41 protein-coding genes and 8 pseudogenes are annotated in these 43,298 nt (G+C 71.5%); 20 read left to right on the plus strand and 29 right to left on the minus strand.

The window, feature by feature from the left end; genetic code table 11:
- Positions 1 to 38 precede the first annotated feature (38 nt).
- Complete coding sequence (locus ACIP67_RS22485) at positions 39 to 245, plus strand: hypothetical protein (RefSeq protein ID WP_401694006.1); 207 nt, start codon at positions 39 to 41, stop codon at positions 243 to 245.
- Positions 184 to 834, plus strand: a complete 651-nt coding sequence (locus ACIP67_RS22490) for an NADPH-dependent FMN reductase (RefSeq protein WP_401694083.1) — start codon at positions 184 to 186, stop codon at positions 832 to 834. The genes ACIP67_RS22485 and ACIP67_RS22490 overlap by 62 nt, the downstream gene beginning before the upstream one ends.
- A 78-nt stretch (positions 835 to 912) precedes the next feature.
- Here ACIP67_RS22490 and ACIP67_RS22495 read toward each other — a convergent pair whose 3' ends face one another.
- On the minus strand, positions 913 to 1,800 hold the full coding sequence (locus tag ACIP67_RS22495) for an SDR family NAD(P)-dependent oxidoreductase (protein WP_401694085.1): 888 nt from the start codon (positions 1,798 to 1,800) through the stop codon (positions 913 to 915).
- A gap of 82 nt (positions 1,801 to 1,882) precedes the next feature.
- Here ACIP67_RS22495 and ACIP67_RS22500 point away from each other — a divergent pair, with 82 nt between their 5' ends.
- Positions 1,883 to 2,470 (plus strand): TetR/AcrR family transcriptional regulator, encoded by a 588-nt coding sequence (locus ACIP67_RS22500; protein WP_401694008.1) that lies wholly within the window; start codon positions 1,883 to 1,885, stop codon positions 2,468 to 2,470.
- A 64-nt stretch (positions 2,471 to 2,534) separates the two neighbouring features.
- Here ACIP67_RS22500 and ACIP67_RS22505 read toward each other — a convergent pair whose 3' ends face one another.
- A complete protein-coding gene (locus tag ACIP67_RS22505) occupies positions 2,535 to 3,428 on the minus strand; it encodes an oxidoreductase (RefSeq protein WP_401694010.1) in 894 nt (297 codons plus the stop codon).
- Positions 3,429 to 3,558: 130 nt separating this feature from the next.
- On the opposite strand from ACIP67_RS22505, the gene ACIP67_RS22510 reads away from it, so the two are divergent.
- Positions 3,559 to 4,422, plus strand: coding sequence for a LysR family transcriptional regulator (locus tag ACIP67_RS22510; RefSeq protein WP_401694011.1), 864 nt, complete (start codon positions 3,559 to 3,561; stop codon positions 4,420 to 4,422).
- 163 nt (positions 4,423 to 4,585) lie between these two features.
- Here ACIP67_RS22510 and ACIP67_RS22515 read toward each other — a convergent pair whose 3' ends face one another.
- From ACIP67_RS22515 to ACIP67_RS22530, 4 genes are all read right to left on the minus strand, one after another.
- A complete protein-coding gene (locus tag ACIP67_RS22515) occupies positions 4,586 to 5,509 on the minus strand; it encodes a CPBP family intramembrane glutamic endopeptidase (RefSeq protein ID WP_401694012.1) in 924 nt (307 codons plus the stop codon).
- Positions 5,510 to 5,639: 130 nt separating this feature from the next.
- Entirely contained in the window at positions 5,640 to 6,299 is a 660-nt protein-coding gene (locus tag ACIP67_RS22520) for a response regulator (RefSeq protein WP_401694014.1), read from the minus strand.
- Positions 6,287 to 7,576, minus strand: coding sequence for a sensor histidine kinase (locus ACIP67_RS22525; protein ID WP_401694016.1), 1,290 nt, complete (start codon positions 7,574 to 7,576; stop codon positions 6,287 to 6,289). The genes ACIP67_RS22520 and ACIP67_RS22525 overlap by 13 nt, the downstream gene beginning before the upstream one ends.
- 154 nt (positions 7,577 to 7,730) lie before the next feature.
- On the minus strand, positions 7,731 to 7,874 hold the full coding sequence (locus ACIP67_RS22530; RefSeq protein ID WP_401694018.1) for a hypothetical protein: 144 nt from the start codon (positions 7,872 to 7,874) through the stop codon (positions 7,731 to 7,733).
- Between the two features lie 23 nt (positions 7,875 to 7,897).
- Between ACIP67_RS22530 and ACIP67_RS22535 the strand changes: the two genes are divergently transcribed.
- Together ACIP67_RS22535 and ACIP67_RS22540 are read left to right on the plus strand one after the other, a co-directional pair.
- Positions 7,898 to 8,134 (plus strand): hypothetical protein, encoded by a 237-nt coding sequence (locus ACIP67_RS22535; protein ID WP_401694020.1) that lies wholly within the window; start codon positions 7,898 to 7,900, stop codon positions 8,132 to 8,134.
- Positions 8,131 to 8,724: pseudogene (locus ACIP67_RS22540) on the plus strand (ABC transporter ATP-binding protein); the annotation flags it as partial. The gene ACIP67_RS22535 and the pseudogene ACIP67_RS22540, both read left to right, overlap by 4 nt.
- Before the next feature lie 213 nt (positions 8,725 to 8,937).
- Here ACIP67_RS22540 and ACIP67_RS22545 read toward each other — a convergent pair.
- The 4 genes and pseudogenes from ACIP67_RS22545 to ACIP67_RS22560 form a co-directional block, all read right to left on the minus strand.
- A pseudogene (locus ACIP67_RS22545) lies at positions 8,938 to 9,999 on the minus strand (AMP-binding protein); the annotation flags it as partial.
- 55 nt (positions 10,000 to 10,054) lie between these two features.
- Positions 10,055 to 11,491 (minus strand): condensation domain-containing protein, encoded by a 1,437-nt coding sequence (locus tag ACIP67_RS22550; RefSeq protein WP_401694022.1) that lies wholly within the window; start codon positions 11,489 to 11,491, stop codon positions 10,055 to 10,057.
- 4 nt (positions 11,492 to 11,495) lie between these two features.
- Positions 11,496 to 12,575, minus strand: coding sequence for a glycosyltransferase family 2 protein (locus tag ACIP67_RS22555; RefSeq protein ID WP_401694024.1), 1,080 nt, complete (start codon positions 12,573 to 12,575; stop codon positions 11,496 to 11,498).
- 1 nt (position 12,576) lies between these two features.
- The gene (locus ACIP67_RS22560; protein WP_401694026.1) at positions 12,577 to 13,893 is read right to left on the minus strand and encodes a DegT/DnrJ/EryC1/StrS family aminotransferase; all 1,317 of its coding nucleotides are present in this window, start codon (positions 13,891 to 13,893) and stop codon (positions 12,577 to 12,579) included.
- 201 nt (positions 13,894 to 14,094) lie between these two features.
- Between ACIP67_RS22560 and surE the strand changes: the two genes are divergently transcribed.
- Together surE and ACIP67_RS22570 are read left to right on the plus strand one after the other, a co-directional pair.
- A complete protein-coding gene (surE, locus tag ACIP67_RS22565; RefSeq protein WP_401694028.1) occupies positions 14,095 to 14,904 on the plus strand; it encodes a 5'/3'-nucleotidase SurE in 810 nt (269 codons plus the stop codon).
- 57 nt (positions 14,905 to 14,961) lie between these two features.
- Positions 14,962 to 15,579 (plus strand): DUF402 domain-containing protein, encoded by a 618-nt coding sequence (locus tag ACIP67_RS22570; RefSeq protein ID WP_401694030.1) that lies wholly within the window; start codon positions 14,962 to 14,964, stop codon positions 15,577 to 15,579.
- A 61-nt stretch (positions 15,580 to 15,640) separates the two neighbouring features.
- Here the strand turns inward: ACIP67_RS22570 and ACIP67_RS22575 are convergent, their stop codons facing one another.
- The 5 genes from ACIP67_RS22575 to ACIP67_RS22595 form a co-directional block, all read right to left on the minus strand.
- Positions 15,641 to 16,558 carry a LysR family transcriptional regulator gene (locus ACIP67_RS22575; protein ID WP_401694032.1) on the minus strand — a complete coding sequence of 306 codons (918 nt, stop codon included), beginning with the start codon at positions 16,556 to 16,558 and terminating at the stop codon, positions 15,641 to 15,643.
- 147 nt (positions 16,559 to 16,705) lie between these two features.
- Complete coding sequence (locus ACIP67_RS22580; RefSeq protein ID WP_401694034.1) at positions 16,706 to 16,963, minus strand: acyl carrier protein; 258 nt, start codon at positions 16,961 to 16,963, stop codon at positions 16,706 to 16,708.
- Positions 16,939 to 18,114: an iron-containing alcohol dehydrogenase gene (locus tag ACIP67_RS22585; protein WP_389517007.1), complete on the minus strand. Its 1,176-nt coding sequence runs from the start codon at positions 18,112 to 18,114 to the stop codon at positions 16,939 to 16,941. The genes ACIP67_RS22580 and ACIP67_RS22585 overlap by 25 nt, the downstream gene beginning before the upstream one ends.
- A 133-nt stretch (positions 18,115 to 18,247) precedes the next feature.
- Positions 18,248 to 19,561, minus strand: coding sequence for an AMP-binding protein (locus ACIP67_RS22590; RefSeq protein WP_401694036.1), 1,314 nt, complete (start codon positions 19,559 to 19,561; stop codon positions 18,248 to 18,250).
- Positions 19,558 to 20,529, minus strand: a complete 972-nt coding sequence (locus ACIP67_RS22595) for a hypothetical protein (protein ID WP_401694038.1) — start codon at positions 20,527 to 20,529, stop codon at positions 19,558 to 19,560. Before ACIP67_RS22595 ends, ACIP67_RS22590 begins: the two co-directional genes overlap by 4 nt.
- A gap of 241 nt (positions 20,530 to 20,770) precedes the next feature.
- Between ACIP67_RS22595 and ACIP67_RS22600 the strand changes: the two genes are divergently transcribed.
- Genes ACIP67_RS22600 through ACIP67_RS22635 form a run of 8 tightly spaced genes read left to right on the plus strand, consistent with a single transcriptional unit; the run spans position 20,771 to position 28,022 of the window.
- Positions 20,771 to 21,727, plus strand: a complete 957-nt coding sequence (locus tag ACIP67_RS22600) for a hypothetical protein (RefSeq protein WP_401694039.1) — start codon at positions 20,771 to 20,773, stop codon at positions 21,725 to 21,727.
- Positions 21,728 to 21,785: 58 nt separating this feature from the next.
- Positions 21,786 to 22,049 (plus strand): acyl carrier protein, encoded by a 264-nt coding sequence (locus ACIP67_RS22605; RefSeq protein WP_401694041.1) that lies wholly within the window; start codon positions 21,786 to 21,788, stop codon positions 22,047 to 22,049.
- 9 nt (positions 22,050 to 22,058) lie between these two features.
- Positions 22,059 to 23,516 (plus strand): class I adenylate-forming enzyme family protein, encoded by a 1,458-nt coding sequence (locus tag ACIP67_RS22610; protein WP_401694043.1) that lies wholly within the window; start codon positions 22,059 to 22,061, stop codon positions 23,514 to 23,516.
- A 24-nt stretch (positions 23,517 to 23,540) separates the two neighbouring features.
- Positions 23,541 to 24,878: a type III PLP-dependent enzyme gene (locus ACIP67_RS22615; RefSeq protein ID WP_401694045.1), complete on the plus strand. Its 1,338-nt coding sequence runs from the start codon at positions 23,541 to 23,543 to the stop codon at positions 24,876 to 24,878.
- The gene (locus tag ACIP67_RS22620; protein ID WP_401694047.1) at positions 24,823 to 25,074 is read left to right on the plus strand and encodes a phosphopantetheine-binding protein; all 252 of its coding nucleotides are present in this window, start codon (positions 24,823 to 24,825) and stop codon (positions 25,072 to 25,074) included. The genes ACIP67_RS22615 and ACIP67_RS22620 overlap by 56 nt, the downstream gene beginning before the upstream one ends.
- Positions 25,071 to 26,255: an acyl-CoA dehydrogenase family protein gene (locus tag ACIP67_RS22625; RefSeq protein WP_401694049.1), complete on the plus strand. Its 1,185-nt coding sequence runs from the start codon at positions 25,071 to 25,073 to the stop codon at positions 26,253 to 26,255. The genes ACIP67_RS22620 and ACIP67_RS22625 overlap by 4 nt, the downstream gene beginning before the upstream one ends.
- The gene (locus ACIP67_RS22630) at positions 26,248 to 27,375 is read left to right on the plus strand and encodes an acyl-CoA dehydrogenase family protein (RefSeq protein WP_401694051.1); all 1,128 of its coding nucleotides are present in this window, start codon (positions 26,248 to 26,250) and stop codon (positions 27,373 to 27,375) included. The genes ACIP67_RS22625 and ACIP67_RS22630 overlap by 8 nt, the downstream gene beginning before the upstream one ends.
- Complete coding sequence (locus ACIP67_RS22635) at positions 27,369 to 28,022, plus strand: 4'-phosphopantetheinyl transferase family protein (RefSeq protein WP_401694053.1); 654 nt, start codon at positions 27,369 to 27,371, stop codon at positions 28,020 to 28,022. Before ACIP67_RS22630 ends, ACIP67_RS22635 begins: the two co-directional genes overlap by 7 nt.
- Here ACIP67_RS22635 and ACIP67_RS22640 read toward each other — a convergent pair.
- The 7 genes and pseudogenes from ACIP67_RS22640 to ACIP67_RS22670 all read right to left on the minus strand — a co-directional run.
- Positions 27,941 to 28,372 (minus strand): VOC family protein, encoded by a 432-nt coding sequence (locus ACIP67_RS22640; RefSeq protein ID WP_401694054.1) that lies wholly within the window; start codon positions 28,370 to 28,372, stop codon positions 27,941 to 27,943. The two genes, ACIP67_RS22635 and ACIP67_RS22640, sit on opposite strands and share 82 nt — an antisense overlap.
- Before the next feature lie 22 nt (positions 28,373 to 28,394).
- A pseudogene (locus ACIP67_RS22645) lies at positions 28,395 to 28,909 on the minus strand (transposase); the annotation flags it as partial.
- A 231-nt stretch (positions 28,910 to 29,140) separates the two neighbouring features.
- Positions 29,141 to 29,320: pseudogene (locus ACIP67_RS22650) on the minus strand (transposase family protein); the annotation flags it as partial.
- Positions 29,321 to 29,472: 152 nt separating this feature from the next.
- On the minus strand, positions 29,473 to 29,718 hold the full coding sequence (locus tag ACIP67_RS22655) for a hypothetical protein (RefSeq protein ID WP_401694087.1): 246 nt from the start codon (positions 29,716 to 29,718) through the stop codon (positions 29,473 to 29,475).
- A 35-nt stretch (positions 29,719 to 29,753) separates the two neighbouring features.
- Positions 29,754 to 31,508 carry a tannase/feruloyl esterase family alpha/beta hydrolase gene (locus tag ACIP67_RS22660; protein ID WP_401694056.1) on the minus strand — a complete coding sequence of 585 codons (1,755 nt, stop codon included), beginning with the start codon at positions 31,506 to 31,508 and terminating at the stop codon, positions 29,754 to 29,756.
- A 23-nt stretch (positions 31,509 to 31,531) separates the two neighbouring features.
- Positions 31,532 to 33,466: a hypothetical protein gene (locus tag ACIP67_RS22665; protein ID WP_401694057.1), complete on the minus strand. Its 1,935-nt coding sequence runs from the start codon at positions 33,464 to 33,466 to the stop codon at positions 31,532 to 31,534.
- 366 nt (positions 33,467 to 33,832) lie between these two features.
- Positions 33,833 to 34,333, minus strand: a pseudogene (locus ACIP67_RS22670) (hypothetical protein); the annotation flags it as partial.
- Positions 34,334 to 34,911: 578 nt separating this feature from the next.
- On the opposite strand from ACIP67_RS22670, the gene ACIP67_RS22675 reads away from it, so the two are divergent.
- Positions 34,912 to 35,718, plus strand: coding sequence for an endonuclease/exonuclease/phosphatase family protein (locus ACIP67_RS22675; protein WP_401694058.1), 807 nt, complete (start codon positions 34,912 to 34,914; stop codon positions 35,716 to 35,718).
- 254 nt (positions 35,719 to 35,972) lie between these two features.
- Here the strand turns inward: ACIP67_RS22675 and ACIP67_RS22680 are convergent, their stop codons facing one another.
- Positions 35,973 to 36,200 (minus strand): hypothetical protein, encoded by a 228-nt coding sequence (locus tag ACIP67_RS22680; RefSeq protein WP_401694059.1) that lies wholly within the window; start codon positions 36,198 to 36,200, stop codon positions 35,973 to 35,975.
- Between the two features lie 428 nt (positions 36,201 to 36,628).
- On the opposite strand from ACIP67_RS22680, the gene ACIP67_RS22685 reads away from it, so the two are divergent.
- The gene (locus ACIP67_RS22685) at positions 36,629 to 36,931 is read left to right on the plus strand and encodes an NIPSNAP family protein (protein WP_401694062.1); all 303 of its coding nucleotides are present in this window, start codon (positions 36,629 to 36,631) and stop codon (positions 36,929 to 36,931) included.
- A 117-nt stretch (positions 36,932 to 37,048) separates the two neighbouring features.
- Here the strand turns inward: ACIP67_RS22685 and ACIP67_RS22690 are convergent, their stop codons facing one another.
- Positions 37,049 to 37,324, minus strand: a complete 276-nt coding sequence (locus ACIP67_RS22690; protein WP_401694064.1) for a hypothetical protein — start codon at positions 37,322 to 37,324, stop codon at positions 37,049 to 37,051.
- A gap of 308 nt (positions 37,325 to 37,632) precedes the next feature.
- Here ACIP67_RS22690 and ACIP67_RS22695 point away from each other — a divergent pair.
- Positions 37,633 to 37,866 (plus strand): annotated as a pseudogene (locus tag ACIP67_RS22695) (transposase family protein); the annotation flags it as partial.
- Positions 37,867 to 37,975: 109 nt separating this feature from the next.
- Here ACIP67_RS22695 and ACIP67_RS22700 read toward each other — a convergent pair.
- Positions 37,976 to 38,692, minus strand: coding sequence for a TetR/AcrR family transcriptional regulator C-terminal domain-containing protein (locus ACIP67_RS22700; RefSeq protein WP_401694066.1), 717 nt, complete (start codon positions 38,690 to 38,692; stop codon positions 37,976 to 37,978).
- A gap of 93 nt (positions 38,693 to 38,785) precedes the next feature.
- On the opposite strand from ACIP67_RS22700, the gene ACIP67_RS22705 reads away from it, so the two are divergent.
- Positions 38,786 to 40,495, plus strand: a complete 1,710-nt coding sequence (locus ACIP67_RS22705) for a CocE/NonD family hydrolase (RefSeq protein ID WP_401694068.1) — start codon at positions 38,786 to 38,788, stop codon at positions 40,493 to 40,495.
- Positions 40,496 to 40,518: 23 nt separating this feature from the next.
- On the opposite strand, the pseudogene ACIP67_RS22710 reads toward ACIP67_RS22705, so the two are convergent.
- The 4 genes and pseudogenes from ACIP67_RS22710 to ACIP67_RS22725 form a co-directional block, all read right to left on the minus strand.
- Positions 40,519 to 40,803 (minus strand): annotated as a pseudogene (locus ACIP67_RS22710) (Tn3 family transposase); the annotation flags it as partial.
- A gap of 13 nt (positions 40,804 to 40,816) precedes the next feature.
- A pseudogene (locus ACIP67_RS22715) lies at positions 40,817 to 41,301 on the minus strand (transposase); the annotation flags it as partial.
- Positions 41,302 to 41,311: 10 nt separating this feature from the next.
- Positions 41,312 to 41,947, minus strand: coding sequence for a GNAT family N-acetyltransferase (locus ACIP67_RS22720; RefSeq protein WP_401694070.1), 636 nt, complete (start codon positions 41,945 to 41,947; stop codon positions 41,312 to 41,314).
- A 453-nt stretch (positions 41,948 to 42,400) separates the two neighbouring features.
- Positions 42,401 to 42,844: a hypothetical protein gene (locus ACIP67_RS22725; protein ID WP_401694071.1), complete on the minus strand. Its 444-nt coding sequence runs from the start codon at positions 42,842 to 42,844 to the stop codon at positions 42,401 to 42,403.
- Positions 42,845 to 43,298: the final 454 nt, after the last annotated feature.

Consider the following 43,298-nt stretch of genomic DNA (forward strand, 5'->3'; position numbering starts at 1 on the left):
AGCGGTTCCGACGAAGGCGTTGGCCGTGGCGGTGGGTGATGAAGACGGGCGACCCCCTGCACCAGGAGCCGGGCGCCATCAACCACGTCGATGACGGCCGCGGCGTCTACTTCAACGACCCCAGCGGTCATGAACTGGAGATCATCACGTGCCCCTACGGCAGTGGCGGGCTCGACGCCGAGCATGTCAACCCGCTGCTCACCGAGGAACTCAGGACGAGCGGGAAGCTCCCGGACCTGTCATGACCGAGCCGTTGACCGACCGTCCCCTCGTCCAGGTCCTGATCGCGAGCACCCGGCCGAACCGCGCGGGCGAGCCCACCGCTCGGTGGTCGCAGCAGAGGCCACCGCGAGCGGTGCCTTCGACATCGAGGTGGTCGACCTCGCCGAGATCGACCTGCCGATGCTCGCCCAACCGGGGCACCCGAGTGCGCGTGACTACCGGATGGCGTGTACACGCGCGTTCAGCGAGGTCACAGACCGCGCGGCGGCATACGTCTTCGTGATGCCGGAGTACAACCACAGCTACACCGCCGCCCTGAAGAACGCCCTGGACGACCTGTTCTGGGAAGGGCACGGCAAGCCGGTGATCTTGGTCAGCTACGGTGGCGTGGCAGCCGGGGCCCGAGCCGCGATGGCACTCGAACCGGTGCTGGTCGCGCTTCAACTGCATGTGGTCGGCTTCGTCCCGATCCCGCTCATCGACCAACTGCTCCACCCTCACGACGGCCGGCGGGTGTTCCGTCCCACCGAACCGATCGAGCACGGGCTCACCGCAGCCGTGGACGCCTTGCACCGAGCCCTGCAACCCGAACGGGCCGCCCGGAGCACCTGATCGCCCCACCAGCTCTCGCAGCAGGGTCCGCCGCCGTTGATCAGGTCCCGGTCAACGGCTCACGCGGGACTCGGCCCGTCACGCGTGACGCGCCGCGGGGACCAGGCCGGTTCGATCCGGGTAGTGCTTGCGCAGATCGGAGGTGGTCATCCGGTCGGGAAGGAAGCGGGAGGCGCGGATGAGGAAGGTGGTCATCGCGCCGATGGTGTAGCGCGCGCGAGGCCGACGGGCGGTCGCGGCCTTCGCGATCGTCCGGGCCGCGGTGTCTGAGGTCACGCCTGCCTCGGTGAACGCGGCGACGTGGGAGGGGATCGCCTGGGTCAAGGCGCCGTAGCGGGCGGTCTGCTCCGGGGTCATTCCGGCGCTGAGGCGGCTCAACGTCGCCAGACCGAGGCCGGCCATCTCGGTCTTGACGCCGCCCGGCTCGACGACCACCACCTGTACGCCGTGCGGGGCCAGTTCGTTGCGCAGTGCGTCGCTCACCGCCTCCAGGGCGAACTTGCTGCTGGCGTAGGCACCGTAACCGGCCATGGAGACCTTGCCGTTCAGTGAGCTGATGTTGACGATGCGGCCGTTGCTGCGCACCAGCGCGGGAAGCAGGGCCTGGGTGAGCGCGACGTGGCCGAAGACGTTCACCTCGAACAGGCGCCGCCATTCGTCGAGCGGGATCATTTCGACCGGTCCGGCCATGGGGAGGCCGGCGTTGTTGATCAGGGCCCTCAGGGCACGCCCCTGTGGGTCGCCGTCGATGCGTTGCACCAGCGCCGCGATGTGATCCCGGCGGGTGATGTCGAGGATCACGGGCTCTGTGCCGACGGCGAGGAGGGCCTTGCCGTCGCTTTCACGTCGCACGCCGGCGAGGACGTGAAATCCGCGGCGGGCCATTTCCCGGGCAGTGGCCGCACCCATTCCGGTTGACGCCCCGGTGACGACTACGAGTTCTCGATTTCCAGATGACTTTGTCACCTGTGTGACTCTGCCGCAATCGGATGACGGCGTCAACTGACTCAGGTGACTATGTCATCACGGGCCCGCTAGGATGTCCGTCATGATCAGCCGCGCCGAATCGACCGCCGCCACTCGCCGCGCCCTGCTCGACGCCGCAGCCGACCTGCTCGACCGCGGCGGCCTCGAAGCGGTGACCCTCCGCGCGGTCGGCGCGGAAGCCGGAGTGACCCGCGGAGCGCCCTATCGGCACTTCCCCGACAAAGAGAGCCTGCTGGTGGCGATCGGCACGCGCGCGTGGGACCGACTCGGGGATCTCATGCAGGCCCTACGTGCCGATCCCGGTCTGCCGGCCGCGGAGAAACTGCGCGGCGGGGTCCTCGCGCTCATCGACATAGGCCGCGCCCAGCCGCACCTCTACAAGCTGATGTTCAGCAATCCGTCCGGTGATCCCACCGCATTGGCCCGCGCGGCCGAGCGCAGTCAGACCGAGTTCCTCGCCATCGTCGCCGACCTGGTCGGCGAGCAAGACGCCCGGAGATACGCCGCCCTGCTCATCAGCACCGCGAACGGAGTCGCCGGCATGGAGGTGAGCGGCCAGCTGCCCAACGAGAAGTGGGGCGAGGTCCGCGCCGAAGATCTCATCGACACGCTCGTCACGATGATCGCCGAGAAGGGCCGGCGATCATGACGGAGACCAGATCTTACGCGACCGGGACGACCGTGGCGGCCGACGGCGGCATCGGAGAGTTCGCCTACTGACGTCGCCCGGTCTTCTGGCGGCCGATCCCGTCGAGCTCGGCGAGATCCTCGTCGGAGAGCGACAGACCGGCGCCGGCGGCGTTCTCGCGCAGGTGTGCCACCGACGAGGTGCCGGGAATGAGGAGAATGTTCGGCGATCGCCGCAACAGCCAGGCGAGGGCGACCGACATCGGCGTCGCCTCCAGCCTGGCGGCCGTGGCGGAGAGCGCCGCGGACTGCAGCGGGCTGAAGCCGCCGAGCGGGAAGAACGGCACGTAGGCGATGTCCTGGGCGGCGAGATCGTCGATGAGCTCGTCGTCGTGACGGTAGGCGAGGTTGTACGCGTTCTGCACGCACACGACCGGCGCGATCGTGAGGGCCTCGGAGACCTGCTCCGCGGTCACGTTGCTGACGCCCAGGTGACGGATGAGACCCTCTCGCTGAAGTCCGACGAGGGCCTCGAAAGGCCCGGCGAGCGAGCCGGCCTGGGGACTCTGGGCGTTTCCGAGCCGGAGGTTGACGACATCGAGTGCGTCGAGGCCGAGATCCTCGAGGTTCTCCTCGATGCTGTGGCGCAGGTCTTCGGGCCGCCGGGCGAGGACCCAGCCGCCCCGCTCGTCGCGGACCGCGCCGACCTTGGTGACGATGTGCAGCGAGGGGGAGTACGGGTGCAGTGCCTCACGGATCAGTCGGTTGGTGACATGTGGTCCGTAGGCGCCGGAGGTGTCGATGTGGGTGATACCGAGGCCGGCGGCCTCGCGCAGTACGGCGAGCGCGCCGTCGTGGTGGGCGGGCGGGCCCATGACGCCGGGACCGGCGAGCTGCATGGCGCCATAGCCGAAGCGGGTGACGTTCAGGCTGCCCAAGGCCCAGGTGCCGCCGGGCAGTGATGCGGAGGAGGTGCTCATCAGTGGCTTTTCCTGTCGATCGAATGCTGGAAGGGCTGCCACCGATGTTCTCTCCGAGACCGGCGGCGCATCCAATACCGGCAGCACGCCGCGTGATACCCGGCAGGTATCACCGGCGTATTCTGGGGTCATGGACGCCTTGGAGACCCGTGAGCTGAGGTACTTCCTGGCCGTCGCCGAGGAACTGCACTTCGGCCGTGCCGCCGAGCGCCTCGGCATGGCGCAGCCGCCGCTGTCCCGTGCGATCCAGCGGCTCGAACGGCGTCTCGGCGTCCGTCTGCTGGAGCGCAACCGTCACACGGTCGCCCTGACCCGCGCCGGGGAAACGCTTCTGCACGAGGGGCGCGCGGCACTCGACGCGACCGCTGCCGCAGCCCGCCGCACCCGCCGCGCCGGTGGCGCCGACCGCCCGGGTGGTTCCCGCGAACGCCTCGTGCTGGCGGTGAAGGCCGGCGCGTTCCACGAACTGCTGCACAAGCTCCTCGACGCCTACGCGACCGAGCCCGACGCCGTCGAGATCGAGGTGCTGCCGAGCGGCACCTGCGAGCAGGGGGAGATGCTGCGCGACGGCCGCGCCGACGTGGCGCTCCTGCACAGGCCGTTCAACTCCCTCGCCGGGTTCGACAGCGAGGAACTCATGACCGAAGGGCAGGTCGCCATCCTGCCGGCCGGCCACCCTTTCGCCGCGCGCAGGACACTGTCACTCGCCGACGTCAGCGACATCCCCGGTCTTCCGCTCGCCCGCTGGGCCCACGACGGCACCTACCCACCCGGTCCGGGCCCCGAGATCCACGATCAGACGCAACTGGCCCAACTGATCGCCCTCGGCCGCACCGTGGCCGTCTTCCCCGACTCCGCCCGCGCCTGGCTGTGGGCCGAACACGCCGCGGTTCCCTTGACCGACGCGCCCCCCGTCGTCACGCACATCGCCTGGCCCGCGCACAGCCGCTCCCTCGCCCTCGCGGCACTGGTCCGCACCGCCACACAACTGTGACCGGCGTGTGCGGCTGACGTGTGACCGTGAAGCGGTGACGGCCCGGTCCCAGGCCGGAGACGGTGACACGGTCGCCGTCCCTGGTCACCCGGCCAGCTGGCTGTGGCGCACTGTCTGGGCTGGGAGTGATGGGGGTTGACGTTTCGTCGTCCCTGCGCGCGGGTCAGTGGGCCCGCTGGCGGTCCTCGCCCGGCGGGCAGCCCAGCCGACCCCGGGTGGCCACCAGCAGCACACCGGCGACCACGGTCGACGCGAGGAGGAACGCGTGGATCGAGCCCTGCTGGTCCAGGGTGGGGAACATGTCCGTCCAGGCGACGGAGAAGAAGTTGTTGACGCCGGTGTGCGCCAGCATGGCCAGTGGCAGGCTCTCGCCGGTGCGGTTGAAGATCCAGGTGAGCACGAAGCTGAACACGACCGTCGTGGCGCAGAACTCCAGCGGCAGCGTCGGTGGCACGTCCGGCCAGCCGCCCCACTCGGTCAGGAACAGCGGCAGGTGCCAGACACCCCACAGCGGCCCGACCACGAGGCTCGCGCCCACCGGACCGAACCGGCGCTGGAGGCGGGGCATGGCGAAGTCCCGCCAGCCGGGCTCCTCGGCCAGGCCCGTGGTGACCATCTGCAGGACCAGACCGGGCACCAGCGCGGCCACCACGAGGGGGGAGGGCCACACCGGGTCCCGGTCGGCGAGCGCGGCCGACGCGATGGTCAGCAGCACCGGCACGGCGACGATGGTCCCCGCGTACCAGCGCCAGCTCACCCGCCACTTGAGGAACCGGCGCCCCCAGGCCCGCAGCCCGGCGCGGCCGTCGGCGAGCGCGGTGACGAGGAACGCCCCGCCGATCGGACCGAGGTAGGCGCCGGGCAGGACGCCCAGAAGCTGCGAGGTGCCGAGCGCGGCCGGGAAGGCGAAGTGCCACACCCCGAGCCCGTTCTCCGACAGGACGTACGGTGTCCACGCTGCCCAGCTCAACACCATGGCCAGGGAGAAGAACCAGGTCAGCGGCCGGCGGCGGACACTGCCGCGCAGACCGCCGGGATCGTCCGCCGGCTGCCGGGCGATGCCGCTGACGGGGGTGTGGAGGGTCACGGGGACATCCCTTCGCGAGGGGGCTGATGCGATGCGTCCAGCACACCAGCCGAGACCGCGCGGATCATTGCCGTGCGCACCCCGAGCGGTGGTGCAGCAGGCTGTACCACCCGACTCCCGTACCCTGCCGTCAGGTTCGGCGGCGGGAGTCCTCCAGGTAGTGCAGGACCGCAGCCACCCGCCGGTCCACCCGGTCGGTGGGCGACAGGTCGAGCTTGGCGAAGATGGACCGGATGTGTTTGTGCACCGCCCCGTCGGTGACGACGAGCCGCTCGGCGATCGCGGTGTTGCCGAGCCCCTCCGCCATCAGCGCGAGCACGTCGCGTTCGCGGGGGCTGAGTCGTTCGAGGCGGGTGTCCTGGCGGGAACGGGTGAAGAGCTGCGCGACCACCTCGGGATCGAGGGCGGTGCCGCCCGCCGCGACCCGGTACAACGCGGCGAGGAACTCCTCGACCCGGCCTACCCGTTCCTTCAGCAGATACCCGAGGCCGGTGACACCGCCGGTGAGCAGCTCGGTGGCGAAGGACTGCTCGACGTACGCCGACAGCACCAGCACCGCGAGCCCGGGCTGCCGCCGCCGGGCCTCCACCGCGGCGCGCACCCCTTCGTCGGTGTGGCTGGGCGGCATCCGTACGTCGAGGATGGCGACGTCGGGCTTGTGCTCGTCGATGGCGTCCAGGACGCCCTCGGGGGTACCGGCCGTGGCGACCACGTCGAGGGACTCGGCCCGCAGCAGCAGGGCGACTCCCTCCCTCAGCAACGGGTCGTCCTCGGCTATCACGATCCGCATGGAAGATCCACCTCAAGGACTGTCGGGCCGCCCGGCGGGCCGGCCACCGTGAGGGTACCGTCATGCGCCGCGACACGGCGGCGGATGCCCACCAGACCGGACCCGCCGTCCTCGTCGACGCCGCCCCTGCCGTCGTCCTCGATGCGCAGCCGCAGCCGGCCGCCCCCGCCACGTGCCGTGACGACGGCCCGCGAAGCCCCGCTGTGCTTGGCGATGTTGGTCAGTGCCTCGGCGACGACGAAGTAGGCGGTCGCCTCGACGGACGCGGCGCACCGCTCGGGCACCTCGACGTCGACACGGCACGGCACCGCGCAGCCCGCCGCCAGCCCGGACAGCGCGCCCGCCAGACCGTGGTCGGCGAGCACCGGCGGCAGGATGCTGCGGGAGACGGCACGCAGCTCCGCGAGCGCCTGCTCGGCGGCCTGCTGGGCGCGTTCCAGCAGGTCCCCCGCGCCGTCCGGGTCGCGGGCCACCCGGCGCCGGGCGGCGCCGATCAGCACGGCGACGGTGACGATGCGGTTCTGCGCACCGTCGTGCAACGACCGTTCGATGCGCCGCAGTTCCGTGGCGTGGGCGTCCAGCGCGGCGGCCCGGGTCGCGGTCAGCTCGGCGATCCGCAGCGACAGGTCCGTCCCCGGACCGGCCGTGAGGAGCCGCCGCCCGGGGGACGACTGGAGCCGTGCCATGGCGGGGAACAGGCCCAGGACGACGGCGATCCAGCCGAGGCCGAGCAGGGCCACGGCGGCGGCCTCCGGCCAGGTGTGGGCCACGCCGAACCCCAGCGACGTACTGGTGGCGTCCGCCGGCACCACCGGCCACACCAGGGGGAACACCGAGTCCCGGAACGCGGACAGCGGCAGGTACCAGCCGAGCATGCCCAGCAGCAGGCCGAGGGTGGCGTGCCGGAGCAGCCAGCGCAGCTCACGTCGGGTGGTGGGGTCGGCGAGGGCCGGCCGCAGCCGGACCGGCGGCGGTTGCGGGGCGACGACCTCCGTCCCGTGCCGGGCGAGCCGCCGGCGTTCCCTGGCGGCCAGGGCGTGCAGGGCACGCGGCACCGGCAGGGCCAGCAGCAGGCCCACGCCGAGCGGCGCCGTGACCACGGACAACGCCGTCCACAGCAACAGGACGAACGCCGGTCCGGCCGTGCCGAGGCCGCCGACGAGCTGCGCGACGGCCCCGCACGCGTTCCGCACGGTCCGTGCGGCGGTGTCCTTGAAGCCGGCCGTCCCGGGGCTCGTGCCGGGTTCCGCGGTGGCCTTCGTGGTCGGGGTCGTCATCCGCCCTCCTCCGTCGCGCCCCGACCTTAGGACGACGCGCCGGTCCGACGGCAGCCAGGGGCCGGGAAAGGCGAGGTACAGCCTGCTGTACCGCCGACCGGGCGGACTGCGGGATCGGCCGGCGGGGGCGGCGGTGCGTAGCGTCGGGGACACCTCACGACGGCCGGCGGTGCCGGACGACCACCGCCACCACCGCCACCACCGCCACCACCGCCACCACCGCCACCACCGCCACCACCGCCACCGGCGCCACCCCGTGACCCTCACCGCCGCCGATGTCCCGCAGCCACCCCGCCACGACACCGCAGAAGGGCAGCCACCATGCCGCACACCGACCCCTACCGTCTGAACGACGCCCCCGCGGGCGACGCCCAGGACGGCGTCAGCCGCTCCGCGGTCACCCGGACGCTGCTGTGGGCCGTGGTGGTGCTCGGCGCCGTCGTCAACACGGTCGTCTCGTACAGAGACACGCCCGTCGCCGCCAACCTGGCCTGCGGCGCCGTCACCCTCGCCGCCGCGACCGCACTCGTCGTGCGTGCCCTGCGCGGTCGGCGATGAGCACCGTCGTGCCGCCGGACACAGCGCGCAAGGCCCCCGCCATCGCCCTCACCGGTGTCGCCAAGACGTACCCGGGCGGCGTCCGCGCCCTGGACGATGTGTCGCTGACCGTCGCGCACGGCACGTTCCTTGCCGTGATGGGCCCCTCCGGCTCCGGCAAGAGCACCCTGATGCACTGCGCGGCCGGTCTCGACTCGCCCACGTCGGGCACCGTCCGCATCGACGGGCACGAGATCTCCGGGCTGAGCGAGGCCCGCCGTACCGAACTGCGCCGCGAACGCGTCGGGTTCGTTTTCCAGGCGTACAACCTGATCCCTTCACTCAGCGTCGAGGACAACATCACCCTGCCGCTGCGGCTGGCGGGCCGCAGGCCCGACCGGGAGTGGCTGCACAGCCTCGTCGGACGGGTCGGGCTCGCCGACCGGCTCCGCCACCGCCCCGCGGAGCTGTCGGGCGGCCAGCAACAACGCGCCGCGGTGGTCCGGGCGTTGGTGACCCGGCCAGCGGTCGTCTTCGCACTCCATGCTCTTGACGGACTCATGGGCGTCGATGACGCACAGCCCGTACTCGATGCCCTGCTTCACCTGGTCGTCCAGCCGCCCAACATGCACCAGTTCGCCGTTCTCGCGGCGCACCCGGTCCCCGGTGCGGTAGTAGCACCGCGGATCGGCGTGATCGCCCTCGGCGGCGCTGTCCTGTTCCGGGTGGCGGACGAAGGCGTGCCGGCCGTGCTCGGGGCGGGCGTAGCCGTCGAAGCGCTGCGGCCCCCGCACGCACAGCTCGCCCTCGGCCGCCTCCGTTCCGTCACCGTCCAGGACGACCGCCTCCAGGAGGGGGTGCGGGCGGCCGATCGGGACGGTGCCGTTGGAGGTGTCCGGCCAGGCGTGGCGGTCGGAGGGCAGCCGGTAGCCGGTGCAGGTGATGGTCAATTCCGTCGGTCCGTAGAGGTTGTCGACGGCACTGTTCGGTGCCGCCGCCGACCAGGCGGCTGCCTGGTCCAGGGTGAGCTGTTCGCCGGCGAAGACGCTGTGCCGCAGGCCGGGCATGCCGCCCGCGGGCAGCGCCCGCAGCCTGCGGGCCAGCGATATCACCGACGGGACGGAGAACCAGTGCGTCAGGCGGCGCGAGGTGACGAACTCCACGGGCCGCAGTACCTCGTCCGCCTCGGGTACCACCAGCGTCGCTCCCGTCGTCCAGGCGACGAACAGGTCGAAGACCGAGGGGTCAAAGGTCAGTTCGAAGGTCTGTGAGAGCCGGGCGCCCGGTCCCACTTCATGGTGCTCGGCGCGGTCGGCGAGGTAGGCGCGGAGGTTGCGGTGGCGGATGGGCACGCCTTTGGGCTCGCCGGTGGAGCCGGAGGTGAAGAGCGTGTAGGCGATGTCGTGCGGTGTCGCGGGGCAGGGCTCCGTCCAGGAGCCGGCGGGCAGGGTGGACGGCCAGTCGCCGCGGTCCGTGGCCACCAGCGGGAGAAGCCCGGCTTCGCAGGCGGCGGCCACCTGCGGGGCCTGCGGCGCGCCGGTCTCGTCGCACACCACTGTCCGCACCCCGGCGGCCCGTGCCACGGCCGTGTTCCGCGCCGGGGGGAAGGCGGGATTGAGCGGTACGACGGTCGCGCCCAGCCGGAGCGCCGCGAGGTAGCCCGCGTATCCGGCCAGACCGCGCGTGACGAGCAGCCCGACGCAGGCCGGCGGCCGGCCGTCGCCGCGGCGCACCAGTGCGGCGGCCACCCGCCCGGCCAGGGCGTCCAGTTCCTCGTAGCTCACGGCCCGGTTCGCGGCCTCCACGGCCGTCTCACCCGGGCGGCGCAGGGCGGTGTCGTGGAACCACGTGTACAAGGTGCCGTTCTCGGTGAGGGTCCGGGTCACGAGGGGTCTCCCTTCGGGTTGGCCGGTGGATGCGCGGTGACCGGCCCGGTCCGCGTCAGGCCCGGGCGGCCGCGAAGGCGTCCCGCAGCGCGCGTTGCGGTGCGCGGGTCAGGGCCGCCACGATCTCCTGGTACTCCGCCGCCAGGTCCCCGACCGCGGCGGGGTCGTAGAGGTCCCGGTTGTAGATCAGCACCCCACCGCGGCGGGCGTCGTCGACGACCACGATCGGGACGCCGCGCCGCGCCCACACCGGCAGCCGGTCTCCCGCCTCGGCCAGGTCGGCCACCGGGGGCCCGTCGAGGGCTTCCTCGCCGCCCGGCGACACCTGCCGGACGCGCAGTCCGGGCGCCTGGATGTCGGGCGCGGCGGGCGCGGCCGACTGGAACCAGTAGTCGAACACCTCGATGAACGACCAGGGCCGCATCCGGTCGAAGTCCGGGCACACCGCACGGGCCAGACGGTTGAAGGACGGCACATGGGCGACGGCCTCGGTCATCGTCGCGTGCAGCGACCGCACCACGTCCAGGAAGGAGTCGGCGGGGCCGACGCGCAGCGCCGGATAGACGTTGTTGGTGAACTGGCCGATGACCCGTCGGGCCGGCGGGGTCGTACGGCCCAGCGTCGTGGTTCCCGCGACCAGCCGGTCCCGGCCCAGCCGGCGGCACAGCAGCACGTGATAGGCGGCCAGCAGCACCAGGAACGACGTGCTGCGAGCCCGCCACGCCACGTCCCGTACCGCGGCGGCGACCTCGTCGCCGAAGGCGAACGGATGGGCCACCTCGGCCGTCAGGTCCCGGCCGCGGGGCGTGGCCAGGGGCGGAAACACCGGCTCGGTGGGCAGGGGCAGCAGCTGCCGCCGCCAGTACGCGTCGCGAGCGGGGTCCTCGGCCAGGAGCGCGCGCTGCCAGGCGATGACGTCCCCGAACGTCACGTCGAGGTCCCCCGGCGGGGAGCCGTGGCCGAGCCGTGTCCCGTAGGCCTGCATCAGGTCCTCCACGAACACCTGGCAGGACCAGCCGTCGGAGATGATGTGGAAGAACGAGGACATCAGCAGGTGGTCACCGGGCCCGACGCGTACCAGGCGCACCCGCCACAATGGCCCCGCCAGCAGGTCGAAGGCGGGGAAGCGCTCGCCGTGCACCAGCGCGTCGATCCGCCGCTGCCGCTCGGCGGCCGGCAGCGCGGACAGGTCCAGGTAGGTGAAGGGGACGTCCGGCTCCGCCCGGGTGCGCAGCAGCGGCTCGTCCCCCAGGCGGTCGAAGACCATGCGCAGCGCGTGGTGGCGCCGCTTGACGTCGTGCAGCGCCTGCTCGAAGGCCGGCAGGACCACGGTGCCCTCGATACGGCGGAAGTCCACGACCGGCAGCCGCGCCGCCCCGGGATCGTCCGGGGCCAGCGCCCGCATGAACTCCCACAGCGTCTCCTGGGCCGGGGCCAGGGGCAGGCGGTCGCCGGAGGCGTCCGGCGGCGTGCAGCGCGTTTCTCCCGTCATCGGGTCAGCTCCTGTCGTCGGCGCGGCGGTAGGCGCTGTCGTCCGGCATCTCGAATCCGGCGAACAGCAGGTCCGGGCGGCGGTGTTCGACCGCGCCGACCACGGCCCCCAGGTCGAAGAAGCACTCCAGCAGCGCGCAGGCCACCGAGTCGGCCAGGGCGCGGGCGGACCGTTCGCCGTGCAGCAGGGGTATGGTCCGGGCGCCCAGCAGGACACCCGCGACCGCCGGTACGGCCAGCGCCCGGCGCCCTCGGGTGCTGCGCGGACCGCTGAGCGAGGCGAGGCCGGTCAGGGCGAGGACGCTGACGGGGTTCAGCCGGAACCGTCGTCGCTGCCGGTGCACGAGGCACAGCCACTGCTCCGAGCGCCCGTAGTTCATCAGCCGTCGGCACACCGCCCGTACGGAGTCGGTGCTGGTGGCGTCGTGCGTGACGACGGCCTCCGGGTCGCAGGCGGTGATGTGGCCGCGCCCGGTCAACCGGAGCCCGAAGTCGATGTCCTCGCCGCCCAGTGGGTGGGGGGAGTCCTCCGGGAAACCGCCGACCGCCTCGAACGCGTCCCGCCTGACCGCCAGGTTGGAGGTGCCCGCGCAGGTCATCCGCTCGTGGTGCAGCGGGTCCTCGTGATGGCCGTTGAGCAGCCAGGACCGGTTCATGATCCGCGAGATGGCGGTCTGCCCCTCCTGAGCCAGCAGTGCCGGTCCGGCGACAGCGGCCACCTCGGACGGGGCTCCGCGCAGTGCCTGGACGTGCTGGCTCAGCAGTTCGGGAGCGGCACGGCAGTCGGAGTCGACGAAGCAGAGCAGGTCGTGCCGGGCCAGACGGGCGCCGAGATTGCGCTTGGCGCCGACATGGGCCGGACCGCCGACGTAGCGCGCGCCGTGACGGCGGCAGCTCTCCTGGTGCTCCGCTGCCTCGGGCGAGTTGCTGTCGTCCACGACGACGACCTCGGCCGGTTCGGGGCACCGCACGGCGGACTTCTCCAGGCTCTCCAGGAGCCTGCGGGTCAGTTCCACCCGGCCCTTGACCGGTACCACGACGGTGATGCCGGGCCGGATGCGGTCGGAAACCGCCTGGACGGGCATATCAGTTCACCTTCATCCCGGCGCCGTGCCGAAGGCGGTCGGCGTGGCGTCCTGAGTCGGCCATGACCTTGGCGACCGCTTCGGCGATGTCGTCCATGTCCGTTCCGGGACCGAGGAAGGCGCTGTGGTGCAGCACCACGGCGTGCCGGGCCAGGTACTCCGCACCCGGATAGCTGCGGTCCCGGTGGAGGGCGACGAAGCGCTCCGCCAGCGGGGCGATGGTCGGCTTCGTCCACGGCCGCAGCAGGGCACTGCGCGACAGGGGTGCGCGCGGTGTGTAGACATGGGTGCGCAGCTCCGCGCTGAGCGCGCGTGCCGCCCAGGTGTTGTCCCGGCCCTCGGGCAGCGGGTCGAGGACGATCGGCACCTCGTACAGGGACAGCCGGTCCTGCTCCGGCCGGCGGCGGAGCAGGCGCACGCCGGGGATCTGGGACAGCAGCTCGGCCAGGCGCGTGTAGTTGGCGGTACGCACGGCGTTCTGCCGCTCCAGAGCGTCGAGCTGGGCGCACAGCAGCGCGGCGGAGAACTCGCTCATGCAGAAGTTGGAGCCCATCGTGGAGGGGTCCTCCACCAGTTCCAGCGCCCCGGGCCGCCGGTCGGTGCCGTAGCGGCGGGAGTCGGCGCGCAGTTCCTGCAGCACGGGCGCCAGGTCGTCGTCGTCGGTCACCACGGCCCCGCCCTCCCCGGAGGTGAGGACCTTGCCGTGCTGCATGCTGAAGCACCCCAGGCGTCCCAGGGTGCCCGCCGAGCGTCCCTGCCACCGCGCGCCGTGCGCCTGGGCCGCGTCCTCGACGACGCTCATGCCGCGGGCCGCGGCGACCCGCGACAGGGCCGGGACATCGGCCATCGAGCAGGCCCAGTGGACGGCGATCACCGCCTGGGCGCCCACGTTCAGGTCGAGCGTGTCCGGGGTGATGCAGCCGGTCCACGGGTCGACGTCGACCAGCACGGGGACGAGCCCGGCTCGCAGTACGGCCGTGGCGCTCGCCGTCCAGGTCAGTGCCGGCACGAGCACCAGAGCACCGCTGCGCAGTCCGAGGGACTCCAGGGCGATCACCAGGGCGCTGGAGCCGTGGTCGGTGGGGACGCAGTGCCGCGCCCCGGTGTACTGGGCGAACCGTGCCGCGAACCGGCGTTCTGCCAACTCGCCCCGGTAGGGGCTGCTGATGGCCCACCGGCCGCTGGCCAGCACGGAGAGCAGTGCCGCGTCCGCGCCGCGCGCCGGCTGTGGCCACACCGGCCAGCCGGCGTCCGGTCGGCGCACCGGCAGCCCGCCGTCGATGGCGAGGCGGGGAGTTCGAAGCTGCACCGGGGCCATGGGCCCCTCCTTCCGTCGGGCGTGCTCACAAGACGTGCGCGGTCGCTGGGCCAGGGCCGGCCGTCACCGCGCAGGCCCAACCGGTACGGTCGCTGGCTGCGATACACGCCGGGTACGCACTCCATACATCTGCGCCCGGCCGGTGACCGACGACCGCCGAACGGGGTTTATCCGCACACGGCGCAGGCCAGGCGAGGAGTCATGGAGACGACGCAACGGGTGCTGGTCACCAACGACGACGGGATCTTCGCCATCGGTCTGCGACGGCTGGCGCGTGCGATGGCGGACTGCGGCCACGACGTGGTCGTCGCCGCTCCGGCCACCGAGATGAGCGGCAGCAGCGCCAGTCTGGGCGCGGTGCTCCACGAGGGCCGGGTCGCCGTCGAGCGGCGCGAACTGGAGGGCCTGGCCGGCATCCCCGCCCACGGCGTGGCCGCCACCCCGGCGTGTGTGGTCGTCCTGGCCGCCTCGGGTGCCTTCGGCCCGCCCCCGGGCATCGTGCTCTCCGGTGTCAACTTGGGCACCAACGCGGGCCACGCGATCCTGCACTCGGGCACCGTCGGGGCCGCGGTGACGGCCGCGGACAACGGGCTGCGGGCCATCGCGGTGTCCCTGGACGCCCTGTCCGCGGTGGAGGCCACGGCCGGCCGCGACACCCAGGAGACGGACGCGGCCTGGGAGGAGAGCCGGCACTGGGAGACGGCGACCGGCTTCGTGCGGCGGCTGATGACCGTACTGCCCGCACTGCCGGCACGGACCGTCCTCAACCTCAATGTCCCCGACAAGCCGGCCGAGGAGGTACGGGAGCTGACACGTGCCTCGCTGGCGCCGTTCGGCACGACCCAGATGGTCGCCACCGACGAGGAGGGGGGATTCGTACGGCTGACCGCCGAGGAGAACGGGGCTCAGCCGACGCCCGGGACCGACCTGGCCCTGCTGGGGGCGGGGCACGCCACGGTCACCCCGGTCCGGCCGGTCGGCGAGATGGCGGGAATCGAGCTGCCGCTGTGAGCCGGGGGGGGCCTGCGGGAGGCCGGCACGGCCAGGCTCCGGCCCGGGCGGGTCGTCGTGCACCGCAATGTCCGCCGAGGCCGCATCGGCTGGATCCGCCCCGCGCGTGTCGTCGCCCACGACGAACGGGGCCTGCTGCTGTGGATCGCTCCGGGCACGACGGTCGCCTACGAGGTGGCCGCCGACGGGCGCGGGATGCGCTCCATGCCGTTCGAAGAGTGGTCCACCTGCTCGCACCGTCTGGCGGAGGGCACCTGGACCGGGGGAGGGACGCTGATGCTCCTGCCGGAGGGCGCCGCTCACTCGGTGTGGTGGCAGTACGGCGAGGACGGCCGCTTCATCGAGTGGTACGTCAACCTGGAGGAGCCGGCGGTGCGTTGGAAGCAGGACGGTCTGGCCGGTCTGGACATCGTGGACCAGGATCTCGACCTGGTGGTTCGCCCGGACCGCACCTGGGAGTGGAAGGACGAGGAGGAGCTGGTCGAGCGGCTGGCGCACCCCGGGCACTACTGGGTGACCGACGAGGCGGCGGTCCGTGCCGAGGGGGAGCGTGTGCTCTCGCTGGTGCAGGAGGGGCGCTTCCCCTTCGACGGGAGCTGGTGCGACTTCCGGCCCGACCCCGCCTGGCCGGTACCCACCGGGCTGCCGCCGGGCTGCCGGCGGCCGCCCGTATGACGGTGGCGGGCCCGGCGGACGTGTCGCGTCCGCCGGGCCCGTGCGTCCACCGTGCGTGCCCTCAGGCAGCGGTCAGTGTCTGGTCGCTCAACTGCTCCTCCACCACCCGGACCGCCGCGTCGGTGAACGCGTCGAGCGCCGGGTTCGCCGCGACGCCGCGCCTCCTCGCCAGCTGGGTGTAGGTCTCGAACGGCGGGGTCCAATCGATCCGGCACAGCTCGCCGGCGGCGAGTTCCTCCGCGACGGCGATCCGTGGCATCAGCGCCATGCCGACGCCGTTGGCGACGCCCCGTTTGGCGGCGTCGACCGAGTTGAGGGTGAACACACGTGGCTGCCCGGCGCCGAGGGCGTCCAGGACGTGCTGGAAGCGCAGGTGGTAGCCGGCGCTGCTGTCCGAGCAGACGAGGGTGGCACCGAGCAGGTCCGTGTGGCTCACGCCCTTGCGGCCGGACAGGGGGTGACCGGGGCCGGCGACGAGGACCAGCGGTTCGGGGCACAGGACCTTCGTCTCCAGGTCCGCGTGGCCCTCCTGGACGCAGTCCACGAAGATGGCGCAGTCGAGCCGCCCGCCGCGGACAGAGGAGATCGCGTCCCCTTCCGCCGGTGACCGCATGGAGATCTCCACCGACGGATAGCGCAGGTACACGTACTCGATCAAGGGCAGGAGCCGGTGGTTGGTCAGGCTCTCGATGGTGCCGACCTCCACCCGTCCTCGCAGCCGGCCCGGTGAGCTGAGTGCCAGGTGGGCGTGGGCGTTGAGGGAGACGATCTGGCGGGCGTAGGGGACCAGTTCGCCGCCGGCCGGAGTCGGAGCGGCACCTTGGGGGAGCCGCTCCAGCAGGGTGACTCCCAGGGCCTGCTCCAGGGCCTTGATGCGATTGGTGACGGTCGGCTGGGACAGGCGCAGTCTCGCCGCTGCCCGGGTGAAGCTGCCTGCGTCGACGACGGTGATGAACGCCTCCAGCTGCGGAGTCTCCATGAGTTCGCCCTTCCGCCGCCACGGTGGCAACGCGCGGCACCGAACACGGGGCGCCCGGATCGGCGCCCTCTCCCGGCCACCAGCCTCACCCGGGCGGATACATCCCCCGTACGCCGGCCATACACGGGCCCGGGGGAGGGGCGCCTCCTAGGCCAGGGCCCGCCCGCGGGACAAGGAGCGCAGGTGCTCGCTCAGCCCGCGGACCGTCAGCGGCCGAAGTTCCAGTGTGTCGGGGCCCAGCTCCGCGTTCAGCGTTTCCTCGACGCCGAGCAGCAGTGAGACGGCCTTGAGGGAGTCCAGGCCGTACTCCACCAGGTCCGCGTCCGCGTCGACGTCCTCGGTCCCGAGCCCGTTGCCGAGCACCTGGGCCAGTACGGTCCTCACCGTGCGCTCGACGTCGTCCACCGCCGTTCGCCTCCTTCCAGCCGGTTGGTCCCCGCCGTGACCGTGGCCAGGGCCGACACCACCGCTTCCTGGTCAACAGCCACCAGCGGATACCCGTGCGAGCCGGTCAGGGCGGAGCCGAGGGACTCCAGCAGCACCATCGCCGCCTCGTCCGGGCCGCAGGGCACGTATCCCCGCTTGTTGTCGGTGCTCAGTTTCGCGCGCAGTTCCGCGGGGTCGACGAAGGCGAGCCGCCGGCCGGGGTCCGGCAGTCCGAGCCAGTCGACGATCCGGTAGTGGCGTTCGAGGTCCTCGTGGGAGAGCACGCCCAGGTTCCGGCTCACCTCGGCCGCGACCAGCATGCCCCAGGCCACGGCCTCGCCGTGCTTCATCGCACCGTTCGACATGAACTCCAGCGCGTGTCCCGTGGTGTGGCCGTACTCGAAGACCAGGGCCTCCTTGCGTTCGCGCGGGTCCCTGCCGAGGAACGGGATCTTCGAGTCCAGCCCGATGCCGAACAGCTGCTGCAGCGCGGTGGTCCGGTCCTTCGGCAGCACCTGTAACGCGTCGTGCAGGGTCTCTTCCATGTGGGGCGTGATCGCGAGGACGTTCTTGGCCATCTCGGCGAGACCGGTGAGCAGTTCCGAGTGCGGGACCGTCGCCAGCCAGCGCAGGTCACAGGCGATCAGCGAGGGGGTGTAGTAGGTGCCGCAGAGGTTCTTGCCGCCGCGCAGGTTGACCGCCTGCTTGACGGAGACCACCGAGTCGAAGGCGGCCACCGGCGTGGTGGGCAGGTGCACCAGGCGGGTGCCGCGGAACAGAAGCGCCGCGGTGAGACCGGCGACGTTCCCGACCAGCCCCCCGCCCATGCCGACCACGAGGGAACTGCGGTTGACCCGGCGTGCGACGGCGTGCTCGGCGATGTCCTGCACGAGGGCCATCGTCTTGTTCGGCTCCGTCGCCTCGATCTCGTACGTTTCCGTCCTCAAATGGCTCGACAACCGCCTGATGACGGGCAGGGCGTGAGGTGTGACCCTGCGGTCCACCACGAAGAGCACGGACTCCGCCGCCCCCGCCGTCCGGGCCAGCGCGTCGGCCAGATCCTGGGCGCAGTCGGTGCCGTACAGGTAGGGAATGTCGTGACCGTCCAGTGGTACGCGTCGTTCGAGCAAGATCTACACCTCTTCGGGTTCGGCCGGCCCGCGGTCGGTGCCGGGCGGTCGGCTCGTTCGTCGGGTGGCGGGCGACTCGCCGACCACCTCGGTCGTCGACGGGCGGGTGACGCGGCGGCACGGGCCGCGCGGACTAACCGGACACCGTCTGCCTGCTGTCTCCGCGGGAGCGGCCGTGAAGGTAGAGCTGCCCGCCCTCCCCGAGGCAGGCCAGGTCGCCGGTGCGCAGCACGGTCTGACCGGAGCGGCGGTTCACCGGGTCCGGGACGAGGGCCTCGCTGGTCGCCCCGGGATCGCCCCAGTAGGCCGTGAACAGCATCGGGCTGCGCAGGTACAGCTCCCCGACGACACCGCAGTCGTCGATGGGCTGTTCGTTCTCGTCCACGACCATCATCTCCACCCCGGGGCGCACGGTTCCCACCGGCAGCCTCCGCACGTTCTCGGGCAGCGGCCGGGGAACGTCGGTCAGGCCGCAGACCGGTGACTCGGCGTGGCCGTAGCAGTGGATGACGCGGGCCCGGGTGACCATCGTCCGCAGTCGGTGCAGCCCGGGCAGGGGGAACTCCTGGTCGCGCAGCAGTACGGTGCGCAGCCGGTCGAGACGGGCCGGCCGCCGTACCTGGCACAGCACCCGCTGCCAGACCGACGCCGGCCCGCTCGCGACGGTGGCACCGCTGGTCTCCAGGTGGCGCAGAAGGCTGCCGGGCCAGTGCAGGAGGGCGGGCGGTACCGGCACGATCGCCGCGCCGCCGCCCAGCGCCAGGCAGATGTCCGTGAAGCAGTCGGCGGACCCGAACCGCGCGGTGGTGAAGACCCGGTCGCCGCCGGCCACGAGGCCGCACGCCGTCAGGCTGTCCTGGAGCGCGGCGAGACTGCGGTGACTCATCACCACGCCCGCGGCGCGGCCCAGAGCGCCGGAGGTGAAGACGACGGAGGCCGGGTCGCTCTCCAGGCTGCTGCGCCGGCCGGTCCATCCCGGCGAACGGCGGGGCGGCCGCTCGACGATGACGCCGGCGGGGCCGAACCGTCCCGTGCCGGCCGGCGGCGCGATGGTCCGCAGCGCCACACCACCGGCCCGCAGGTACAGGTCGGGCTGGACGGCGTCGACCATCCCCGCGAACCGGTGCGGGCCGGTGCCCGGGGTCACCGGGACGCAGAGCAGCCCCAGTCTGGAGCAGGCCAGGAACAGGGCGACGGCCGGTGCCGAGGTCTCCGACTCCACCATCACCCGGTCACCGGGGCCGAGTTCGGCCGCCGTGAGCGCCGCCGCGGTGTCGTCGACCCGCTGCTGCAACTGCCCGTAGGTGACCAGGCGTACGGCCCCCTCCCCGGCGTACTCGACGACGGCCGGGGCGTCGGGCGAGGTGCGCCCGGTGGCAGCCAGGCAGTCGTACATGCGCGCCGCCTTCGCAGGGATCCGGACCGTGCCGGACGGCTTCGCGTTCATCGGGAGCTCCGCGCGGCGAGGGGTGCCGTCGTGGCCATGGGCTGCTGTGGCCGGTCCAGGTCCGACACGGCCTGGATGACGTCGTCGAAGGCCCGGACCACCAGCTCCGGCCTGGGCCGGCCCCGGGCCGCCGACATGGCGGCGAAGAGCAGGGTCTGCGGGAGCTTCGACCAGCGCCTGACGGCCGGATCCGCGGCGGGCTCGGGCAGCAGACCCTGGCCGGCCAGTACGGTGATGCGGTGGCACTGGTGCCGGGCCGCGGCCCACAGGTCGTCGGCGTGGTCCACCAGGGTCGGCAGGTCCGCCGCCACCCGGCCGGCCAGGAAGTCCAGCACCGCCCGCGGCTCCTGTAACCAGTGACCGGGCAGGGGTTGGGGCGCGGTGTGCGGTTGCCGCACGAGCCAGCGGTACTCGTCGGCGGGCGGTACCGGCACCGGTTCACCCAGCGCGAGGCCGTCCCTGACGGCCGCGGGACCGCGGCCGCCGACCGGTGTCAGCACGGCCCGCAGTTCGCCGTCGGTCAACTCACCCGCGTACGGGCGGTGTTCGCCCTCCGGAAGCAGTGCCGCGAAATGGTCCGTCACGGCCCAGCGGCCGTCCGGCCGCGTCTTCAGCAGAATCCAGTGCGGCACGCCCGCCGCGCCGAACTGCGAGGACCAGGGCACGTGGCGGGTGTTTCCGCTCGCCAGCACTCTGCCGGCGGCGGATGCCTCCCGCCGTAACCCCTCGCGGGCCGTGGCCCAGTCGGCGGCGCTCCGGTAACCGAGTTCCCAGCCGGCTCCGGTGCGGTCGATCCGGCGGTGGTGGCTGAACGCGAGGCCGCCGCCGGGCACATCGGTGCGCACGGCCAGTCGGACGGCATGCGCGAGGCGGTGCGCGGCGCCGGGTTCGTCCCTGTCGAGATAGGCGACGAGATTGGTGGTGTAGCAGCTGAGTTCGGAAATTCGGCCGCCTTCGTGCAGGGGCATTCCGGACTCCTTCCGGTTGCGATCGTGGCGTCGGGAGCGGCACGGATCTCGGTGCCTTTCCATCGTATTTCCGCGCCGAATGCCTGAGTCAAGGGAAGGTGCACCGGACCCCATAGCGGTGCTTTATAGGGGAATAGAGCGGGCCGTGCGCATCGGAATTGATGAATGTTAGCTTCGGTGCCGGAAGCTCGGGTCGCCGAGAACTCTGCAGGAAATGATCGACCGGGAGGGCGGTGGCTCCATGCCTCAGGACACGAAGACCGGCTCACCGGCCGATGTCGTCGGCGTCCTCGACACCTCGGCCATGGACTGCGTGCAGGCGAACATGGCCCTCGTGGCCGACCACCTGCTCGGCCCGGGCAGCCACGCCGGACTCGGCGCCCCCGTGCGGTTCATGCCCCGCGACCGTCCCGGGGACCTGCCCACCGTCGAGCCGACCGTCACCGAACACGCCCGGGTCCTGCGCGACTTCGTGGGCGTGGACATCGCCGAGCCGGCGGACGGCCTGTGCGCCGCGACGGCCCTGGAAGCGCTGCATCGCGGCTCACGACTGCTGTTCGTGGTCGCTGACGCGCACAGCCTGCCCTGGTGCCCCTACTTCGTCCGGCAGCACATGTCGCACACGTTCGTGCTGACCCCCCATGAACGGCTCCAGGACATGGTGCGCGTGTGGGACGCCTATGACAACGAGACGCCCTTCGGCCGCGCACGCCCCGGAGGATGGACGATGACCCCGAACGAGGTCTCGCGCATCCTCGACGGCGCCCGGCCCGTGCGGGCCGGCACCGTCACGGTCCTGCCCCGCCACGTCGCTCCCGACCCGGGGGATGTGCTTCGGCGCAATGCGGAGGCGCTGACCGGGACCGGGACGAGGGCCGTCGAGGAGTACGTCTCCGCCTACCGTGACCACCCCGACCGCCGCCGGGCTGCGGAGGCCCTGCTGCTGGAGACCTGGCTGCTGGCCCGGTCCAGGCGTCTGCACCACACCTGGCTGACCACCCTCCCGGCCGGGACGGCCGGGGCGGCCGGCGTGCGGGCCCAGGCCGAACAGGCCGACGCCTGGCAGGAGTTCGCCGGCCGCTGCTACCTCGCGGCACGCCGGGTGCGCCGGGGCCGCCCCGAACCGGCGCGACTGCACGAGCGGTTCGCGCAGCTCCTGACCCGCGACGCGGAACTGGCCCGGCGACTGGCGGCTTGAGGCGGCCCACGGACCAAAGCCGCGCACCTCGCACCAGAGCCGATCACGAAGGACTTCCATGACATCGGAGAACGTGTTCCGCACGGTGACCCGGTACGCGGCCGGCGTGCTGGGAGAGACACCGGAACAGATCGCCGCACAGCCACAGCTGGATCAATACCCGGCCTTCAGTTCCTTTGTGATGGCCGACCTCGTCGAGCAGCTGGAGGAACGGTACGGCATCGTCTGCGACCCCGAGGAGCTGACCCCGGCCAACCTGCGCGACGCCCACCGGCTCACCGCCCTCGTCGAAGGCGCGCTCGTCACCGGCGGAAGGCGGTGACGTGACGACATGGCACCTCAACTGCTGCACGACCTCCTCGACGACCGCGTTCGGCGCCCCACGGCGCCTGCGGTCACCCGCGGCGACCGGACCCTGCGCTACGGCGAACTGCGCGACACCAGTCTCCGGCTGGCGGGTGTCCTCGACTCCTGCGGACTGCGGCGCGGGGACCGTCTGTTCGTGACCGACTGCGCCCACCCGTACCTGCCGGCCCTGCTGTTCGCCGCCTCACGCCTGGGCGTGGTGTTCACCGTCGTGCACGAGGAGGTCACCGGGCCGGTCCTGCGCCACATCCTCGCCGACTGCGCACCGCGCCTGGTGGTCACCGGCGTCGAGGGGACCGGCCGGGCCGCCCGCGAGGCGCGCATCCGGCACCTCACCCTCGATGAGCTGGACGACCTTCCCGCCGGACCGGGCCCGGCGACCTCGCAACTCCCGCTGGCGGTCGACCCGGTGTGCCTCGTCTACACCTCCGGCACCACCGCGCTGCCCAAGGCCGTGGTCTCCACGCACGCCCAGGTGGTCTTCGCCGCCACCGCCATCGGCCGACGGCTTGGCTACACCGCGGACGACGTCGTGCACTGCTTCCTTCCCCTCTCCTTCGACTACGGCCTCTACCAGGTGTTCCTGTGTGCCGCGGCAGGCGCCCACCTTCATCTGGGAACCCGCGCCGAGGCCGGTCCCGCTCTGCTGAGCACCCTCGTACGCACCGGCACCACCGTGCTGCCGGCCGTGCCGCCGGTCGCCGCGGCGCTGCTCACCCTGTTGTGCCGCAAGCCTGGCCCCAGGCCGCCGTTGCGCCTGCTGACCAACACCGGTGCGGCCATGCCGGACGCGACGCTGGCCGGGCTACGCGCGCAACTCCCGGACATGCGCGTGCAGTTGATGTACGGACTCACCGAGTGCAAACGAGTGTCGATCATGGAGCCGGACGAGGACCTGAGCAGGACCGGGACCGTCGGCCGCCCCCTGGACGGAACCGAGGTGTTCACCGTCGACGCCGACGGCAACCGGCAACCCCCGGGCTCCGTCGGCGAGATCACGGTGCGCGGCCCGCACGTCATGGCCGGCTACTGGCGGCGCCCCGAGCTGACCGCGGAGCGCTTCGTCCGCCGGGACGGCCTCTTCCCCGAACTGCGCACCGGCGACTACGGCTCCGTCGACGAGGACGGATACCTGTGCTTCACCGGACGGCGCGACGACATCTACAAGCAGGACGGCTTCCGGGTCAGCGCCATCGAGGTCGAAGCGGCGGCCCGGCGCGTGCCCGGTGTCACGGCCGCCGCGGTGCTGGTACCCGACACCGGCCACCCGAAGCCGTTCTCGTCGTCTCCGGCGACGCCGCCCCGGACACGGTCCTGCCGCAGCTCAGGCAGTGGATCGAGAACTACAAGGTCCCGCCGCGGTGCGTGTCGGTCGACCGGCTCCCGGCCAGCGCCAACGGCAAGACCGACAAGAAGACGCTGACCCGCTGGATCACGGAGGAGAGCCGTGTCTGACACCGCCGCCGGCCCGGGGCCGACCCACGCCTACCACGGGCCGACCCCCGCCTACGTCTACGACCTGGCCACCGTACGGGCCGCACACGACCGGCTGCGTTCCTGCCTGCCCGCACCCAGCGAGCTCTACTACTCCGTCAAGGCCAATCCGCACCCCGAGGTGGTCGCCACCCTGCTGGGGCGGGGCTGCCGCGCCGAGGTCAGCTCTGCCGGTGAACTGCGCACGGCCCTGGCCGCCGGCGTTCGCCCTCAGGACGTCCTGTACACGGGCCCGGGCAAGAGCGACGCGGAAGTGGGCGCCGCACTCGCGGCGGGCGTACGGCTGTTCTCGCTGGACTCCGCGCACGCAGTCCGGCAACTGGCCGCACAGGCGGCCCGGCACGGCACCACGGCCGGATACCTGCTGCGCGTCAACCCGGACCGGGCCGCCACCGCCACCGGTCTCACCATGACAGGCCTGCCATCCCCGTTCGGTGCCGACCTGGACTCCATCCGGCACGAGCCGTCGGAGTTCACGCGCCATCCGCGGGCCGTCTGCCGGGGACTTCACCTGTACCTGGCGACGAACCTCGCCGACGAACAGGCGCTGACCGAGCAGTTCCTCATCGCGGTGGAGACCGCCGTGCGGGTCCGGGACATCCTGGGCATCCGGCTGGAGACGCTCGATCTGGGAGGCGGCTTCGCCGCTCCCTACGCGCGCGAGGGGGAGTTGCCCGACTACCCCTTGCTCGCCGGACGACTGGCCGCCGCACTCGACGGGGCCTTCCCCGGGTGGCGGGAGGGCCGCCCCGGCGTCGCCTTCGAGGCGGGCCGCTATCTCACCGCCACGTGCGGCCGCCTCTACGGCCGGGTGCTCGACGTGAAGCACTCCCACGGCCGCCGTGTCATGGTCCTGGACACCGGCATCCACCACCTCGGCGGCATGGCCGGCCTCAAACGGGTGCCGCCCATCCGCCCGCAGGTGGTGACCGACCCGGACACCGCGCCCGCCGTCGCGGCGGACGAGGCGACCATGGTCTGCGGTCCGCTGTGCACACCCCTGGACACCTGGGCCGGCGGGGCCCACGTGGCGGCCGGCGAACCCGGCGACCTCGTCCATGTCCCCAACGTGGGGGCGTACGGCCTGTCCGCCAGTCTCGCCCTGTTCCTCGGCCACCCCTTGCCCCTGGAAGTCGTCACCGACGGTCGGCGGCACCTGGGCACCACCCGTCTCACCCTGCACCGCACCGCGATCACGGTGCCGGAGACGACCACATCCCCGAAGGGAACCGACGATGGAGACCACGTTCACCGAACTGCTCCGGCCGCACCTGCGTTTCCTGCCCGATGACCAACCGGTGACCGAGGAGACGCCCCTGCCGACGATGGGCCTGACGTCCATGCAGGCCATCGAGTTGATGTTCGACATCGAGGACGCGTACGGCATCACCCTGGACGACGAGTACCTCAACGACGCCACCTTCGCGACCGCCCGGAGCCTGTGGCAGGCGGTCGAAGCCACCCGCGACCGGTCGGAGGCGGCATGACCTCGGCCACCGCCCCCACCCGCAGGCCCCCGGGAGCGGAGGCCGGCCTGAAGGCCCTCACCGATGCCGTCCGGCGGCACGCGGCCGACTGCGACGAACACGCGACGTTCCCCCGCGAGGCCCTGGCCGGCATGCGCAGCTCCGGCCTGCTCGGTCTGCTCGTGCCCACCAGCCACGGCGGAATGGGCGGCAGCCTGTCCGACCTGCTCGACATCAGTGCCCTCCTGGCCCGGGACTGTCTGTCCACGGCCATGATCTTCACCATGCACTGCCAGCAGGTCGCCGCCGTACGCGACCACGCCGCCCCGGCGCTGCGCGACCGCCTCCTGCCCCGGATCGCCGCGGGGGAGGTGTACCTGGCCTCGGTGACGACCGGCGCCACGACCGGCGGCCACCTCCTCACCTCGGACCCCGCGCTGCGCAGGGCCGGTGACCACCTCGTCCTGGACCGGGCCGCCCCGGTGGTGACCGGCGGGCGGTACGCCGACGCCTTCCTCGTCACCACCCAGGCACCCGACGCGAAGTCACCACACGAGGTCTCCCTCGTCTACGCCGAACGCGACCGACTGGAGGCGGAGGTCACCGGCGAGTGGAACTCCCTCGGCATGCGCGCCACGGACAGCGTGCCGATGCGGCTGCGCGGCTCGGTACCGACGGACCACGTCATCGGCGGGCACGGCAACTTCCGCCACGTCACCGTCACCACCTTCGCGCCCCTCGCCCACCTCGGCTGGGCCGCGTGCTGGCTGGGCACCGCGACCGGCGCCCTGTCACGCACGGTCGGCTGGTTGCGCAGCCCGGCGGAGCGCAAGCGCCGAGACCTGAGCGGTGAACTGCTCCTCACGCGGCTGTCGAAGGCCAGGCAGCGGCTGGAGACTGTGCACGCCCTCCTGCGGCACGCGACGCAGGTGTACACCGACGGCGTGCGCGAGGTGAGCACCCCCTCCGTGCAGTCGCTGCTGAACACGGTCAAGATCACGGCGTCCGAGCAGTGCCTGGCCGCCGTCGACGACCTGGTCGAACTCGCCGGACTGGCCCAGGGATACCTGCGGGGCACACCGCTCGCCCTGGAGCGGGCCCTGCGCGACCTGCGCTCCGCTTCCCTGAACTACGGCAACGACCGGCTGCACACGGCCAACGGCGCGCTGACTCTCCAGGACCGGACGGTGCGCTTTGCCTAGCACGCACCGCATTCGTCCGCCCATCCCACCGGTCGACGCGGAGCCCGAGCCCGGGACCGCCGCGCAGGTGTGGCGGGACCTCGGGCGCGACGGGACGATCGCGAGCCTCTTCCACGGACCGGACGTCGACGAGCGCTACGGCCTGGCTCCCCTTCGGCTCGCCGCGCTCCTCACCGACCTGGACGCACGGTACGACCTGGGCACCACCCTCGGTGTCTGCGTACAACTCGCCGCGGCGCTGCCCCTGCTGCGCGACCTACCGGGGCAGCAGGCCCTCGCCGTACGGCGCAGAGCCGAGCGCGGCGAGACGACGGTCGCCCTGGCGGCCACGGACGACGGCGTGCCGGGGTCCGACCTGACCGCGATGACCACACGCATCGACCACGACCCCGACACCGGGCAATGGACGCTCCACGGCGGCAAACGGTGGATCACCAACGCCACGACCGCCGAGTACGCGCTGGTCCTCGCCCGCCACCGCCCCGGCACGCACTTCACCGATTTCTCCCTGGTCCTGCTGCCCCTGGACACTCCCGGCGTACGGGTCGAGGCCGAACCCACCGACTGCTTCACCGGCTCCGGCGTGGGCTCGCTGCGTTTCGAGTCCGTCCGCCTGAGCCCGGACGGCTTGCCGGGACGGCCCGGCAGGGGGCTTGCCGCCTTCACCCGCCGTATCGGCACCGACCGGCTCGCCAGCGGCCTGTGGGCGAACGCCCTGTCGCGAAGGGTGCTGGCCCAGACGCGCGCCCGGCTGGGCGACCGGAGCTATCTGGGGCGGACGCAGGTCCAGGACCCCGCCGTGCGTCAGGAGTTCGCCGCCGCGGTGATCAGGCAGCAGGCACTACAGGCGCTGTGCGCCCGCACCTGCGCGCCCGGCACGGCGGGCACCCCTCCCGTGGCCGCGCTGACCGCAACGCTGAAGGCGGCCGGCGCGGCCACCGTCGACCACGTGGTGCGAACCTGCGCCCGCCTGCAGGGAGCCGACGCCTTCCGCACGAGGGGTCTGCACCGCCTGGCCGCCGAGGCGGCGATGTTCGGCGTCGCCGGCGGAACCACCAGGGTGTTGCGGGACACCGTGGCCGACCACGCCGAGGCCCTGCTGGACGACGTCCCGTGGTGACCCTGACCGAACCGGCGTCCGGCCGACGGCTCGCCTGGGCAGAGATCGACGAACTGTGCGCGCCGGCCGACCGGGGCCGACACCGACCTGGCCCGCACCCGGCCCACGGGCACGAGCGCGAGCATCGTGCCGGTCGTCTGCTCGTACGGCGCCTGCTGCACGAGGCCGGGCTTTCTGCCGACGCCGCTGTCGCCACCCGCCCCGAAGGCCGCCCTTACTTGCCGGCCCACCCCGGGCTGTGCCTCAGCGTCAGCCACAGCGGCACCATGGTCGCCGCCGCGCTCGCCGACCACCCCGTCGGCATGGACCTCCAGGAGCCGCTGCCGCCCAGTTCCGCCCTGATCAGACGGTGCTGCGCCCCCGACGACGCCGCGCGCCTGCGCGCACTGCCCGAGCGGGAGCGCGCGATCCAGTTCGCCTACATCTGGACCGCCCAGGAAGCCTGCGTCAAGGCTACCGGCCGCGGTTTCGCGGACGCGCCCTGGAACATCCCCGTACCGCTCGGCGCCCGGGCCGGTCGCTGGCGGAGCTGGGCCTGGCACCATCTCACCCACCCCGCCTGCCCCTACCCCCTGTGCCTGGCCGGGCCCGCTTCGGAGGCCTCCTCGGACTCCTCCGACGAGCGGACATACAGGCAGAACGGGTGACCCACCGGGTCCAGCATGACCCGTACGTCGTCCTGCGGCTGCACGTCGGCCAGCTGCGCGCCCATGTGCCGGGCGTGCGCGACGGCGCTGTCCAGGTCGTCCACCCCGATGTCCAGATGCAGCATCATCTGCTGCGCGCCGGGCTCGGCCGGCCAGGTGGGGCGCACGAAGCAGGGCTCGGTCTGGAACGACAAGCCCGTTCCCCCCTCCGGCGGCGCGATCATCACCCAGTCGGGTTCCGATTCGCGCACCGCCCAGCCGAACAGACGACGGTAGAACGCCGCCAACTCGTGCGGATCGGGGCAGTCGAGGACGGCCGCGGACAGGGTGTAGCGGGGGCGCTTCTGCATTCCCCCAGGGTAGGCTTGCCGTTCATCCAGCTCCGCTGCTTGTGATGGTTGCCGTGAGGTCCGGTTGGCCCTGTTTCCCGACGGTGCGGGCACGTGCGCGGTGCTTGTTCTTCATGCCGATCGGCCGGCCTGGGCCTGCCGTGCCGGGTTTCGGTGCACCGGCCGGTTGGGGGGCCTTGCCGTGCAGGCGGCGAAATCTGCGGCGGACCCGTGCAGGGGTGAGACGTCCCTGGCGTGCGGGCCGCTCCCAGGGGCTGCGCAGGTCCTCGGCAAGGGGCCGGGCCAGGCGGAGCCGGGTGTGGGCGGCGATGACCAGCCAGGTCCAGCGGTCGGCGGCGGCCGGCTCGCGGAGGGTGTCGTCCGGCCCAGCGTCTGCTGGAACATCCTGAAGGTGTGTTCCAGGTCGAATCTGCGCAGGAAGGACCGTCAGAGCCGGTCGACGTCCCCAGCGGCGGCATCGATGGCCGACCACCACGGCCAGATGGGCCGGGGGTCGCGGTCGCCGCGAAGGTGGCCGACCTGTAGACGGATGACGGTGTCCGGCCGCAGCCAGTTGCTCACATCGACCGCCAGGACCAGCCGCCCCGACGCCGTGCGGGGAAGCGGCAGCTCTGCCGGCGTCCTGCGCAGCCGTGCCACATCCAGAAGGCACAGAGCTCCGTCCGGAAGCGTGACAGTTCGGCAATGGCATCCCGCGGGACACCGCGTTGCAGCAGACTCACGCTGGCCCGCGCCGAGGCGTGATAGCGGATCCGGCGCCCTTGCCCATCCCGTGATGGCGAGGTCGTGCAAGTGGGAGACACCAAGTATGGCGTGGTGGCCGCCGTCGCCGCGGAGTCGGCAGTCGTGCAGGATCTTCCAGATCTTCAGCCGAGCGAAGACGTGCTCGACACGGACTCGGACCTGCTTGTGCTCGCGGTTGCGCTCGGCCTGCCAGTTGGTGAGTTCGCCGCCCTCCGCATCGTCCCGCCCCGCACGCATTCCGGGGACCGCAACGAGGGAGGTCAGGGCCCGGCACCAATCCAGCACACGCCGAGGAGACATGCCAGGAACCAGCTCGCAGGCGAAGTACTCGCGATCAGTCATCTCCCAGAGGGGCTTCACGCATCCGCACCCTTCTCGTCACCGGCGCTGTCGTCCAGTGCTGGACGAAGCCTGCTGCGGGCCCCTTCCAGAGGTTCGGCATAGTCCGCCGCAAAGATCCCCGGCAGCGACTTGTCGAGCGTTCCAGCAATGCGGTGAAGGGGCGCCCAGACCGCCGCGTCGTCGACGGGACGACTGAGGTCCGTCATCTGCACCTGTTCCAGCCAGTCGAAGTCGCCGGCTGCATCGGCCCGGGCCTGGATCCGCTGTGGCCGCCGCGCCGGCGGCCCCTGACCGGTCAGGAAGCCGGCCGGGTCACCCACTGACCGTCGACCCACTCGCTGACCGTCTCGTACCCCGAGCGGAACGAACCCAGGTAGTCCACGGTCAGGTCCCTCTCGGCGGTGGACAGTTGGGCCGTGTAGCTCGCGGGGTCGTCGTCGCTGCCGCCGGTGGTGTTCACCGCGACGTACGGGAACGGGTAGACGGGCCGGGCGGCGCTCACGTCGCCGTCGGCGTCGACGTCCTGGCTGAGCAGGCTGTCCGGCGCCGTCCCGGCGGTGACCCAGTCGACCATCGCCGACAGCACGTCCACGGTGTCGGGTCCCTGACCGCCGCCGCAGTGCGCCACCCCCGGCAGCAGGAACAGCCGGGCGAAGTCGGATGTCTTCGCCGCGCCGCCCATCGCCTTCTGCACCGCCTTGTAGTACGCCATGGCGGCCACGGAGGAGATGTTCGGGTCGGCCAGCCCCTGCCAGATGATCAGCTTGCCGCCCGCGGCCTTGAACGCCGACAGATCGGGGTCGGTGGCGTCCATGGTGCCCTCGTTGAGCCGCATCAGCTTCCGGTACGCGGCCGTGGTGAACGTGACGTCCTTGTAGGACAGCTCGGGGTGGGCCTCGGGGTAGAGCAGGTAGCGGACCCGTTCGTTGACATTGGTCTTGTTGGACGTGGAGCCGGTGGAGGTGGTCGGGACGATCACGCCCGCCCAGTTCAGCTCGTTGCCGCGCAGTTGCCAGCCCGGGTAGAGCAGCTTGCCGTCGCTGTTGCGCGGCCCCGAGTACAGCTTGCGCACGGTGGTGACCTGCGCGGACGTCAGGCAGAAGGCATCGTCGGTGGACGTCTGCCCGGAGGCGCACTGGATGCTGCCCGGATCCCAGGTGCAGCTCAGCGGATCCTCGATGATCCCGTCGTCACCGGCGTCGCACGCCTCGAGGACGGCCTCGTGCAGGGGGGCGAGGTCGTTGGTGGTGAGGGTGGCGTGGGTGCCGTCGGCGAACACGGCCTGCGCGTTCCAGGCGTGCTGGAAGGTGTGCGCGGTCCAGTTGTTGGCCGGGGCGCCGGCGATGATGCCGTCGAAGTCCGTCGGATAGCGCTGGGCCTCGGTCAGCGCCTCGTGGCCGCCCTGCGAGCAGCCGTCGTAGTAGGAGTGGCCGGCGGACTCGCCGTAGAACCGCTTGATGATCTCCTTGGCGACCACCGCCATCTGGTGCTCGGACTTGTAGCCGAAGTCGGCCTTCAGGGTGGGGTCGGTGGCGAACAGGCCGGACGACATGCTGGTGCCGTAGTGCCCCTGGTCGGTGCCGCCCACGGCGAACCCGCCCTGAGTGAACGACACACAGCTGCTGGACGTGGAGGAGACACCGCTCGCGACCACTCCGCAGTTGCCGCCGCAGCCCACCTGGAGGTAGTTGCCCTGCCAGGTGGTGGTCGGCAGCCGCAGCACGAACTGGATCTGCGGGGCGATCAGCCCGGTGATCGAGCAGGCCGCCCAGTCGCCGAGCGGATTGTCGTCGGCGGACAGGGCGGTCGCCGAACCGATCTGGGCCGGTGCGCCGGATATCCCGCTCAGGTCGAGCTGGGCGACGTCGGCGCAGTCCATCGCGGCCGGGGTGGTGTCACTCGCGGTGGTGGTGGCGGCGGTGGCCGCCTGGGCGGTGGCCTGGTCCGACGGGACGAGGGCCACGCCCACGAACAGGGCGAGGACGGCCACCAGACAGGCGACGACGCGCCGGGGCCCTGGCTGTGGTGCGGGGGACGCTGACGGGTTCACGGTGTGCCTCCAGGGGACGCGTCTCATGCGGCGGTCAGGGTGAGGGCCCCGGTGTAGGTGGCACCCGGCGTCAGGACGGTCTCGGTGCCGTCGACGGTGAGGGTGAGGGTCCGGCCGCTCGGTGCGCCGACGGTCGCGTCCGCGTCGACGACGAGCTTCGTCAGGTACGACGTGCCGGTGACCGTCCACGCCGACCCGGCGCCCAGCTTCACGATCACGCCGTTGTTGACGGCGGCGCCGGTGGTGTTGGTGACGTGGTTGATCTCCTGGTACTCGTCCGCCGAGATGGAGGAGACCGCGTGCCGCGACACCGAGGCGGAGATGACGCCCCGGACACTGGTGTCCGTGAGGGAGACGACCAGGTTCTTGCCGGTGCGCATGGCGTTGTAGAAGTCGCCCTCCAGCTCGATGGAGGTGAAGGCGGCGACGACGTCGGCGTCGTGCTCATCGGTGGTGTCGAAGGTGTCGTCCTTGGCCGGGTCGTCGGTCGGCTCGGTGTACACGCCGTCCGGGGAGCCGGGGTCGTCCGTCTCCATGACCTGGACGAGGACGCCGTTGCCGGTGCGCAGCCGGGCGCCGCCGGAACCGTCCACGGTGATGCCCGCCTGCACCGCCTTGACGAGGAACATCGTCTCGGCGGTGGTGAAGCGGGTGCCGCCGTCGATGGTCACCGTGCCGCCGTCGCGGCTGTGCCACATCACGCCGAAGCCGCGCGAGTCGACGACCGAGGCGCGCGGGGTGAGCGCGGCCAGCTCCCGCGCCGTCAGCCGCAGGTCGGACTCCGTGTCGACGGCCGCCACGGCCTCGCGGGTGCTGTCGCCGAAGCTGACGGAACCGCCGGTGGTGATGGCGGCGAACGTCGCCACGTCGAAGTGGGTGCCGAGGAACACGTCGGTCTGGCTGCCGCCGTCCGCGTACGTGCCGTAGCCGGAGTCGCCGGTGATGGTGGCGGAGGAGTTGATGGTGGTGAGGCGGGAGTTGTTCACGGAGTCGGTGGACAGCACGCCCCACCGCTCGGAGGAGACGGCGCAGCCGAGGTAGGTGGCCGTGGTGTTCGTGCCGAGCACGTTGGTGGCGCGCACGTTGCCGGCCAGGCCCAGCATCCACGGCACGGTCATCATGTTGGCGCCCATGGCGAGCTTGTAGTCGTCGGGCAGTACGCCGTCGTCGGTGTGGATGACGGAGTTCTTCACGATCACGTTGGCGCCGTCGTAGGCGATGACGCCGGTGCGGACGGCGCCCTTGTTGCGGATCTCCGCGTCCTCGATCACCAGCCGGGTGCCGTCGCCCTTGCCGGTGACGGCGGCGCCGTCGGTGGCGAAGTCGCAGCGGCCGTTGCCGTCGTAGGCGATCTTCGGGGCGGTGAGGGTGTAGGAGGCGCCCTCCGCGACGTAGAACCCGTTGAACGCCTCGCCGGTGGAGGAGAGGGCGACGCCCTTGGCGTAGGCGTCGGTGAGCCGGCCGCCGCGGACGCCGGACAGCACCGAGTTGCCCGTGACGACGCCGTCGGCGCCGACGTAGACGGCTTGACGCAGGTGGAACGTGGTCCCGGCGAAGGTTTCCGTGTGGTCGGCGGTGGGCGTCAGCACGATGTCGCCGCGGTAGGTGCCCGCCGCGATCACCGTCGTCGTGCCGTACGTGCCGTCCAGCGCCGAGCCGGTCTCCACGCCGTTCACGGTCAGCGACAGCAACTGTCCCTCGGGGGCGGCGAGGACGGCGCCCTCCTCCACCGTCAGGCGGGCGAGTTCGGTGATCTCGGTGACGGTCCAGGTCTCCCCGGCGGCGACGGTCCGCCCGCGCCCGCCGGTGCCCGTGGCCGCCTGCGCCCCGGCCGGTACGAGCAGCGCGGGGGAGGCGAGGGCGGCCCCGACGACGAACAGGGCACGGACCCGGGAACGCATCGGCACCTCACACTGGGCGAGGGCGTGCAGCGGACCGATGTGGCCGGCTGTGGACATGGGCAACTCCTTCGCGTCCCCTGACGGTTCAGGGGACGGCCGTGGGACGGGGTGTGGCAGGAGTGAAGCAGTGCCCGGGCGATCACAGAAGTGCGCGGTAGCTGTGACTTGGCGTCACGGTCGTCGGAGGAGTCCGGGCCGATGATCCTGGGAGGGGCCTCTGGTTCGTGGAAAACCACAGGTGAGGGGGCGGTCGGGGGGTTGTGCCGGGGCGGGCGGAGGTGTGTCGTGGCGGAGGCATGGCTGTTGGGGATACCAGCCATTTCGGAGGAGGTCGGGGGCGTCGGGGGAGGTCGGGGGCGTCGGGGCGGTTCGTGGGGGAGGGGGGTGGGTGGTTCGGGTGAAGAGGCGGCTTCGCGTGCGGCGGCCGCCGCATGGCCGCCCGGTCGCAGCCTGTTCCGGCGCGGGCAGCGTGAACCTGCCCGGCTTCTCCTCCATCAGCCAGCCCCGTTCCACCAGCCGTTTCAGCCGGGCTCGCGCTCCCTCGACGCGCGAGGCGGACGCGCTGTCCCAGCCCAGCACCACCGCTGCCCGCCGGGCGCACCGAGCCCGTCGGCTCCCGTCTCCACGGCGGCGGCCATCAACGCCCGGTAGTCCACCGACAACACCTCGACTCCGTCCGCGTCCTGGCGGTGCGGCACCGCCCGGCCTGGTCCCACCAGCCTCCTCGGAGGCACCCCGTCGGCCACCACGGCGGGCGCATCCGCCTCGGTCAGCGCCTCCAGATACTGCTCCAGGCCGATCACCCGGCGCCCGAGCACCTCTTCCGCCTCTGCCAGAGCCGCCCGCACCCGCCCCAGCTCGGCTTCGAGTTCCTCCACCCCCTACCGCCGCAGCCTTCCGCCGCGCTTCCGCAACCGCCCGCATCGATGGCACCCGCCACCCCCACAACATCTCGGCCAACAACGGACCGAGACTCCCGCGACAACAGGGGATGTTTCGAGCGGCAAGCAGGCGGCTCGGCAGGAGCTCTCGGCCTCGCCCACTTCACCAGCGTCGTCCTGCCCGCCCGCACACACCGGGCTGGCCGGGCAGCTCACCGCCATCGCCCACGACCTCGGACATACGCCTGACACCATGCCCGGTGTGCCTCCGTCGAGCACGTGGAGACACCGACCCGCAGTGTCTGAGTACTCGGCAGTGTCCGGGACGGACGTCGGACAGCGCTGCGACCAGCCTGGACAGCCGACGATCTGTCCGGGACACCGATAGACGGTTGCCCGGCCTTGCACCGCCTGAGCAAGCTGCTGCTGACCGACGGGCGCTGCGGCAGTCATCGACCACGGCTGTGTTCCGGCGGGACGGACACCTCCAGTCCACCGAACCAAGCCCGCCGCGCCCCGGAACCGATGTCCTCGCTCAGACAAGAAGGGGGAACACCCGTGCGTTTTCGTCCCCGCGCCCTGGTGACTGCTGTACTAGGTATCGCAGTCGCTTTCGGCGTGATGACCGCGCCCGCTCAGTCCGCACCGCAACAGGGCTCCACCACACCTGTCACCGCTCAGGCCACTGTGGTCAAGAGCCGGTTCATGTCCTGGAACTCCAATGGGCAGAAGCTCGGTACGCCGGAGCTGCTCGTCGAGCAGATCAGCCGCTTCAGGCCGCAGGTGATCACCCTGCAGGAGTCCTGCAGGACCGAGGTGCGCAAGGCCGTGAAGCTGCTCAAGCAACAGGGGCTTGACTACCAGTTCACGTTCGGGCCGGGCACCGTCGACATCAACTGCGACGGCTGGAGTGTGAACGGCCAGGCCGTTCTGTACGCCAAGGGAACCCCGGTGCGCGACGTCGGCTGGGAGTACTACAGCGACGACGAGGGCCCCCTGGAGTCCCGCGCCTACATGGTGTTCACCACACGGCTGGCCAACCGGTGGGTGCGCGTGTTCAACACCCAGCTCAGCTGGGCGGACCACCACGCCGAGAGGAAGACGCAGATACAGGAGCTGCTGAGCGCCGCGCGGCCCTACAGCCGGACGCTGATAGCCGGTGACTTCAACGCCCAGCCGGGATTCAGCGAGATGCAACAGATCTGGCGGTCCAAGCTCTACTCGGACGTCGATCCGTTCTGTGGAGGCACCTACGACCCCCGGTGCAACGGCACGCACGTCAATACGGGCAAGAAGTTCGACTACATCCTCCACCGGGGTGTGGGCTCCGGGAACTGCCTCCTGCATTCGGTGAACGAAGACCATCGGGTCCTGGTCAGTGACATCACCACTGCCGCCGGCCCCAGGGTCGGCTGCACCGTGACCTGACCGCCCGCTACCGGCGCCGACACAATCAACCGGCAGGCCGACGGGGTGAACCCGTCGGCCTGCACGTCGACTCAGCCCCAGAGCGACAGCGCTGTGCCCAGTTGCGCAGCAATCGTTCATCCTGCGGCCCCTGCCGTCAGCGCCGGTGCGTGCGCTCCCTGCACCGACGTCTCGCCGGCGGGCCTGTCAGCCGGGTCCGCCCCAGGGCAGCAGCACCAGCCTCGGCGCGCCGAGGGAGGTGTCCACGCGGTAGGTCACCCCGTGGTCGCGGCCGAAGGAGTTTGATTCCAGATCGGAGCTGGTGAGAGAGCGCGCAGGTAGAAGGCGTATGCCTCCGACTCGACGTGGTCGGCGTTCAGGCACAGACGCCACCAGTTCCCGGGCCGGTCGAAGTACGCCGTGCGTACCCGTTCCGCCAGGCCGTCCGCCGGCCGCACACGCAGCTGCGTCCCCAGGCCCAGATCGATGCGCAGCGCGTCCATCTACGCGGGGCGCAGTTCGATCTCGTATTCATCGGCTTGGGGTGAGCGGGAGCAGGAGCAGGACTGGAGTCCGCGTAGGCCAAGACGTCGTGGCCGTGCGCGGACAGGCGGGCCGCCCACACCACCTGGTCACTCCTCTGAACTAACCAGCGTCCCTGCCCTTGGACGGCCGGGTGGAGGCGGCGGCCTGCCACGCCTGTGGGCGATTCTGGTAGTCGGTTCTGCTGTCGCCCACGTCGGTTCGGTGCAGACCTTGTTGAGGATGCGCCAGATCTTCAGGTGGACGAAGCCGTGCTCGACCGGCGCCCTCACGGCCGCCAGCGCGTTCAGACCCCTGACCTGCGAACTTCACGTTGCGCGGACCGCATGTGTTCCGCGTCGAGCCCTGCTCTCTGCTGGGGGATGCAGCTCAGGCATCATGTCGTCGCATGATCAGCGTTCATTTGAGATATGAGATCGATCCCGATCGAATCGAGGATTTCGAGGAGTACGGCCGTCGGTGGGTGTCTCTCGTCAACCGGCTCGGGGGCACGCATCACGGCTACTTCCTGCCCAGCGAGGGCGACAGCGACATCGCGTACGCACTCTTCTCGTTCCCGAGCTTTGCGGCATACGAGCAGTACCGGCACGCCAGTGCGCGTGACCCTGAGTGTCAGGAAGCCGTCGATCTGGCCCGCCGGACCAAGTGCATCCGGCGGTACGAACGCCGCTTCCTCCGTCCGCTCGACTAGGTTCTGCGGCGACGGAGCTGGTCACAGCCATTCATGCACGGGGGACTGGCTCCACGACGCTCACGGCAGCGGACCGACGATCTCAGCTCTACCGCCTGCGGGATCGCGCCCGGCGGATCAGACGACCGGGCGGTCCAGCGGGTTCGCCCGGTCACGTTCGGCAAGGCCACCCCGGACCGACACGGCCGGCGAACTCTGCGGCTTGCGGGCGGCCTGGTCGTGGAAACAGGCCAGGAACTCGTCCGAAAGTCCCGCGCGCGGATACCGGGCCAGCACCTCCGCCTGGAATCCGGCGGTGAAACAGTCCAGGTTCCGCCCCGAGATATCCACGCCTGTGGCCCTCTCCAGCAGATGGCCCTCGGGGTCCTCCCGTACGTCCACCGCGTCCCACATGTGCCGGACGATGACCTCCGACAGCCGCTGTCGGGGGTCGCTGCCACCTTCCCGTGCCGGAAGAGCCGTTCGGACGCCTCGGCCGGAGTGAGGCCCAGCGCGGTGGTGTCGATGAGCAACGGCCAGTCGCCGTGCGGCCGTATGCACGGATAGTCGGCCAGCTCCGACAGGACCAGGTCGCAGCGTTGCCGCCAGGTGGGGGTGTTGAGGGCTGATCCGTTGGGGTGGAGAGCCGACCAAAGCGACGTCGGCCATGATGCGCGGCGGACCGACGAGCCAGCCGACCCGCCACGTTCACCGGGCTGCGGATGAAGCAGTTCGAGCGGTTGTCGAAGGTGGTGCGGGAGCGGGGTGGCAACGGGCCGCGGATCGGCCGTCCATGGTGCCTGCTGCTTGCCGACCGGGTGCTGGTGGTAGCGGTCTGCTACCGGACGAACCTCACCATGCGGCAGCTCGCGCCGCTGTTCGGGGCGTCGCCGGCGACGGTGTGCAGGGTCATCCAGCGGTTACGCCCCCTCCTCGCGCTCAAGCCAGCCTCGCGTTCCGTCTGCGAACGGCGGACCTGCGGAAACGGATCACACTCCGGATCTCTCGCAGAACTCTCGCATCTGTTCGTTTGTCAGAACGGGCGCGGTGAAAGGCGGTGCGGGATCAGTCGCTGTCGAGGCCGTCGATCAGGCGGTTGAGGAACCGGGTGAAGGTGGCTTCGGGGGTGAGGGGGCGCCCGGGGGCGGAGAGGGCTTCGGCGAGTTCCGGGTGGTGGCCGTCCGCGGCGACGGCGGCGAGGTAGCGGGCTTCGGCTGTGGCTCGGTCGGGGGACCGCGCGGTTGTGGCCTGCGCGATCTCGTGGGCGACGTGCCCGGCCACGAATGCTGTGAGTTGGGCGAAGATCTCCAGCTTCGCCGTACCGTCCAGTCCGGTGGGCCGCAGGGCGGCGAGCGCGCGTTCCAGGAAGGCCAGGGTGTTGGGTCCGAGGATGCGTCGGGTGGACAGGGCGGCGGGCAGCCAGGGGTGTCGCAGCATGTGGGCGCGCTGGAGGTGGGCGATGGCCTTCAGGTCGGCGCGCCAGTCGCCGGTGGGTGTCTTCGTGGTCGGCAGTTCGCCGCTGACGTGGTCGACCATCAGGTTCAGCAGCGTCTCTTTGTCGGGGGCGTAGCTGTAGAGCGACATGACGCCGGCTCCGACCTGTGCGGCGACTTTCCGCATGGTGACCGCTTCGAGCCCCTCGGCGTCCGCCAAGGCGACGGCCGCCGCGGTGATCGCCTCCCGGCTGTAGGCAGGCTTGCGACCTCTGCGCGGCTGGTCAGAGGTCAGCCAGAGCTGTCGAGGGTCGACGCCTGGGGCGCCGGCCCCTCCGTCACGGGGCATGGTCCACGTTCCTTCCCTGATCGGCGGCACTTGCGGGCCTCAGTCAAGCATCCTCTATTCTCGTACATCGTACGGAAAACAAGGAGGGGAACGATGACGTCACGCACGCACGGTTCCGCGTCGAGGCCGGCCTGGGTACCGCCTTCCGGAAAGCCGCCCCTGGCCTCACGGATGATGAGGGCGACCTGGCGCGGCCTCCCGGCCAAACTGCACGATGTCGGGTGGGAGCCGGGACTGGTGGTGCCGGCCGCAGACGGCAGCCCGCTGCTCACGGACCACTACTTTCCGCGCGCCGAGGGCGACTTCCCCACCCTCCTGGTGCGCTCGCCGTACGGCAGGGGCCTGCCGTGGTCCCCCATGTACGGCCTGCTCTTCGCCGAACAGGGCTTTCACGTGGTCCTGCAGAGCTGCCGGGGCACCGGCGGTTCTGGGGGTGCGTTCGACCTGTGGCGCAACGAGGCCGCCGACGGCCAGGCCACGGTGTCCTGGCTGCGCGAGCAGCCCTGGTTCAACGGCACACTGGGCACCGTCGGCCCCAGCTATCTGGGCTACGTGCAATGGGCCCTCGCCGTGGACCCGCCGCCAGAGCTGAAGGCAATGGTGGTGCAGGTGGGCCTGCACGATCCCCACGCGCTGTTCCACGCGCACGGTGCGCTACGCCTGGAGACCGCACTCGCCGTAGGCGCAGGCATGACCTACCAGCACCAGGGCATGGCACCGTTCCTGAGGGCGACACTGCGCCTGCAACGACGCCTGCGTGATGTCACCACCGCGCAGCCGCTGCGCGGGGCGTACGTGTCGGCTCTCGGGGGCGAAGTGCCCTGGCTGGACGACGCGATGACACACCCGGACGCCAAGGACGCGTACTGGCGTGGCGCGTCCCTGGCGCGGGTGGCTGAGCGGCTCAGCGTGCCCACGAGTCTGATCACCGGATGGCACGACGTGCTGGTCGACCAGACCTTCGAGCAGTACGACCGGCTGCGTCAGGCCGGATGCGAGACCGCCCTGCTGGTCGGCCCCTGGACCCACACCTCCGCCCTGCGACAGGGATGGCCCGAGGTATTCGCCGAGAGCCTCACCTGGCTGCGCGCTCACCTGTACGCCGACCCCTCCGGCCTGCGTCCCACAAGGGTGCGCGTGCACATCGGTGGCGAAAACGCCTGGCGGGACCTCGACGACTGGCCGCCGACCACGGCCGTCGGCTCCTGGTTTCCCACCGCGGAGCGGCATCTCACCCCGCAGGCTCCCACGGACTCCGCACCACTGACGTCGTTCCGCTACGACCCGGGCGACCCCACTCCGTCCCTCGGCGGCCCTCTGCTCTCCCGTACCGCCGGTCCTCGCGACAACAGCGGCTTGGAGGCTCGGGAAGACGTCCTGACGTTCACCGGCCCCCCGCTGACCGAGCCCGTGGACGTCGTCGGGCCGGTCTCGGCACGGTTGAGCATCTCCACGGACACCGGTCATGCCGACGTCTTCACCCGCCTGTGCGATGTGGACCCACAAGGCCGCTCCGTCAACATCTGTGACGGGCTGGGCCGACTGCGGACGGACGGGCAGGAGCCGTCGCGGATCACCGTGCCGATGAGCTCAACCGCCCACAGATTCGCCGTCGGTCACCGCATACGCTGGCAGATCAGCGGAGGTGCCCATCCACGCTACGCCCGCAATCCCGGCAACGGGGAGTCACCGGTAAACGCCACCACCTTCATACCGGTGCGCATCACGCTCCACACCGACTCGGCGCTGATGCTGGCGATACACGCCCGCAGTTCCGGGCTCGGCCCCGCGGTGAACGGCTGACCAGCCGGACCCGACGGCCCGGCTCACTCCTCGGCGCCGTCTTCATCGTCCAAGCCGACCGCCTCCGGGTCGCGCAAGGCGCGCAGGCCGCCGCCGGCCGGGGTGGAGGGGCGGAAGGAGTAGCGGCCCAGCACGTTGAGGTTCGCGTGCTTGAGCGGGGAGAGCCGGGCCACGTCCTCGTCCAGGACATCATGTTCGCGCTGCTCCGTGGGCAGCGCCCGCAACCGTTCGACGGAGACGTCCAGGTAGCGGGTCGTCCACAGCACCGCGGCGTTGAGGACCAGGCCGAGCGCGCCGAGCCGGTCCTCCTGCCATCTCTGACCAGAACTTGTTCTGGGCGGTGTGGTGCAGGGGCAGGTTGCGCAGTCCGGTCGCGCGGACGGCCCGGATGCGGTCCTCGGCGGGCCCGCAGGCGGTGGCGGAGCTCGAGCTCGGCGATCGGCCGGTCAGGGGTGTTGGTGGCGAAGCAGGTGATCCGCATGCCATCCGCGTCGGTGATCCGCAACTGGGCCCCGGGATGCCGTCGTTGCTTGCGGACGATCAGCCGCACGCCCTTCGGTCAGCCCGCGAGCAGGTCGCCGGCGAGTTCGACGACCCAGGCGCCGTCCCGGAATCTCACCATCCGTTTCAACGGCCGGGGTCCAGGCCGATGCCGGGATCTTGAGGACGTGGCTGTGGATGGCCTCGGTGATCACCATGCCGACCGAAGAGGACAGCCGGCGTCCTCGCTTCGCGAGCCAGGACACGAAGTCGTGGGTGCCGCCGGCGGAACGTCTTCGCTCACGCGCTCGCCGGTTCTCCCGGGGAGCGCCGTGCTCAGGTCAGGGGTGTGGTGTCCCGCGCCAGGTACCGGACGCCGAACTGGTCGGTCGGAACGTCGTGGAAGCCCAGGCGCTGGTAGAACGCCTGGGCGTTGACGTTGTCCAGGCCCACACCCAGGTGGACTCCTGACACACCGTCCCGCCGCAGTCCTTCGAGGAAGGCGGTCATCAGACTCCGGCCGAGGCCCTTGCCCTGCCAATCCGGGAGGATGTCGATGTGCAGATGAGCCGGATAGTCGGCGAGTTCGGGTACGAGCATGCGCTCGGGGTTGCCCAGCAACCACAGTGGGATCTGATCGCGGGGATCGTCCTGGGCGTGCCGAGCCAGGACGGACGGCCCCCAGTCGCTACGGAACCACTCCACGAACGCCGCGGTGTCCGCGGTGCCCACGATGTACCCCACGGCACGGTCCGCCCCGTCGTCGAGGATGTGCGCGTGCTGCGGCTCGGCTGTGGCGTACGGAGCCGCCCAGACATCACCGATGATGCGGTCCGAGCTGTGGGTACCGCGGGCGTCGCCCCCTGACGCGGCGGTGCGGGCGCAGATGTCGTAGACGGCTTCGAGGTCGTCCGGACGGTAGGCGCGGACTGTGGGACGGAGGCCACCGTCCGCAGGCGCGGAGCTGTTCATCGTCGGGTTCCTTTCACCGGAGCGCCGTGGGCGTACGCCCGAGTGCAGCCGGGCGGTGCCAGGGCTTCCGCGCGGTCGGTGCGCCGCGCGGAAGCCCGCGCGGCCAGAGGGGTAGATGGGCTGGTGTGACAGGGGAAGGCATGTGGTCGCTTCGCCCATGAGTGAATCGCGCACGGGGCAGCGACGACGAGCGATGGCACGGTGAACAGTCCGGGGCGGATCGTCCGGACCTGATCAGTGGTGGGCCGCCTCGCGGACGCCCTCGGTCGAGGAGGTCCTCCCCGGCAACCCGCGATGCCGCAGGGGCCCCGGGGATCGCGACTGTGCCGGTTGCCACCACCGGTCATCTACCTTTCATCGCAGGTGTCTCGACCAAGAGCTGACGGATCCTCATGCACCACCGGGACCGGGAGGACACGGTCTACGCCCGAAGACGCCGACGGTCGAATCTCCTTATGCCTCGCTGATCACGAAGAACGTTCCCGGCTTGAGGTTGAATCCGGACGCGCCGGCGCAGATGGTCGCCGCCACGGACGAGCCCTCCCACGACGAGCCGGGGCCGATCAGACCCGGGACGTCGACCTCCGAGGGCTGCTCGGCCGGGCAGACCGGAGTGGTCACGTTGACGGGCGAGTTGGCGATTCCGACCAGGTCCATGTTCTCGCCGTCCAGGAAGGGCGCGTCCCAGGTGATGGTCTCGGTTCCCGGGCCGGTCCGGTTGGTCTGCCCGGTGCCTGAGGTGCCGTCCTGGCTGACACAGCCGGTGAGGTAGTGGGGCCACACGGTGTTCGGCCCGGAGAAGCCGGAACACTGCACGCGTACGCCCGCCGCGAGCGAGGAGTCCGCGGACGCGGGCGCGGCGAGCGGAGACGCGATCAGTCCCGCGGCGGCGATCATGACTCCAGCCTGGACGGAACGCCGACGCAGAAACATCAACATGCTCAATTCCATACCCTTCATAGAGGTGCGACATGGCTTGCGGAACCTGCCTCGACCGAGACCGGACCGTGCCGCGGGCGTGTACCCGGCCAGCCCCCATCCGCGCCGGGAGCGAATCGGGATCTCCTGTCCCGGCGAGGCCCGTGGCCGACCGCCGAGCGGTGACCCCGGACGATCGGACTGCTCAGGGGGCGATCCGATCACCACTGCGTTGTCGTGAAGAACTTCAGTTCGGACCGCATTGGATCTACAGATTGGCGCACGAAACTCGGGGTCGACATCGTGCAGCCGGCTGCATCCCGGATAGTCGCCTGTCACTAGTAGGGCTTGGTCAGGTTCGTATCACCGTGGGTATGTCGCGGTGACAGGTGGGGCAAGCGCCGGTCCAGAGGGCGAGGAGTGTCTGCAGTTC

Origin of the sequence: Streptomyces sp. NPDC088812 (assembly GCF_044750285.1) — a bacterium.
Classification (GTDB): Bacteria; Actinomycetota; Actinomycetes; order Streptomycetales; family Streptomycetaceae; genus Streptomyces.

Coding starts and splice junctions, on each gene's coding strand:
- ACIP67_RS22485 (WP_401694006.1), top strand. CDS start 39: ATGAAGACGGGCGACCCCCTGCACCAGGAGCCGGGCGCCATCAACCAC.
- ACIP67_RS22490 (WP_401694083.1), top strand. CDS start 184: ATGTCAACCCGCTGCTCACCGAGGAACTCAGGACGAGCGGGAAGCTCC.
- ACIP67_RS22500 (WP_401694008.1), top strand. CDS start 1,883: ATGATCAGCCGCGCCGAATCGACCGCCGCCACTCGCCGCGCCCTGCTC.
- ACIP67_RS22505 (WP_401694010.1), bottom strand. CDS start 3,428: ATGAGCACCTCCTCCGCATCACTGCCCGGCGGCACCTGGGCCTTGGGC.
- ACIP67_RS22510 (WP_401694011.1), top strand. CDS start 3,559: ATGGACGCCTTGGAGACCCGTGAGCTGAGGTACTTCCTGGCCGTCGCC.
- ACIP67_RS22520 (WP_401694014.1), bottom strand. CDS start 6,299: ATGCGGATCGTGATAGCCGAGGACGACCCGTTGCTGAGGGAGGGAGTC.
- ACIP67_RS22525 (WP_401694016.1), bottom strand. CDS start 7,576: ATGACGACCCCGACCACGAAGGCCACCGCGGAACCCGGCACGAGCCCC.
- ACIP67_RS22535 (WP_401694020.1), top strand. CDS start 7,898: ATGCCGCACACCGACCCCTACCGTCTGAACGACGCCCCCGCGGGCGAC.
- ACIP67_RS22550 (WP_401694022.1), bottom strand. CDS start 11,491: ATGACGGGAGAAACGCGCTGCACGCCGCCGGACGCCTCCGGCGACCGC.
- ACIP67_RS22555 (WP_401694024.1), bottom strand. CDS start 12,575: ATGCCCGTCCAGGCGGTTTCCGACCGCATCCGGCCCGGCATCACCGTC.
- ACIP67_RS22560 (WP_401694026.1), bottom strand. CDS start 13,893: ATGGCCCCGGTGCAGCTTCGAACTCCCCGCCTCGCCATCGACGGCGGG.
- surE (WP_401694028.1), top strand. CDS start 14,095: ATGGAGACGACGCAACGGGTGCTGGTCACCAACGACGACGGGATCTTC.
- ACIP67_RS22575 (WP_401694032.1), bottom strand. CDS start 16,558: ATGGAGACTCCGCAGCTGGAGGCGTTCATCACCGTCGTCGACGCAGGC.
- ACIP67_RS22590 (WP_401694036.1), bottom strand. CDS start 19,561: ATGAACGCGAAGCCGTCCGGCACGGTCCGGATCCCTGCGAAGGCGGCG.
- ACIP67_RS22595 (WP_401694038.1), bottom strand. CDS start 20,529: ATGCCCCTGCACGAAGGCGGCCGAATTTCCGAACTCAGCTGCTACACC.
- ACIP67_RS22600 (WP_401694039.1), top strand. CDS start 20,771: ATGCCTCAGGACACGAAGACCGGCTCACCGGCCGATGTCGTCGGCGTC.
- ACIP67_RS22605 (WP_401694041.1), top strand. CDS start 21,786: ATGACATCGGAGAACGTGTTCCGCACGGTGACCCGGTACGCGGCCGGC.
- ACIP67_RS22610 (WP_401694043.1), top strand. CDS start 22,059: ATGGCACCTCAACTGCTGCACGACCTCCTCGACGACCGCGTTCGGCGC.
- ACIP67_RS22620 (WP_401694047.1), top strand. CDS start 24,823: ATGGAGACCACGTTCACCGAACTGCTCCGGCCGCACCTGCGTTTCCTG.
- ACIP67_RS22625 (WP_401694049.1), top strand. CDS start 25,071: ATGACCTCGGCCACCGCCCCCACCCGCAGGCCCCCGGGAGCGGAGGCC.
- ACIP67_RS22640 (WP_401694054.1), bottom strand. CDS start 28,372: ATGCAGAAGCGCCCCCGCTACACCCTGTCCGCGGCCGTCCTCGACTGC.
- ACIP67_RS22665 (WP_401694057.1), bottom strand. CDS start 33,466: ATGTCCACAGCCGGCCACATCGGTCCGCTGCACGCCCTCGCCCAGTGT.
- ACIP67_RS22675 (WP_401694058.1), top strand. CDS start 34,912: ATGACCGCGCCCGCTCAGTCCGCACCGCAACAGGGCTCCACCACACCT.
- ACIP67_RS22680 (WP_401694059.1), bottom strand. CDS start 36,200: ATGGACGCGCTGCGCATCGATCTGGGCCTGGGGACGCAGCTGCGTGTG.
- ACIP67_RS22685 (WP_401694062.1), top strand. CDS start 36,629: ATGATCAGCGTTCATTTGAGATATGAGATCGATCCCGATCGAATCGAG.
- ACIP67_RS22690 (WP_401694064.1), bottom strand. CDS start 37,324: ATGTGGGACGCGGTGGACGTACGGGAGGACCCCGAGGGCCATCTGCTG.
- ACIP67_RS22700 (WP_401694066.1), bottom strand. CDS start 38,692: ATGCCCCGTGACGGAGGGGCCGGCGCCCCAGGCGTCGACCCTCGACAG.
- ACIP67_RS22705 (WP_401694068.1), top strand. CDS start 38,786: ATGACGTCACGCACGCACGGTTCCGCGTCGAGGCCGGCCTGGGTACCG.
- ACIP67_RS22720 (WP_401694070.1), bottom strand. CDS start 41,947: ATGAACAGCTCCGCGCCTGCGGACGGTGGCCTCCGTCCCACAGTCCGC.
- ACIP67_RS22725 (WP_401694071.1), bottom strand. CDS start 42,844: ATGATCGCCGCCGCGGGACTGATCGCGTCTCCGCTCGCCGCGCCCGCG.